The 57,671-nt window shown below is 63.1% G+C and carries 12 protein-coding genes (2 of these 12 running past the window's edge); 4 read left to right on the forward strand and 8 right to left on the reverse strand.

Features of this window, described 5'->3' with window-relative positions; all coding sequences use genetic code 11:
• The 5 genes from AO356_RS28235 to AO356_RS28255 form a co-directional block, all read right to left on the reverse strand.
• Window positions 1–1,718, reverse strand: partial view of a non-ribosomal peptide synthase/polyketide synthase gene (locus tag AO356_RS28235; protein WP_420480624.1) — the beginning only. Its footprint begins 29,164 nt before the window's first position; the window shows 1,718 of its 30,882 coding nt (coding positions 1–1,718); it begins with the start codon at window positions 1,716–1,718; its stop codon lies off the left edge, out of view.
• A 373-nt stretch (window positions 1,719–2,091) separates the two neighbouring features.
• Entirely contained in the window at window positions 2,092–15,267 is a 13,176-nt protein-coding gene (locus tag AO356_RS28240; protein ID WP_060742629.1) for a non-ribosomal peptide synthetase, read from the reverse strand.
• Window positions 15,264–44,294: a non-ribosomal peptide synthase/polyketide synthase gene (locus AO356_RS28245; RefSeq protein WP_109791126.1), complete on the reverse strand. Its 29,031-nt coding sequence runs from the start codon at window positions 44,292–44,294 to the stop codon at window positions 15,264–15,266. The genes AO356_RS28240 and AO356_RS28245 overlap by 4 nt, the downstream gene beginning before the upstream one ends.
• A gap of 385 nt (window positions 44,295–44,679) precedes the next feature.
• Window positions 44,680–46,380, reverse strand: coding sequence for a cyclic peptide export ABC transporter (locus AO356_RS28250; protein ID WP_060742630.1), 1,701 nt, complete (start codon window positions 46,378–46,380; stop codon window positions 44,680–44,682).
• Between the two features lie 34 nt (window positions 46,381–46,414).
• Window positions 46,415–47,476, reverse strand: a complete 1,062-nt coding sequence (locus AO356_RS28255; RefSeq protein ID WP_060742631.1) for a TauD/TfdA family dioxygenase — start codon at window positions 47,474–47,476, stop codon at window positions 46,415–46,417.
• A 339-nt stretch (window positions 47,477–47,815) separates the two neighbouring features.
• Here AO356_RS28255 and syrB1 point away from each other — a divergent pair, with 339 nt between their 5' ends.
• From syrB1 to AO356_RS28270, 3 genes are read left to right on the forward strand one after another with little or no spacing between them, the layout of a single operon-like run.
• Window positions 47,816–49,663 carry a syringomycin E biosynthesis L-threonine--[L-threonyl-carrier protein] ligase SyrB1 gene (gene syrB1, locus AO356_RS28260; protein WP_060742632.1) on the forward strand — a complete coding sequence of 616 codons (1,848 nt, stop codon included), beginning with the start codon at window positions 47,816–47,818 and terminating at the stop codon, window positions 49,661–49,663.
• 17 nt (window positions 49,664–49,680) lie between these two features.
• A complete protein-coding gene (gene syrB2, locus AO356_RS28265; RefSeq protein WP_060742633.1) occupies window positions 49,681–50,616 on the forward strand; it encodes a syringomycin E biosynthesis L-threonyl-[L-threonyl-carrier protein] 4-chlorinase SyrB2 in 936 nt (311 codons plus the stop codon).
• A 60-nt stretch (window positions 50,617–50,676) separates the two neighbouring features.
• On the forward strand, window positions 50,677–51,888 hold the full coding sequence (locus tag AO356_RS28270; protein ID WP_060742634.1) for an alpha/beta fold hydrolase: 1,212 nt from the start codon (window positions 50,677–50,679) through the stop codon (window positions 51,886–51,888).
• A 730-nt stretch (window positions 51,889–52,618) separates the two neighbouring features.
• On the opposite strand, the gene AO356_RS28275 is transcribed toward AO356_RS28270, so the two are convergent.
• The 3 genes from AO356_RS28275 to AO356_RS28285 form a co-directional block, all read right to left on the reverse strand.
• The gene (locus tag AO356_RS28275; protein WP_060742635.1) at window positions 52,619–53,230 is read right to left on the reverse strand and encodes an aspartyl/asparaginyl beta-hydroxylase domain-containing protein; all 612 of its coding nucleotides are present in this window, start codon (window positions 53,228–53,230) and stop codon (window positions 52,619–52,621) included.
• Between the two features lie 155 nt (window positions 53,231–53,385).
• Window positions 53,386–54,756 (reverse strand): MFS transporter, encoded by a 1,371-nt coding sequence (locus AO356_RS28280; RefSeq protein WP_060742636.1) that lies wholly within the window; start codon window positions 54,754–54,756, stop codon window positions 53,386–53,388.
• Window positions 54,753–55,757 (reverse strand): cupin-like domain-containing protein, encoded by a 1,005-nt coding sequence (locus tag AO356_RS28285; protein WP_060742637.1) that lies wholly within the window; start codon window positions 55,755–55,757, stop codon window positions 54,753–54,755. Before AO356_RS28285 ends, AO356_RS28280 begins: the two co-directional genes overlap by 4 nt.
• A gap of 361 nt (window positions 55,758–56,118) precedes the next feature.
• Here AO356_RS28285 and AO356_RS28290 point away from each other — a divergent pair, with 361 nt between their 5' ends.
• Window positions 56,119–57,671, forward strand: the start of a protein-coding gene (locus AO356_RS28290) for a non-ribosomal peptide synthetase (RefSeq protein WP_060742638.1). Its footprint extends 14,560 nt past the window's final position; 1,553 of the gene's 16,113 nt are visible here — the first part of the coding sequence; its start codon is at window positions 56,119–56,121; its stop codon lies off the right edge, out of view.

A 57,671-nucleotide genomic window follows, 5' to 3' on the forward strand; every position in this document is an offset into this window, starting at 1 on the left:
CGGTTGGCCCGCTCATTCAACTCGCGGTAGCTCAGGCGCTGCTCGCCACGGATCACCGCCACGGCATCCGGCGTACGCTGGACTTGCTCTTCGAACAACCCATGAACCGTCTGCTGCCGCGGATAGTCGGCCTCGGTGGCATTAAATGTCACCAACAGTTGCTCACGTTCCGAGGCCGGCAGGATCGACAATCGCTGCAAGGGCATGTCTGGCTGCTGCTCGAGCATCCAGACCAGATTCTCCAATGCCTGACGCATGTACCCAGCAATGCGCTGAGCGCCCATTCCGGCCAGGGCCAATACGCTGAGACTGAAGCCTTCGCCCAAATCATCCACCGACAAGGTCAACGGATAGTTCGTGCCCTCTGCGCCTCCCAGCGCATGCAAACCTTCCCATGCTTCAAGGGTCTGGGACGAAAGTGCTTGGGCTGTGCTGCTATGCCGATAGTTGAGCAAGGCACCGAACAGCGGAGCGGGTGCAGCCACGCCGCTGCAACGTTGGGCCAAGGCCAACGAGGCATGCTCGTGACCGAGCAACGCCGTCAGGCTTGCATGGGTATTTTTTACGCCTTCGCGCGCACCGTGCCCGGCCAGTTTCACGCGCAGCGGCAGCGTGTTGATGAACATGCCCAGGGCGCGGTCGGCGCCGTCGCCGCCCTGCATCCGCCCCATCAGTACTGTGCCGAACACCACGTCCTGTTTGCCCGAGAGACCGCCCACCACCCTCGCCCAGGCCAAGTGATGCAGACTGGCGGCGCTGACACCCAATTGGCGGGCCTGTGCCCGCAAGCGACGGCTCAACGAGGCATCGATCGGCAAATGGGCTTCCTCGATCACCGACTGGCCCTCAGGTACCTCGGCAAAACCCAGTGGCAAGGTCGGCTCATCGACATCGGCCAGCATTTCGCGGAAAAACCCTTCATGGGAATCACCGCCCACACCCAGGCGGACTTGTGCCACGTAGTTGCGATAAGGCACGGGGTCGGGCAATTGGTGGGCCTGCCCAAGCAGGAACGCTTGCATTTCACCCTGCACCAGTTCCAGTGCCGTATGGTCTATCGCCATGTGGTGGAACAGCAGGATCGCCACCCAACGGTCGTTGTCACGATCCTGCGCGCAAATCAGCCGCATCAGCGGCGCCTGCCCCACATCCAGACGATGATGGCGGGTGTCGAAACGCTGTTGCAGTTGCCACACGGCATCACCGGCGGCCGGGTCAAGCACGACTTCCTCCAACGCCAGCGTGGCCTCGTGCCAGACCACTTGCACCGGCTCGTCCAGTCCCTCCCAAACCACCGAGGTACGCAGAATGTCATGGCGATCGATGACGCCCTGCAACGCCTGGGCAAAGTCGTCCAGGCGTGTCCTGCGATCGGCACCGAACAAGGATTGCAGCACGTAGGGGTCGCCCTGCTCCGCCGCCAGGTGATGGTAAAGAATGCCTTCCTGCAACGGTGCCAGCGGGTAGATGTCCTGCACATTGCCCGCGCCGCCGGGCACCGTATCGACAATCCGGTCGATCTCTTCCTGCGTCAGGTCAGCCAGGGGCAGCATGTCCGGCGTGATCCGGAATGCCGGACTCAGCCAGTCGCCACCATTTCTCTCCACCAGGTCGAGCAGTTCCTGCTTATGGACGGTAAGGCTCTCCCATAGCGCGTGGTCCATTCTTTCGTCGTCGCCTAGGATCACGAGGTTGTCGCCATCTTGTTGCAGACGGATCGGATGCTGGGAAAGAGCTGCCATCAATTCGCTGAATTGCATCGAAGAACCTGCTTTTCTAATTCGGAGTGGTTGACGATAAAAATGTGTTTTTCAGGTACGGCGCAGCGCCTGGACGGCGGAGGGGCCGACCTCGGCGCATGAGCCAAAGCGATGGATAATCGTCACGTTCAACCGAAGGTGGCGGTTTGCGAACCGCTGCCTTACAGGCCAAAAAAAATTAGAGCATTCGGTAGGTGATGTCTGTCATGGGAAGCAGGGACAAGCCCCAACGGCGGCCAGACAGGACATACAGATGGGCAGGATTCAGGGCGAGCGCCCTGCCCGGAAAGCCCGGGACAGGGCATTCACCCTTCGGTTGGAGGTTGCCGACTCAGATGCTGCGTTTGCGCGTCAACGCGGGAATTTTCGTCATCGGCACATCGATATGCCGTACCTCGCCCACGGCGGCAGCCACCAGGGCCAGTGTCGGCTGGCCGAACAGCACACGGATATCGGCCTCCATGTCGTCCTTGCGCATGCGTTCGATCAGCGTCACAGCGAGCAACGAGTGACCACCCAGTTCGAAGAAGTGGTCATGCCGCCCCACCCGTTCGACCTTGAGCAACTCTGCCCACAGCGCTGCAAGCTTGATCTCCATGTCACCCACGGGAGCTTCATACAGACGCGTGGTGTACGCATTGCTGTCGGGGGCCGGTAGCGCCTTGCGGTCGAGCTTGCCGTTCGGCGTCAGTGGCAACGCATCCAGGCGCACGTAGGCAGCGGGCACCATGTAGGCCGGCAGCTGCGCTTGCAGGTGCATGCGCAGGGTTTCGATCTCTACTGCTTCGTCCGGCGAGTGTTGGGTGAAATAGGCCACCAGGCGCTTGTCCCCCGGCACGTCTTCACGGGCCAGGACTACGGTTTCCTTGATGTTTGGAGCCTGGGCGAGTTTGGCTTCGATCTCGCCCAGTTCGATGCGGAAACCACGGATCTTCACCTGGTCGTCATTGCGGCCCAGGTATTCGATGTTGCCGTCCGGCAGGTAGCGGCCCAGGTCGCCAGTGCGGTACATGCGGGCGTTTGGAGCCGTGCTGAACGGATCCTTGAGGAAACGTTCAGCCGTCAGGTCATCACGGTTGAGATAACCGCGAGCGACCCCGGCACCACCGATGTAGATTTCACCCGGCACGCCCAGCGGCACCGGTTGCCCGTGTTCATCCAGCAGATAGAACTGGGTGTTCGCCACCGGTTTGCCGATGTGCGCGGCAAACCCGTCTTCGCGGGCCATCGATACCCAGCTTGAGTAGGTCGTGGTTTCCGAAGGGCCGTAGAGGTTGCACAGGCGCTTGACCTGGGTCTGCTCGAACAACGTCTCCACCAGGCTGCGCTTGAGCGCTTCACCGGCGACGTTGACCGTGTCGACGCCCTCGCCCAATCCGCCGGATTCCAGCAAGGTCTTGAGCGCCGAGGGCACGGTGTTGATCAGCGTGATGTCGTGCTCGCCCTGCTGCAGTTCCAGCACATTAGTGACCACTTCGATGCTGCCGCCCGAGGTCAGCGGCGCGAAGCACTCGTAGACGGCCAGGTCGAAGTTCAGCGACGTCGAGAACAGGGTTTTCGACAACGTGGCGTCATCGAACGAACGATGGGCCCAGGTCAGGAAGTTCACCGTGTTGCGGTGTTCGATCATCACGCCCTTGGGCAGACCAGTCGAACCTGAGGTGTAGATGACATAGGCCAGGTGTGAGGACGTCAGCTCGGCCACCTCCGGATTCTGGACGGACTCGTCCTGCCACAAACCACTGTCGAGATCGATCACTGGCATCGAGGCTGCTGCCAGCAATTCAAGGGTCGCCGTCTGCGCCAACACCACCGCCGGCGCACTGTCTTCCAGCATGTAGGTAATCCGATCCAGCGGATACGCCGGATCCAGCGGCACATAACCGCCGCCAGCCTTGAGGATCGCCAGCAGCCCAACAACCATGTCGATACCGCGTTCGACGCAAATCGCCACCCGCGAATCGGGCTTCACCCCCTGCTTGCGCAGGTAGTGGGCCAGGCGGTTGGCCCGCTCGTTCAGTTCCCCATAGCTCAGGCGCTGCTCGCCACGGATCACTGCCACGGCATCCGGCGTACGCTGGACCTGGGCTTCGAACAGACCATGAATCGTCTGCTGTTGCGGATAGTCGGCCTCGGTGGCATTAAATGTCACCAGCAGTTGCTCACGTTCAGAGGCCGGCAGGATCGACAACTGCTGCAAGGGCATGTCTGGCTGCCGTTCGAGCATGCCCACCAGGTTTTCCAGCGTGTGCTGCACATAACCACACAGCCGCTGCGCACCAATGCGCGCCGGGGTCATGACGGTAAAGCTGAACGCTTCGCCCTGGTCGTCCACCGACAACATCAGCGGGTAGTTGGTCCGTTCTTCGCCACCCAGCACCTGAATACCGTTCCAGGCCGACAATGCCTCGCTCGACACCGCCGTGGCAGTATGACGGTAATTGAGCAAGGCACTGAACAACGGCGTCGGCGCCTGCACGCCACTGCAGCGTTGCGCCAACGCCAAGGAGGCATGTTCATGGCCCAGCAACGCGGTCAGGCGGGCATGGGTCGCCTTGACCCCTACGAGCACACCTTGCGCCCCCAGGCCTACCCTCAACGGCAAGGTATTGATGAACATCCCCAGCGCGCGGTCGGCCCCCTCGCCGCCCTGCATCCGGCCCACCAGCACCGTGCCGAACACCACATCGTCCTTGCCCGACACCTGGCCCAGGACTTGCGCCCAGACCAGGTGATACAGGCTCGCCGCACTCACCCCGAGCTGACGGGCCTGGGCCCGCAACCGGCGACTCAGGTCGGTCGAGACATCCTGGCGCACCTCCTCGAGGCCGCTGCCATCGCCTTGCACATCCTGCAAATCGAACGGCAACGTCGGCTCGTCGATATCGCCGAGCATGTCGCGGAAGAAGGTTTCGTGCTCCTCACGGCTCACGCCCAAGCGGGCCTGGGCCACGTAATTGCGGTACGGCACCGACGCCGACAGCCGCTGCGCCTGGCCGAGCATGTGCGCCTCGATTTCCGCGGACAGCACCGCCAGTGACGTGACGTCGTCCACCAGATGGTGAAACAACAGCATGCCCACCCAGCGTTGGTTCGCCGGGTCCTGCGCATAGACAATCCGCATCATCGGCGCCTGGCGAATGTCCAGGCGGTAGAACCTGGGGTCGAAACGCTGGTGCAACTGTGTGGCGATATCGCCCTGGGCCGGATCCAGCGCAACCGACTCGAAACTCAATGGCGCGTCACGCCAGACCACCTGCATGGGCTCGGACAGCCCCTCCCAGAGCACACCGGTGCGCAGGATATCGTGTCGGGTAATGACGGCTTGCAACGCGTGGGCGAAATCTTCCAGGCGGGTGAAATTGTCGAAACCGAATATCACTTGCTGCAGATAGGGGTCACCTTCGGCGGCGGTGAGGTGGTGATACAGAATCCCTTCCTGCAGCGGCGCCAGGGCATAGATGTCCTGGACATTGGTCACGCCGCCCGGCACCGTCGCGATAATTCGCTCGATCTCCTCTTGAGACAGTTCGGCCAGCGGTAGCATGTCCGGTGTGATGCGTGTGCAACCGGCCGGGATACCGTTGGCCGGCACCACGACTTCCCGATAGCCACCGACGGCGGCGGCCAATGCGGCCAACGTGGGCTGACCGAACAAGACCCGCACATCGACGCTCAGGTCGACCTGGCGCATGCGTTCGATCATTTTCACCGCCAATAGCGAGTGCCCGCCCAGCTCAAAGAAATTGTCGTGGCGACCGACTTGTTCGAGCTTGAGCAAGTCTTCCCAGATCCGGGCAATGCGGGCTTCCACTTCGCCTTGTGGGGCCTCGTATTCGCGGGTGATCACCGCGTCCAGGTCCGGTGCCGGCAGCGCCTTGCGGTCAAGCTTGCCGTTGGGGGTCAGCGGCAGCGTATCGAGCCGCACGTAGGCGCTCGGCACCATGTATTCCGGCAGTTGCCCTGACAGATGGGTACGCAGGGCCTCGATATCCGCCATTTCATCCACTGAGTGCGGGGTGAAATAGGCCACCAGACGTTTTTCGCCCGGTGCATCTTCACGGGCCAGCACCACGACTTCCTTCACCGTCTCGTGTTGCGCCAGCCGCGCTTCGATCTCGCCCAACTCAATGCGGAAACCACGGATCTTCACCTGGTCATCGTTGCGCCCCAGGTACTCGATGTTGCCATCCGGCAGGTAGCGACCCAGGTCGCCGGTGCGGTACATCCGCGCATTCGCCGCACGGCTGAACGGATCCCGCAGGAAACGCTCGACGGTCAGTTCCGGACGGTTCAGGTAACCCCGCGCCACCTGCACACCGCCGATGTAAATCTCCCCGGCCACACCCATGGGCACCGGTTGTTGATGACCATCGAGCAGGTAGATCCGGGTGTTGGCAATCGGCTTGCCGATCGGCGTGCTGTCCGGGGTGTCCGTCCCCGCGCAATCCCACGCGGTCACGTCCACCGCCGCTTCGGTCGGACCGTACAGGTTGTACAGGCCAGTGTGCGGCAATTGCGCCTTGAAGCGCCGCACCAGATGCCCCGGCAACGCTTCGCCGCTGCACATCACCCGCACCAGACCTTCGCATTGACCTGCCTCGCCATGGGCCAGGAACACATCGAGCATCGACGGTACGAAGTGCAGCGTGGTGATGCCGTGCCGCTGGATGGCTTCGCGCAGGTACGCCGGGTCGCGATGCCCACCCGGACGCGCCATCACCAGCCGCGCACCACTGAACAGCGGCCAGAAGAACTCCCACACCGACACGTCGAAGCTGAACGGGGTCTTTTGCAGCACCGCATCCGTGGCGGTCAGTCCGTACTCGTCCTGCATCCACAGCAGGCGGTTGACCACCCCACCATGCTCGTTCATCACGCCCTTGGGCAGGCCGGTGGAGCCCGAGGTGTAGATGACATAGGCCAGGTGATGGGCATGCAGGCCTTCGACCTGCGGATTGTCGGTGGGCTGCGTCGAGAACCCTTGCGCCTCATCCAGCAGCAGGGTTCGCGCCTGCGTCGCCGGCAGGCTCGCCTGCAACGCACGTTGGGTCAGCACCACCATGGGCGCGCTGTTCTCCAGCATGTAGGCCAGGCGCTCGTGAGGATAATCCGGGTCCAGCGGCACATACGCCGCACCGGCCTTGAGAATCCCCAGCAGGCCCGCGACCATGTCCAGGCTGCGATCGGCACAGATCGCCACGCGGTCATCCGGGCGAATGCCCAGTTCCAGCAGGCGATGGGCAATCTGGTTGGCCCGCTCATTGAGTTGCGCGTAACTCAGTTGCGCCTCGCCGGAGACCACGGCAACCGCGTCCGGACTGGCCGCGACCCGCGCCTCGAACAGGCCGTGCAGGGTCAGGCCCTGCGGGTAGTCGACCGCAGTGGCATTGAGCGTTTCCAACAGGTGCTGGCGTTCGGCCGCCGGCAGGCTCGCGAGGGCCTGCAATGGCGTATCCGGAGCCTGCTCAAGAGCGGTGACCAGGCTTTCGAGTGTGGTCTGCACGTATTCGCCGATACGCCGCGCACCGGTCCCGACCAGCGCCTGCACCACCAGGCTGAAGCCCTCGCCTTCATCATCCACGGCCAGCGTCACGGGGTAATTGGTACGTTCTTCACCGCCAATCGACTCGATGCCTTGCCACGCCGTCAGCGCCTGCGCGGTCACCTCGACCCCGCAATGACGATAGTTGAGCATCGAACTGAACAACGGCGTTGGCGCAACCACGCCACTGCAACGCTGGGCCAGTGCCAACGGAGCATGCTCATGGCCCAGCAGGCCGGTGAGTCGCTTGTGGGTCGCCTTCACCGCTGCGTATACACTTTGTCCAGCCAGGCTCACCCGCAATGGCAGGGTGTTGATGAACATGCCCAGCGCCCGATCAGCCCCATCGCCGGCCTGCATGCGCCCCAACAGCACGGTGCCGAAGACCACGTCGTCGCGACCGCTGACACGGCCCAGGACTTGCGCCCAGGCCAAGTGCATCAGGCTGGCCGCGCTGATGCCCAACTGGCGGGCCTGGGCGCGAAGACGACGGCACAGGCCCGTCTCCACGGCCAGCTTCACCTCTTCCACGCCATTGCCATCGCCTTGCACGTCCCGCAGGCCGAATGGCAGCGTTGGCTCGTCGATGTCGCCAAGCATGTCGCGGAAAAACGCTTCATGTGCCTGTTGATCGACACCCAGGCGCGCCTGGGCCACATAGTTGCGATAAGGCACCGATTCGCCCAGTTCATGCACCTTGCCCAGCAACTGGGCCTGCATTTCACGCTCCAGCACTTCCAGGCCGGTATGGTCCAGGACCATGTGGTGGAACAGCAGCATGGCGACCCAACGCTGGTTGGCGACATCCTCGGCAATGGCCAGGCGCAACATCGGGGCCTGACGCACGTCCAACCGGTAATGCCGGGCATCGAAACGCTCATACAGCCGGGCAACGGCATCGCCGGCACTTGGGTCCGCCTCCAACTCATCGACGCTGAGCCGAGCCTGTCGCCACACCACCTGCATCGGTTCGTCGAGGTTTTCCCAGACCATCGAGGTCCTGAGAATGTCGTGCCGGTCGACCACCCCCTGCAATGCCTGGGCAAAGTCATCCAGGCGGGCCCGGCTGTCAAACCCGAACAGCGTCTGCAGCACGTACGGATCACCCATTTTCGCCGTCAAATGGTGATAAAGGATGCCTTCCTGCAACGGTGCCAGCGGATAGATGTCCTGCACGTTACGCGCCCCACCCGGCACGCTCGCCACGATCCGATCGATGGCCTCCTGGCTCAATACAGCCAGCGGCAACATGGCCGGTGTGATGCGCTCACAGCCTTCGACGATGGCGCAGGCCGGCACCACCACTTCACGATGCCCGCCCACCGCAGCGGCCAGCGCCTGCAGCGTTGGCTGGCTGAACAGCACACGCACATCCACCGACAGTTCGACCTGGCGCATGCGCTCGATCAGCCTCATCGCCAGCAACGAATGCCCGCCCAATTCGAAGAAATTGTCGTGGCGCCCGACCCGTTCCACTTTCAGCAGCTCGGCCCACATACCGGCCAAGACCTGTTCGGTCTCGCCCTGGGGCGCCGTGTAGGCCTGGCTCGCGTAAGCCTCGGCGTCCGGCGCCGGCAGCGCCTTGCGGTCCACCTTGCCGTTGAGCGTCAACGGGAACGCCGACAACATCACGAACGCCGCAGGCACCATGTACTCAGACAGGGTCGCGGACAATTGCTCGCGCAACCCGGCCACGCTCAGCGTGACTTGCGGTTGGGCAATGACATAGGCCACCAGGCGTTTCTCGCCGGTTTCATCGGCTCGCACCAGCACCACCGCGTCCTTCACGCCGTCACAGGCCACCAGCTTGGCTTCGATCTCGCCCAGCTCGATGCGGAAACCGCGGATCTTCACTTGATCATCGTTGCGCCCCAAGCACTCCAGGCTGCCTTCCGGCAACCAGCGACCGAGGTCACCGGTGCGGTACAGCAGCGCGTCGGGGTCATGGCTGAACGGGTCGGCGATGAATTTTTCCGCGGTCAGGTCCGGTCGATTCAGATACCCCTTGGCCACGCCCTGGCCGCCGATGTACATCTCACCGACGACACCCAACGGCGCCAATTGCTGGCGTGCATCGAGCACGTACACCTGGGTATTGCCGATCGGTCCGCCAATGGGCACGCATTCGGCGTCCGCCGCCACGGCCTTCACCTCGAGGGTGGTGGCGTAGGTGGTGGTTTCGGTCGGGCCATAGCAGTGCACCAGGCGCAAACCGGGCGCCAGGTCCAGCAAGCGCCGGAACGACGCCACATCGGCCCGTTCACCGCCGCACAGCAGGATCCGCAGGCCGCCAAGGGCCTGGGGAATCAGTTGCACGTATTGGTTGAAGATTGCCGTGGTCACGAACAGCACCGTAACGCCCGAGTCCTGCAAGACCTGGGCGAACCTTGACGGCTCAAGCAGGGTTTCGTGGTCGATCACCACCACCTGCCCGCCATTGAGCAACGCACCCCAGACGTCCATGGTGCTGGCGTCGAACGCCGGGTTCGAGGCAAAGGCGATGCGGTCCTGCGCGTTGAAATCGGCGTAGCCGTTGTTGATCACCAGGCGGTTGATGGCCCGGTGTGGCACCAGCACGCCCTTGGGCTGCCCGGTGGAACCCGAGGTGTACATGATGTAGGCGATCGACTCGCTGGACTGCGCCAATGCCGGGTTGTGCGCCGGGCCCTGGCTGTCCAGCGTGTCCAGGTCGATGCGCCGCGCGCCCGCAGGCACCGCCTCGGTACTGAACGTCAGCAGGCACTTGGCCTGGCAGTCGTCGAGCATGAAGCCCTGGCGTTCCAGGGAGGCGTTGCGGTCCAGCGGCACGTAGGCCGCCGCGCACTTGAGGATCGCCAATTGGCTGGCCAGCAGCTCGATGGAACGTGGCAACAGGATCGCCACGCAGTCGTCCGGTTGCACGCCAAGGCCGATCAGGTGATGGGCCAGGCGGTTGGCCTGCTCGTTCAACGCCGCGTAGCTCACTTGCCGCTGCCCGTGCACCACCGCAATCGCCTGCGGCAGGTACGCGGCCTGGGCCTCGAACAGCGCCAGGACGGTTTGCTCATGTGGATAGGTGCGCTGGGTGGCGTTGAAATCCTCCAGTAGCTGGTTACGTTCGCTTTGCGGCAGGATCTCCAGTCGGTTGAGTGGCGTCTGGGGCGCGTGTTCGAGGGCCTGCACCAGACTTTCCAGGGCCGTGTGCATGTAGGCGCAGATGCGTGCCGCACCGATGCCCTGCACTACCAGGGCGCTCAGCATGAAGCCATCGCCCAGGTCATCCACCGATAGGGTCAGCGGGTAATTGGTCCGCTCTTCGTTGCTCAGGATTTCCATGCCCTGCCAGGCGCTCATGGCCTCGGCTGAAGCCGAACCGGTCGCGCTGTGCCGGTAGTTCAGCAGCGCACTGAACAACGGGGCCGGTGCGGCGACGCGGCTGCAACGTTGCGCCAGGGCCAACGAAGCGTGTTCGTGACCGAGCAATGCAGTCAGTCGCCCATGGGTGGTCTTGACTCCCGCGCGGGCACCCTGCTCATCCAGGTTGACCCGCAGCGGCAAGGTGTTGATGAACATGCCAAGGACCCGGTCAGCGCCCTCGCCGCCCTGCATCCGCCCCATCAGGACCGTGCCGAACACCACGTCCTCCCGTGCGGACAGGCGCCCCAGCACCTGCGCCCAAGCCAAATGATGCAGGCTCGCCGCACTCACCCCGAGCTGCCGCGCCTGCGCCCGCAAGCGGTGGCTCAAAACGGCGTCCACTTCCAGCTTGGCCTCCTCGATGCCGCGACCGTCACCCTGCACCTGTTGCAACCCCAGGGGCAGGGTCGGCTCGTCGACATCACCGAGCATCTCGCGGAAAAACGCCTCGTGTTCTGCCTCGCTGACACCCAGGCGCGCCTGGGCCACATAGTTGCGGTACGGCAGCGCAGCGGCCAATTGTCCGACCTGGCCGAGCAGGTGCGCCTGCATTTCCTGCTGCACCACCTCCAGCGCGGTATGGTCCAGGGCAATGTGGTGGAACAGCAACATCGCCACCCAGCGCTGGTTGACCGGGTCATGGGCATAACGCAGGCACATCAGCGGGGCCTGGCGAATGTCCAGGCGATGATGACGAGAGTCGTAACGTGCATGCAGCTGGGTCACGGCATCGGCGTCCGACGCGTCCAGCTGCAGTTGCTCGACGCTCAACAGCGCCTTGCGCCAGACCACCTGTATCGGCTGCTCCAGCCCCTCCCACATGATCGAGGTGCGCAGGATGTCGTGCCGGTCGATGACCCCTTGCAGGGCCTGGGCGAAGGCATCGAGGCGTGCCTTTTCCTGGAAGGCGAACAGCGCCTGCAACACGTAGGGATCGCCCTGCTGTGCCGAGACATGGTGATAGAGAATACCTTCCTGCAACGGTGCCAGCGGGTAGATGTCCTGCACGTTGGGCACACCACCCGGCACCGCGGCAACGATCCGGTCGATCGCCTCCTGGGTCAATGTCGCCAGCGGCAGCATCTGCGGGGTGATCCGTTCACAATCGGGGGTGATGCCGTTGGCCGGCACCTCGACCTCATTGCCGCCCCCCACCGCCGCGGCCAGTGCCGCAAGGGTCGGCTGGCCGAACAGCACACGGACATCGGCACTCAAGCCGACCTGGCGCATCTGCTCGATCAGATTGACGGCGAGCAAGGAATGGCCGCCCAGTTCGAAGAAATGATCGTGGCGTCCCACCCGCTCGACGTTAAGGACTTGCTGCCAGAGGCGAGCCAGGGTGATTTCGGTGTCGCCCAGTGGGGCTTCGTAGCCCCGGGTAACGATCGACGCCTGATCCGGCACCGGCAGGGCCTTGCGGTCGAGCTTGCCGTTGGGGGTCAGCGGCAGGGCATCGAGCCGCACGTAGGCGGCCGGCACCATATAGTCCGGCAAGCGGCTTTGCAGGTGCGCGCGCAGGGCTTCGATGTCCGCGCTGTCATCCGTTGAATGCAAGGTGAAATAAGCCACCAGGCGTTTTTCGCCGGGAACGTCTTCACGCACCAGCACCGTCGCCTCTTTCACCGCAGCGTGTTGCCCCAGGCGGGCTTCGATCTCCCCCGGTTCGATGCGGAAGCCGCGGATCTTCACCTGGCCGTCGTTGCGGCCCAGGTACTCGATATTGCCGTCCTCCCGGAAGCGTCCGAGATCGCCGGTGCGGTACATCAGGGCCTGGGCGTTCTGGCTGAACGGGTCGAGAAGGAATTTCTCGGCGGTCAGGTCCGGTCGGTTCAAGTAACCTTTGGCGACCCCCAGGCCGCCGATGTACAGCTCGCCGGCCACGCCTTGGGGCACGGGTCGCTGCTGCGCATCGAGGATGTAGACCCGGGTGTTGCCCAAGGGCCGGCCAATCGGGACGCTGCCGTCGCCAATGGCCTGGATTTCGTAGGTGGTCGAGAACGTCGTCGCTTCCGTCGGGCCGTAGCCGTTGAGCAGATGGGCCGGCGCGCCGTCCTGCAGGACGCGGGCGATCACCGCGGGGTCCAGCACATCGCCCCCGACAATCAAGTAGCGCAACTGGGCGAACACGTCCATCAGGCGGTCGGCATATTGGTGAAACAGCCCCGCCGTCATCCACAACACATTCACCGCTTGCTCGAGCAACAGCCTGTGCAAGCGTTCCTGGGACAACAGCACGTCCTGGTCGACCACAACGACGCAACCGCCGTTGAGCAACGGTGCCCAGACTTCCAGTGTGCTGGCGTCGAAGGCCGGATTGGAGGCGAAGGCCACCCGGTCCTGCTGGTTGAAGTCGGCATAACCGTTATTGATCACCAGCCGGCTGATGGCCCGATGTGGCACCAGCACGCCCTTGGGCGTCCCCGTGGAACCTGAGGTGTACATGATGTAGGCCGGCGCTTCGCTCGATGCGGGTTGCTGGCTGTAATGGGCCGCCGGCTCGGGAAGGTCGACATTGTCCAGGTCCACCCGACGCACATCCGCCGCCAAGGCTTCGCGGCTGTGGGTCAAGGCCAGTACGGCGTGACTGTCCTCGATCATGAACTGCTGGCGCTCGCCGGGCGCGTTGATGTCCAGTGGCAAGTACACCGCCGCGCACTTGAGGACGGCCAACTGGCTGACCAGTAGATCGAGCGAGCGCGGCAGCAGGATCGCCACGGTTTGACCCGCTTGCAGGCCAAGGTCGAGCAGATGCCTGGCCAGACGCCCGGCTTGGCTGTCCAGTTCGCGGTAAGTCAGGACTTGCCCACCCTGTACCGCTGCCGGCGCGTCCGGGCGCGCCTCGGCCTGGGCCTCGAACAAGGCATGAATCGGTTGTTCCCGCGGATAATCAAGGTCGGTGTCGTTGAACGACAGCAGCACCCGTTCACGCTCCGATTCTGGCAGGAACGACAGGCTGTTGAGCATCGCTCCGGGCGCAGACTCCAAGGCGGTGACCAGGTTTTCAACGGCTGCCTGCATGTAATCGCCGATGCGTTGCGCGCCGATCAGCGCAGTGGCTTGCACCGACAAGGCGAAGTCATCGGAGAAATCGTCCACCGAGAGGATCAGTGGGTAGTTGGTGCGTTCTTCCGCGCCCAGGGCCTCCATCCCGTCCCAGGCCAGGCTGACTTCAGCCGCGGCGGTATGCGCCGCGCTGGCACTGTGACGGTAGTTCAGCAGCGCGCTGAACAGCGGCGCCGGCGCCGCCACGCCGCTGCAACGTTGCGCCAGGGCCAGGGAGGCGTATTCGTGACTGAGCAGGCTGCTCAACCCGGCGTGGGTGCTTTTCACCCCATCGCGCACGCTCTGTGCACCTACACCCACGCGCAGCGGCAAGGTATTGATAAACATGCCCAGGGCCCGGGTCATGCTTTCACCGGCCTGCATGCGACCGAGCATCACCGTGCCGAACACCACGTCGTCACGGCCCGATACACCGCCGAGCACCTGCGCCCAGGCCAGGTGAAAAATGCTCGCCGCGCTCACGCCAAGCTGACGTGCCTGCGTGCGCAGGCGGCGACTGAGGTCTGGGGCCAGTGCCAGGTGGCTTTCTTCAATGGCACTGCCGTCGCCCAGCACATCCTGCTGGCCAAAGGGTAAGGTCGGCTCCTCGACGTCCCCCAGCATCTGGCGGAAGAACCTCTCGTCAGCCTGGCGCTGGCCAGCCTGTCGGGTCCGAACGACATAGTCGCGGTAAGGAGCGGCCGGCTGCAATTGCCCGGCCTGCCCCATCAGGTAGGCTTGCATTTCACTCTGCACAACCGTCAGGGCTGCGTGGTCGAGGGCCATGTGATGGAACAGCAGCATGGCGGCCCAGCGCTGCTTGGCTGGGTCCTCGGCGACCACCAGCAGCAACAGCGGCGCCTGGCTGACGTCCAGGCGATAATGTCGAGGATCGAAGCGCGCCTGCAATTGCGCCATGACGTCACCCTCGGCGAGGTCGGCACTGATGTCCTTGACGCCCAACCGGGCCTCGCGCCAGACCACCTGCACCGCTTCTTGCAACCCCTCGCGGACGATGGCAGTGCGCAGGATATCGTGGCGGTCGATCACGCTTTGCAAGGCGTCGACAAAATCCGTCAGGCGCTCCTGCCGGGAGATGCTGAAGTGCGCCTGCAATAAGTAGGGATCGCCCTGGGTGGCGGTCAGGTGGTGATAAAGAATCCCCTCCTGCAACGGCGCCAGCGGGTAGATGTCCTGCACGTTGGCCGCACCGCCCGGCACAGTGGCCACGATGCGGTCGATGGCCGGCTGGTCGAGGGTCACCAGTGGCAGCATCTGCGGCGTGATATGCCTGCAACCGGGCGCGATGGCATTGGCTGGGATGTCGATTTCGCCAGCCTTGCTGTCATCGTATTCCCCGGCCTGGATCAACTCGATCAACGCGGCTTTGTGCTCGCGCAGCAAGGCCAGCACCGCCGGCTCGCTAAGAGACTGTTTGCGGCCCCGTACCACGAGCTGATCGCCCTTGACTGAAAGCTGTACGTCTTTTTCTTTTAGTGTCGCCAACAGTTCGATCACACTCACAGGACAATCTCCATTTTTTCTGTCGTTGCCGCGTATTCCGAGAGCGTGGGCTGCTCGAACAACGTCCGCACATCCGCTTCCAGACCCTCTTGGCGCATCCGCTCCATCAGGCTGACGGCAAGCAAGGAATGCCCGCCCAGTTCAAAGAAGTGATCGTGACGCCCTACGCGCTCTACGTTGAGCACTTCAGCCCACAACTGGGCCAGTGTGATTTCGGTTTCGCCGATGGGGGCTTCGTAGCCCCGGGTGATGAAAGCCTCCAGGTCCGGCGCCGGCAGTACCTTGCGGTTTAGCTTGCCGTTGGGGGTCAGCGGCATGGCGTCGAGGCCTACATAGGCCACCGGCACCATGAAGGTCGGTAGTTGGGCCAACAGCCAGGTACGCAGCGCGTCGATGTCCGCCGCTTCGCCCGGCGCGTATTGGGTGAAATAGGCCACCAGGCGTTGTTCCCCCGGTACGTCCTCACGGACCAGCACCGCAGCCTCCTTCACCGCGTCGTGCTGGGCGAGCTTGGCTTCGATCTCGCCCAGTTCGATACGGAACCCACGGATCTTCACCTGATCGTCATTGCGCCCCAGGTACTGCAGGGTGCCGTCAGGCAACCAGCGACCGAGGTCGCCGGTCTTGTACAGGCGTGCGTCGGCCTTGCCGTAGAACGGGTCGGCGATGAAGCGTTCGGCGCTGAGTTGCGGCAGGTTGAGGTAACCGCGAGCCACACCGACACCGCCGATATGGATCTCGCCGGGTACACCCACTGGCAGCAGTTGCCCGTGGGCGTCCAGCACATGCAATTGCATGTTTCGGACTGGCCGGCCAATGGGGATCGACTGGTGCCGGTAGGTCTCAAGGTCGCTGTCGGCCGTGTACCAGGCGACCACATCGCTGCACTCGGTCGGTCCGTAGCTGTTGATCACCGTCGGCCGTGGTTGGGCGAGTTTTTCCAGCATGGCGACCTGGATCGGCTCGCCCCCCAGGACCACCCGTTTCAGGCAGGCCAGGGCATGCCCGTGGTCAGCGTCCACCAGCGCGTGGAAGGCGCTGGGCGACATATTGAGGTGGGTAATCCCGGCCTCGGCGACCTGGGCGACGATGGCGCCGGGGTTGAAGGGTTCGGCGGCCAGGTGCAACGAGGCCCCGACCATCAGCGGTACGAGGATGTTCTTCTGGGTCAGGTCGAAGTTGTAGGAGGACGCCAGCAGCACCGCATCGCCGGCGTGGAAAGCCAGGTCCTCGAGGTACCAGTCCAGCAGGTTGCGCAAGCCGCGATGTTCGACCATCACCCCTTTGGGCAAGCCAGTGGAGCCGGAGGTGTAGATCACGTAGGCCAGGTGGGCCGGCGTCAAGCCGGTGACCTGCGGGGTATGCTCCGGCTCGTCTTGCCATGGACCGTCGTCCAGGTCGATCAGTGGCACCTGAACCTGCGACAAGAGCCCTCGGGTCGCTACCTGGGCCAGTACCGCAGCCGGCTCGCTGTCGGCCAGCATGTAGGCAATCCGCTCGGCGGGATAAGCCGGATCCAACGGCACATAACCACCGCCCGCCTTGAGAATCGCGAGCAAGCCGATCACCATCTCGGCGCTGCGCTGGACACAGATCGCCACGCGCGAATCCGGTTGCACGCCCTGCTTGCGCAGGTAATGCGCCAACTGGTTGGCTCGCGCGTCCAACTGGCGATAGCTCAACGCGTGCTCGCCATGCAGGACGGCCACGCTGTCTGGCGTGCGTTGGGCCTGGGCTTCGAACAGCCCGAGAACGGTCTGCTCCTGCGGGTCTTCGGCACCACCGGTATTGAACTCGGCCAACAGTTTCAAACGCTCGCTCGGCGGCAGGATCGACAGTTGGTGCAACGGCGCCTCTGGCGTCTGCTCAAGCATCTGGATCAGGCCTTCCAGCGCCACTTGCACATAACCACAAAGCCGCTGCGCACCAATGCGCGCCGGGGTCATGACGCTGAAGCTGAACGCCTCGCCCTGGTCATCCACCGACAACGTCAGCGGGTAGTTGGTCCGCTCCTCACCACTGAGCACCCGGATACCGTCCCAGGCCGACAGCGCTTCGGCTGAAGCCGCCGCGCCGGTATGGCGATAGTTGAGCAAGGCACTGAACAACGGCGTCGGCGCCTCCACGCCGCTGCAACGTTGCGCCAGCACCAGCGAGGCGTGCTCATGGCCGAGCAACGCGCTCAGGCGCGCATGGGTCGCTTTCACACCGGCACGGACACCGGTCTGCCCCAGGCTCACTCGCAACGGCAAGGTATTGATGAACATCCCCAGTGCACGGTCGGCGCCCTCGCCGCCCTGCATCCGCCCTACCAACACGGTGCCGAAAACCACGTCGTCGCGACCCGACACCGTGCCCAGTACCTGGGCCCAGACCAAGTGATACAGGCTCGCCGCGCTCACTCCGAGCTGACGTGCCTGGAGCCGCAGCCGACGGCTGAGGTCGGCCTCGACCTCCTGGCGCACCTCTTCGATGCCGCTGCCGTCGCCTTGCACATCCTGCAAATCGAACGGCAACGTCGGCTCGTCGACATCGGCGAGCATGTCGCGGAAGAACCGTTCATGGGCTTCGCGACTCACGCCCAACCGAGCCTGGGCCACGTAGTTGCGATACGGCACCGATGCCGGCAGGCGTTGTGCCTGGCCGAGCATGTGCGCCTCGATCTCCGCCGACAGCACGGCCAGCGAGGTGGCGTCGTCCACCAAGTGATGGAACAACAGCATGCCCACCCAGCGCTGGTTGGCCGGGTCTTGCGCATAAGCGACTCGCATCAGCGGCGCCTGGCGGATGTCCAGGCGATAGTGCCGAGGGTCGAAACGCTGATGCAACTGCGTGGCAACCTCCCCGGCCGCCGGATCCAGGTCAACCGACTCGACCACCAGCCGCGCCTCACGCCAGACCACCTGCACGGGCTCGGCCAGGCCTTCCCAGAGCACCCCGGTGCGCAGGATATCGTGACGGCAGACGACGGCTTGCAGCGCCTGGGTGAAGTGTTCCACATGGGCGAAGCTGTCGAACGCGAACATCACGTACTGCAAGTAGGGATCGCCTTGGGCGGCGGCGATGTGGTGATACAGGATCCCTTCCTGCAACGGCGCCAGGGCGTAGATATCCTGCACATTTGCCACGCCACCCGGGACCATGGCCACGATCCGGTCGATGGCGTCCTGGTCCAGGTCGGCCAGGGGCAACATCTGCGGGGTGATCCGCGTGCAACCGTCCGGGATAGCGTTGCCCGGCACCACGACTTCCGTGTGCCCGCCCACCGCGGCAGCCAGGGCCGCCAGCGTCGGTTGGCCGAACAGCACTCGCACGTCGGCGCTCAAGCCGACATGGCGCATGCGTTCGAGCAGCTTCACCGCCAGCAGCGAATGGCCGCCCAGTTCGAAGAAGTTGTCGTGACGGCCGATCCGCTCGAGGTCCAGCAGGTCTTGCCAGATCGCGGCAATGACCGTCTCAGTCTCGCCTTGCGGCGCTTCGTATTCGCGGGTCGCCACTGCCGACTGATCCGGCGCCGGCAAGGCCTTGCGGTCGAGCTTGCCGTTGGTGGTCAGCGGGAACGCCTCGAGGACCACAAACGCGCTGGGCACCATGTAGTCCGCCAGCGAAGCCAGCAATTGCGCACGCAGCTCAGCGGCTAACAATTGCGCGCCGTCTGCGGCAATGACATAGCCCACCAGGCGCTTGTCCCCCGGCGCGTCTTCACGGGCTATCACCAGCGCGTCGCTGACCCCCTCGCAGGCGGCCAAGGTCGCTTCGATCTCGCCCAGTTCGATGCGGAAACCGCGGATCTTCACCTGGTCGTCGTTGCGGCCCAGGTATTCGATGCTGCCGTCGGCCAGCCAGCGGCCGAGGTCGCCGGTCCTGTACAGGCGTGCCCCTTCCCCCCCGCTGAAGGTGTCGGCAATAAAGCGTTCCTGGGTCAACTCGGGCCGGTTCAGGTAACCCCGCGCCACGCCCGCGCCACCCACGTACATCTCACCCACCACGCCTACCGGCACCGGCTCGCGCCGGGCGTCGAGCACATACAGTTGCAGGTCGGGAATGCGCTTGCCGATGGGGCTGACGCCCGTCAACTGCGCGTCGGCCGCTTCGAGGGGACGGTAGGTCACGTGCACCGTCGTCTCAGTAATGCCGTACATGTTCACCAACTGTGTCCCAGCATTGGCTACACGGGCGTACCAGGGCTTGAGCATCGCGGTTTCCAGCGCTTCACCGCCAAAGATCACCTGGCGCAGGCTGTGACGCAGATCGCTTTCGCCCTGGGCCACGATCAGTTGCCGGAAGGCGCTTGGCGTCTGGTTGAGCACGGTCACACCGGCCTGGCACAGCAGCGCGTAGCACTCTTGCGGGGAGCGGCTGACCAGCTGTGGCACCACCAGCAGGCGTCCGCCATGGATCAACGCACCCCAGATTTCCCAGACCGAGAAATCGAAAGCGAAGGAATGGAACAGTGCCCAGACGTCTTGCTGGCCGAACTCGAACCAGGGCTGGGTCGCCGAAAACAATCGTGCGACGTTGCGGTGCTCGACCATCACGCCCTTGGGCAACCCGGTGGAGCCGGAGGTGTAGATCACGTAGGCCAACTGCGACGAGGTCTGGCCCGGTACTTGCGGGTTGGCAGTGGACTGGCTGCGCAACGCCGGGCTATCGAGTTCGATCAGCCGTACCGACTCTTCGGCCAGCAGCGCCTGGGTGGCGGCATGCACCACGATCGCCACGGGGGCACTGTCCTCGAGCATGTAGGCGATGCGTTCCGCCGGGGAAGCCGGATCCAGCGGTACGTAGCCGGCACCCGACTTCAAGATCCCCAACAGGCCGACGAGCATGTCCAAGCCGCGTTCGACACAGATCGCGACCCGGTCATCCGGGCGAATGCCCAGGGACAACAAGCGATGGGCGAGCTGGTTGGCCTGGGCGTTGAGTTCGCCGTAGGTCAGAACCTGATCCTCGAACACCACCGCCACCGCGTCGGATTGCGTCGCGACCTGGGCCTCGAACTGGCGATGGATCAGCGCGTCGTGGGCATACGTCGCCTCTGGCGCATTCCAGGTTTCCAACAGGTGCTTGCGTTCGGCCGATGGCAATACCGCGAGGTTGTGCACCGCCGTTTGCGGCGCGTGCTCCAAGGAATCAACCAGGCTCTGCAGGGCCACCTGCACATAGTCACAGATACGTTGCGCCCCGATCCGGGACTCGACCTGCACCGTCAGGCTGAAGCCTTCGCCCAGGTCATCGACGTTCAGCGTCAGCGGATAGTTGGTACGTTCCTCGCTGGACAACATTTGCATGCCGTTCCAGGCCGACAACCCCTCATCCGTCACCTGCAGCGAACTGTGGCGGAAGTTCAGCAGCGCACTGAACAGCGGCGCTGGCGAGGCCACCTCACTGCAGCGCTGGGCCAAGGCCAGGGAAGCATGCTCATGGCCCAGCAACCCGGTCAGCCGCGCGTGGGTGGTCTTCACCGCGTCCCGCACGTTTTGCTCATTCACGGGCACGCAGATCGGCAAGGTGTTGATGAACATGCCCAGGGCCCGATCGGCGCCGTCGCCGCCTTGCATCCGGCCCAGCAGGACCGTGCCGAACACCACGTTCTCCTGGCCCGACGCCACGGCCAGGACCTGGGCCCAAGCCAAATGGACCAGGCTGGCGGCACTGACACCCAGCTGGCGGGCTTGCGTGCGCAGGCGCTGGCTCAAGGTGTCATCGACAAACGCCTTCACCTCCTCGATGCCGTGCCCGTCGCCCTGTACCTGGGCCAGTCCGAATGGCAGCGTCGGCTCGTCGATATCGCCAAGCATCTCGCGGAAAAACGTTTCGTGCTCCTGTTCGCTCGTCCCTAGGCGGGCCTGGGCCACGTAGTTGCGGTACGGCACCGATGCAACCAGGTGTTCGTCCTGGCCCAGCAGGTGCATTTGCATTTCATGCTGCATCACGTCCAGGGCGGTGTGGTCCAGGGCCATGTGATGGAACAACAGGATCGCGATCCAGCGATCCTGGGCCTCGTCCCGGGCGTAAGCCAGGTGCAACAACGGTGCCCGGCCCAAATCCAGGCGACTGTGACGCGCATCGAAACGGCTGGCCAATTGCGTGGCGATGTCGCCGGCCGTGGCATCGAGAACGATGCACTGCGGCGCCAGCACCACCTGGCGCCAGACCACTTGCACCGGCTCATCCAAGCCTTCCCAGACCACACTGGTGCGCAAGATGTCGTGGCGATCGATCACCACTTGCAGTGCGCCGATGAAGGCATCGAGGCGCTCACGGTTGTCGAAGGCGAATTGCGATTGCAACACATAGGGGTCGCCCTGCTCGGCGGCCAGGTGGTGATAAAGGATGCCTTCCTGCAATGGCGCCAACGGGTAGATGTCCTGCACGTTGCGCGCACCACCGGGAACGGTGGCGACGAGGCGGTCGATGGCCTCCTGGGACAGGTTGATCAAGGGCAACAAGTCCGGGGTGATGTGTTCACAGTCCAAAGGAATCAGGTTCGCCGGCACGCGGACTTCCCTGCCGCTGCCAATCGCCGCGGCCAGTGCGGCCAAGGTTGGCTGGCTGAACAGCACCCTCACGTCGGCGCTCAAGCCGGCCTGGCGCATGCGTTCGATCAGCGTCACCGCCAGCAGCGAGTGGCCACCCAGCTCGAAGAAGTGATCGTGGCGACCGATCCGTTCCACTTTCAGCAGCTCGGCCCACATACCGGCCAAGACCTGTTCGATCTCGCCCTGGGGCGCCGCGTAGGCCTGGCTCGCGTAAGCCTCGGCGTCCGGCGCCGGCAGCGCCTTGCGGTCCACCTTGCCGTTAAGCGTCAACGGGAACGCCGGCAACATCACGAACGCCGCAGGCACCATGTACTCGGACAAGGTCGAGGACAATTGCTCGCGCAACCCGGCCACGCTCAGCGTGACTTGCGGTTGGGCAATGACATAGGCCACCAGGCGTTTCTCGCCGGTTTCATCGGCTCGCACCAGCACCACCGCGTCCCTCACGCCGTCACAGGCCACCAGCTTGGCTTCGATCTCGCCCAGCTCGATGCGGAAACCGCGGATCTTCACTTGATCATCGTTGCGCCCCAGGCATTCCAGGCTGCCTTCCGGCAACCAGCGACCGAGGTCACCAGTGCGGTACAGCAGCGCGTCGGGTTCATGGCTGAACGGGTCGGCGATGAATTTTTCCGCGGTCAGGTCTGGTCGATTCAGATACCCCTTGGCCACGCCCTGGCCGCCGATGTACATCTCGCCGACGACACCCAACGGCGCCAATTGCTGGCGTGCATCGAGCACGTACACCTGGGTATTGCCGATCGGTCCGCCAATGGGCACGCATTCGGCATCCAGCGCCACGGCCTTCACCTCGAGGGTGGTGGCGTAGGTGGTGGTTTCGGTCGGGCCATAGCAGTGCACCAGGCGCAAACCGGGCGCCAGGTCCAGCAAGCGCCGGAACGACGCCACATCGGCCCGTTCGCCGCCGCACAACAGGATCCGCAGGCCGCCGAGGGCCTGGGGAATCAGTTGCACGTATTGGTTGAAGATTGCCGTGGTCACGAACAGCACCGTAACGCCCGAGTCCTGCAGGACCTGGGCAAACCTTGACGGCTCAAGCAGGGTTTCATGGTCGATCACCACCACCTGCCCGCCATTGAGCAAGGCGCCCCAGACGTCCATGGTGCTGGCGTCGAACGCCGGATTCGAGGCGAAGGCGATGCGGTCCTGCGCGTTGAAGTCGGCGTAGCCGTTGTTGATCACCAGGCGGTTGATGGCCCGATGTGGCACCAGCACGCCCTTGGGCTGCCCGGTGGAGCCCGAGGTGTACATGATGTAGGCGATCGACTCGCTGGACTGCGCCAATGCCGGGTTGTGCACCGGGCCCTGGCTGTCCAGCGTGTCCAGGTCGATGCGCGATGCACCCTCGGGCACGGTCTCGGTACTGAACGTCAGCAGGCACTTGGCCTGGCAGTCGTCGAGCATGAAGCCCTGGCGTTCCAGGGAAGCGTTGCGGTCCAGCGGCACGTAGGCCGCCGCGCACTTGAGGATCGCCAATTGGCTGGCCAGCAGCTCGATGGAACGTGGCAACAGGATCGCCACGCAGTCGTCCGGTTGCACGCCAAGGCCGATCAGGTGATGGGCCAGGCGGTTGGCCTGCTCGTTCAACTGCGCGTAGCTCACTTGCCGCTGTCCATGCACCGCTGCAATCGCCTGCGGCAGGTACGTGGCCTGAGCCTCGAACAGCGCCAGAACGGTCTGCTCATGTGGATAGGTGCGCTGGGTGGCGTTGAAGTCCTCCAGCAACTGATTGCGCTCGCTTTGCGGCAGGATCTCCAGTCGGTTGAGTGGCGTCTGGGGCGCGTGTTCGAGGGCCTGCACCAGACTTTCCAGGGCCGTGTGCATGTAGGCGCAGATGCGCGCCGCACCGATGCCCTGCACTACCAGGGCGCTCAACAGGAAGCCATCGCCCAGGTCATCCACCGATAGGGTCAGCGGGTAATTGGTCCGCTCTTCGTTGCTCAGGAACTCGATGCCCTGCCATGCGGCTTGGGTTTCATTCGAGACCTCGGCCGCTGCACTGGCGCTGTGCCGATAATTGAGCAGCGCGCTGAACAGCGGCAGCGGCGCAACCACGCCGCTGCAACGCTGGGCCAAGGCCAGCGAGGCGTGTTCATGGCCCAACAACCCGGTCAGCCGTGCGTGAGTGGCTTTCACCCCCTCGCGCACGCCTTGGCTGCTCACGTCGATCCGCAGCGGCAAGGTATTGATGAACATGCCCAGCGCCCGGTCAGCACCATCGCCGCTCTGCATCCGGCCCAACAGGACCGTACCGAACACCACATCGTCCTTGCCTGACACACGCCCCAGTACCTGCGCCCAGGCCAAGTGGACCAAGCTGGCGGCACTCACGCCCAACTGCCGGGCTTGCGCCCGCAGACGCAGGCTCAAGGTCGCCTCGACAACCTGCCGGGCCTGCTCGATGGCCTGTCCGTCGCCGCTCACGTCCTGCAAGCCGAACGGCAAGGTCGGCTCGTCGACATCGGCGAGCATCTCGCGGAAGAACCCTTCGTGCTCTTGTTGACTCACCCCAAGGCGCGCTTGCGCCACATAGGCGCGGTACGGCATCGCCACGGGCAGTTGGTCGGTTTGGCCCAGCAGGTGCGCCTGCATCTCTTGCTGCACCACTTCCAACGCCGTGTGGTCGAGGGCCATATGGTGGAACAACAACACCGCGACCCAACGCTGGTTGAGCGCGTCTTCGGCAAAGACCAGACGCATCAGCGGGGCCTGGGTGATGTCCAGCCGGTAGCGTTGCGGGTCGAAACGCTCCTGCAACTGCGCCGTGATCTCGCCCTTGGCAATGTCCAGGGCGATCTCTTCCAGATGCAGCTTCGCTTCGCGCCACACCACTTGGATCGGTGCGTCGAAGCCTTGCCACACCACACTGGTGCGCAGGATGTCGTGGCGATCGATGACGTATTGCAGCGCGTCCACAAACGCCGCCAAGCGGTCGCGGCTTTGCAGTTCGAACACGGTTTTCAGCACATAGGGGTCGCCCTGCTCGGCGGCCAGGTGATGGTAGAGAATGCCGTCCTGCAGCGGCGCCAGCGGGTAGATGTCCTGCACGTTGCGCGCACCACCCGGCACCGTGGCGACGAGTCGGTCGATGGCGGCCTGGGACAGGTTGACCAGCGGTAACAGATCAGGGGTGATGTGTTCGCAATGCAAAGGAATCACGTTCGCCGGAACGCTGACTTCCCTGCCGCTGCCAATCGCCGCGGCCAGTGCGGCCAGGGTCGGCTGACCGAACAACACTCGCACGTCGGCGCTCAAGCCGACCTGGCGCATGCGTTCGATCAGCGTGACGGCCAACAGCGAATGGCCGCCCAGTTCGAAGAAATTGTCATGGCGACCCACTTGCTCAACCCTGAGCAGCTCGGCCCAGAGTTGTGCCAAGAGCTGCTCGACCTCGCCTTGCGGCGCTTCATACTCACGGCTGACGTAGGCTTCGCTGTCCGGCGCCGGCAGTGCGCGGCGGTCGAGCTTGCCGTTGGCGGTCAACGGCAGTGTGTCGAGGCGAATGTAGGCCACCGGAATCATGTAGTCCGGCAATTGCCCCTGCAAATGAGTACGCAGGGTCTCGATGTGTGGCGCAACGTCCAGGTCCCGCGGCGTGAAGTACGCCACCAGGCGCTTCTCACCCGGGACGTCTTCGCGCACCAGCACCACGACATCCTTGACCTCGTCATGCTGGCCTAACCGGGCTTCGATCTCGCCCAGTTCGATACGGAAACCACGGATCTTCACCTGGTCGTCGTTACGCCCCAGGTAATCCACCGTGCCGTCCGCCCGCCAGCGCGCCAGGTCGCCGGTGCGGTAGAGCAAGGCACCGGGATCGGCATTGAACGGGTCGGCGACGAACTTCTCGGCGCTCAGCTCGGGACGATTCAAGTACCCTTTCGCCACGCCATCGCCACCGATGTACAACTCGCCGGCCACGCCGATGGGCACCGGCTGTTGGTTGGCATCCAGCACGTAGACACGGGTGTTGCCAATCGGGCGACCGATGGGAATACCGCCCTCGCCCACGCTCTTGATCTCATGGGTGGTGGTAAAGGTGGTGGCTTCGGTCGGGCCGTAGCCGTTGAGCAGGTGCAGCGGCGCGCCTTCCTTCAGGACTCGGCCGATCACCGCTGGGTCGAGTACATCACCACCGACGATCAGGTAGCGCAGCTGGGCGAACACCGACATCAGCCCCGCGGCGTATTGATGGAACAGGCCGGCGGTCATCCACAGCACGCTGACCGATTGCTCTTGCAGCAGCGCCGCAAAACGTTCCTGTGTCAGCAGCACGTCCTGGTCGACCACCACCACGCAACCGCCGTTGAGCAACGGTGCCCAGACGTCGAGGGTGCTGGCATCGAAGGCCGGGTTGGAGGCAAAGGCCACCCGGTCCTGGGCGTTGAACTCGGCGTAGCCGTTGTTGATCACCAGTCGGTTGATCGCCCGATGTGGCACCAGCACGCCTTTCGGGGTGCCGGTGGAGCCGGAGGTGTACATGATGTAGGCCACCGATTCGCCGCTTTGCGTCAGGTGGAGGTTATCGGCGGCTTCATTGAAGACCAGCGTATCCAGATCGACCCGTTGCGAGGCTTCAGGCGCTACCGCCGTGCCCGACGTCAGCACGACCTGTGCCCCGCTGTCCTGCACCATGAACTGCTGACGCTCCAGAGGCGCGCTGACATCCAGTGGGACATAGACGGCGGCGCACTTGAGGATCGCCAGTTGGCTGACCAGCAGCTCGAGCGAACGCTCCAGCGCAATCGCCACCCGATCCCCCGGTCGCACGCCGAGACCAACCAGATGACGGGCCAGGCGATTGGCCCGGTGGTTCAACTCGGCGTAGGTCAGGCTGTGCTCGTTGTGCACGGCGGCAACGGCTTGCGGACGCTCGTTGGCTTGCGCCTCGAACAGGCCATGGACGGTCCTGTCCTGAGGATAGCGTCGGGCAGTGGTATTGAAGCCGGTCAGTACCTGATGACGCTCGGCTTGCGGCAGTACCGCCAGCGTTTGCAAGCGTGATGTCGGGTCGGATTCCAACGCCGTTGCCAAGCTTTGCAGCGCGGTCGCCATGTAGGCACAGACTCGCTGCGCACCGACACCGCTCGTGGCCAGGACGGTCAGGGCGAAATCTTCACCCAAGTCGTCGATACACAGCGTCAATGGATAGTTGGTACGTGCTTCGCCACCCAGTGTCTCAATGCCGTGCCAGGCCAACTGCGCCGCTTCTGTATCGGCCTGTTCGCTGGAGTTGCGGTAGTTCAACAAGGCGCTGAACAGCGGCAGTGGTGCCGCCACGCCGCTGCAACGCTGGGCCACTGCCAGCGAGGCGTGCTCGTGGCCCAACAGTGCGGTCAATTGCCCATGGACCGCCTTGACGCCGGCCTTGACGGCCTGATCGCCCACGCTCACACGAAGGGGCAAGGTGTTGATGAACATGCCCAACGCACGGTCAGCACCCTGGCCGCCCTGCATCCGCCCCATCAATACGGTGCCAAACACCACGTCCTGCTTGCCGGACGCTTGCCCCAGCACCTGGGCCCAGGCCAAGTGATGCAAACTGGCAACGCCCACGCCCGACTGGCGTGCCAGGCGCCGCAACCGACGACTCAAGTCGCCGTCGAGCACCAGGCTCGCATCCTCGATGTCATGGCTGTCACCCTGCACCTGCTGCAAACCGAACGGCAGCGTGGGTTCGTCGACATCACCCAGCATCTCACGGAAGAACCCTTCCTGCGCTTCACGATCCACACCCAAGCACGCCTGGGCCACGTAGTTGCGATACGGTACCGGAACGTCCAATTGACCGGCCTGCCCCAGCAGGTAGGCCTGCATCTCGCTCTGTACGACTTTCAGCGCCGCGTGATCGAGGGCGATGTGATGGAACAACAGCATCGCTACCCAGCGCTGGTTCGGCTTGTCTTGGGCAAAGGCCAGGCGCATCAGCGGTGCCTGGGTCATGTCCAGGGCATAGTGCCGGACGTCGAAACGGTGCTGCAGCTGTTGGGCGATCGCTCCGGCCTGCGGGTCCAGCACCAATTCTTCAAGCCCCAGCCGCGCTTCGCGCCAGACCACTTGTCGAGGCCCGTCGAGACCTTCCCAGAGAATCGCGGTGCGCAAGATGTCGTGGCGGTCAATGACACTTTGCAGGGCCTGGGTGAACCCGTCGAGGCGTTCGCGGCTGTCAAAGGCAAATTGCGCGTGCAAGACATAGGGATCGCCCTGCTCGGCCGACAGGTGATGGTAAAGAATGCCTTCCTGCAACGGTGCCACTGGATAAATCTCTTGCACGTTGCGCGCCCCACCTGGAACGGTCGACACGATGCGGTCGATGGCGTCCTGGTCGAGGCTGGTGAGCGTCAGCATGTCAGGTGTGATCCGCTCGCAGCCGAACGGGATGCCGTTGACCGGCACGTCGATTTCGCTGCCGCCCCCCACTGCCGCCGCCAGCGCGGCCAGGGTGGGCTGGCCGAACAGTACGCGCACGTCGGCGCTCAAGCCGGCCTGGCGCATGCGCTCGATCAGCGTGACCGCCAACAGCGAATGGCCGCCCAGTTCGAAGAAATGGTCGTGACGGCCGACGCGTTCGACCTTGAGCACGTCTTGCCAGATCTGCGCCAGGCTGATCTCGACCTCGCCTTGCGGGGCTTCGTAGCCACGGGTGATCAGCGCATCGAGGTCCGGTGCCGGCAGGGCCTTGCGGTCGAGCTTGCCGTTCGGCGTCAGTGGCAACGCATCCAGGCGCACGTAAGCCACCGGCACCATGTAGCTCGGCAACAATGCCTGCAGGTAGATGCGCAAGGCTTCGATGTCTACCGACTCGTCTGGCGAATGCTGGGTGAAATAAGCCACCAAGCGTTTGTCGCCCGGTACGTCCTCACGGGCCAGGACTACGGTTTCGTTCAAGGCAGCGTGTTGCGCGAGCTTGGCTTCGATCTCGCCCAACTCGATGCGGAAACCGCGGATCTTCACCTGGTCGTCGTTACGGCCCAGGTATTCGATGTTGCCGTCCGGCAGGTAGCGGCCCAAGTCGCCGGTTTTGTACATGCGGGCGTTCGGAGCCGTCCTGAACGGGTCCTTGAGGAAGCGTTCAGCCGTCAGGTCGTCGCGGTTCAAATAACCACGAGCGACCCCGGCACCACCGATGTAGATTTCACCCGGCACGCCCAGCGGCACGGGTTGTTTGTGCTCGTCCAGCAGATAGAACTGGGTGTTCGCCACCGGTTTGCCGATGTGTGCGGCAAACCCGTCTTCGCGAGCCATCGACACCCAGCTTGAATAGGTCGTGGTTTCCGACGGGCCATAGAGGTTGCACAGGCGCTTGACCTGGGTCTGTTCGAACAAGGTTTCAACCAGGCTGCGCTTCAAGGCTTCACCGGCGACGTTGACCGTGTCGACACCCTCGCCCAGCCCACCGGACTCCAGCAAGGCCTTGAGCGCCGACGGCACGGTGTTGATCAGGGTGATGTCGTGCTCGCCCTGCTGCAGTTCCAGCACATTAGTGACCACTTCGATGCTGCCACCCGAGGTCAGCGGCGCGAAGCATTCATAGACGGCCAAGTCGAAGTTCAGCGACGTCGAGAACAGGGTTTTCGACAACGTGGCATCATCGAACGAACGATGAGCCCAGGTCAGGAAGTTCACCGTGTTGCGGTGCTCGATCATCACGCCCTTGGGCAGACCGGTCGAACCGGAGGTGTAGATGACATAAGCCAGGTGCGAGGACGTCAGCTCGGCCACCTCGGGATTCTGGACGGATTCGTCCTGCCAATCGCCGCTGTCGAGATTGATCACTGGCATCGATGCTTCCGCCAACAACTCAAGGGTCGCTGTCTGCGCCAACACCGCAGCCGGCGCGCTGTCGTCCAGCATGTAGGCAATCCGGTCCAGCGGGTACGCCGGGTCCAGCGGCACATAACCGCCGCCAGCCTTGAGGATCGCCAGCAGCCCCACGACCATGTCGATGCCGCGTTCAACGCAGATCGCCACCCGCGAATCCGGCTCCACGCCCTGTTTGCGCAGGTAATGGGCCAGGCGGTTGGCCCGCTCGTTCAACTCGTGATAAGTCAGGCGCTGCTCGCCACGGATCACCGCCACCGCCTCCGGCGTACGCTGGGCCTGGTCCTCGAACAACCCATGAACCGTCTGCTGCTGCGGATAATCCGCCTCGGTGGCGTTGAATGTCACCAGCAGTTGTTCACGTTCCAAGGCCGGCAGGATCGACAGGTGCTGCAACGGCTGGTCCGGCGTCTGCTCGAGCATGCCGACCAGGTTTTCCAATGTGTGCTGCACATAACCACAAAGCCGCTGCGCACCAATGCGTGCCGGGGTCATGACGGTAAAGCTGAACGCTTCGCCCTGATCGTCCACCGACAACGTCAACGGGTAGTTGGTCCGTTCCTCGCTACTGAGTATCTGGATACCGTCCCAGGCCGGCAACAGCTCGATCGCGGTTGTCGCTCCGGTATGACGGTAGTTGAGCAAGGCACTGAACAATGGTGTTGGCGCTTGCACGCCACTGCTACGTTGCGCCAACGCCAAGGAAGCGTGTTCATGGGCCAGCAACGCGGTCAGGCGGGCATGGGTCTCCTTGACGCCGGCACGGACGCCGGCTTGCGCCACGCTCACCCGCAAGGGCAGCGTATTGATGAACATGCCCAACGCCCGATCGGCGCCCTCGCCGCCCTGCATCCGGCCCATCAGCACCGTGCCGAACACCACATCGTCCTTGCCCGACACCTGGCCCAGGACTTGCGCCCAGACCAGGTGATACAGGCTCGCCGCGCTCACCCCGAGCTGACGCGCCTGGCCCCGTAACCGGCGACTCAGGTCGGCCGCGACGTCCTGGCGGACCTCCTCGATGTCGCTGCCATCGCCTTGCACATCCTGCAAGCCGAACGGTAGCGTCGGCTCGTCGACGTCGCCGAGCATGTCGCGGAAAAAACGTTCGTGGGCTTCGCCACTCACACCCAGACGGGCCTGGGCCACATAGTTGCGATACGGCATCGCGGCGCCCAACTGCGCCGCCTCTCCCGAGAGACAGGCCTGTATTTCGTGTTGCATCACGTCCAGCGCGGTGTGGTCCAGCGTCATGTGGTGGAACAGCAGCATCGCCAGCCAACGGTCATTATCCGTGTCGTGGGCATGCACAAGACGCAGCATCGGTGCCTGGGTAATATCCAGACGGTGATGCCTGGAATCGAAGCGTTCATACAGTTGCGCCGCGGCATCGCCGTCGACCGGGTCCAAGGCGACCTCTTGCCGTCTCAGCAGCGCTTTGCGCCAGACGATCTGCAAGGGTTGCTCGAATCCCTCCCAACGTATCGACGTCCTGAGAATGTCGTGACGATCGATAACCTGTTGCAACGCGCGCGCGAAGTCCTCCAGACGGTCCTGGGTCTCGAAAGCGAACAGCGTCTGGAGCAGGTAGGGATCGCCCTGCTCGGCCGAGAGGTGATGGTAGAGAATACCTTCCTGTAGCGGGGCCAGCGGATAGATGTCCTGCACATTGCGCGCCCCCCCCGGTACTGTCGATACGATGCGCTCGATGGCGTGCGGGTCCAGAGCGACCAGCGGCAGCATCGCCGGGGTAATGTGTTCACAGTCCAAGGGAATCAAGTTCGCCGGGACACTGACCTCACTGCCACTACCAACGGCGGCGGCCAGCGCGGCCAGGGTCGGTTGACTGAACAGCACGCGCACGTCGGCGCTCAAGCCGACCTGGCGCATCCGCTCGATCAGGCTGACGGCCATGAGCGAATGCCCGCCCAGCTCAAAGAAATTGTCGTAACGACCCACCTGCTCGACCTTGAGCAGCTCGGACCAGATCCGCGCCAATGCCGTTTCGACTTCGCCTTGCGGGGCTGCGTAGCCGCGTCCCGAATAGGCCTCGCTGTCCGGGACAGGCAAGGCCCGATGGTCGAGTTTACCGTTCGGGGTCAAAGGCAAGGCGTCCAGGCACATGTAGGCCGCCGGCACCATGTGGCTGGGCAGGTGCACCTGCAATTGTTCGCGCAGGCTATCGGCTGTCAGCGCTTGATCCAGGGTGTCGTGCGCCGTGTAATACGCCACCAGGCGCTGGTCATCCGGGGCCTCTCCCACCGCGACGACAACGGCCTCCCGGACTCCGGCGCAAGCGCCGAGCCTGGCTTCTATTTCACCCAGCTCGATACGCAAGCCACGGATCTTCAGTTGGCTGTCGTTGCGCCCCAGGTAGTCGATGTTGCCGTCCGGCAAGTAGCGCCCCAGGTCACCGGTGCGGTACATCCGCGCGTCCTGCACAAGGCTGAACGGGTCCTTCACAAAGCGCTCGGCGGTCAATTGCCCACGGTTCAAATAACCCCGGGCAACCCCGGCGCCACCAATGTACAGCTCACCTGCCACGCCTACGGGAACCGGTTGCAGGTGGGCATCGAGCAGGTAGACCTGGGTGTTGGCCACCGGCTTACCGATATGCAACACCGCCTGCGAGGCATCGATCCGCCCCGAGGTAGCCACCACCGTCGTTTCCGTGGGGCCGTAGTTGTTGATCAGTTCGAAGGGCAGATCGGCCGGTAGCTTGCGCAGGCGGTCGCCACCAATCAGCAAGGTGCGCAGTTGATCGTGTCCCAGGTTGCGGCCAAACGCGTATTCGGCAATGGGCGTGGGCAGGAAACACACATCCAGCGCCTGGGCCTGCCACCAGTCGAGTAGCGCGCCGACGTCCTCGCTGCCCGCATGGGCCGGTGGCAACAGCAACGTCGCCCCCGCACACAACGAAGGCCAGATCTCCCAGGCCGCCGCATCGAAACCGAAACCGGCGACACTGGAGGTGCGGCTACCGCGTTTCACATTAAAGGCCTGGCAATGCCAGCCCACCAGGTTGCTGAGGTTGCGATGCTCGACCATCACGCCCTTGGGCAGACCGGTCGAGCCGGACGTGTAGATCACGTATGCCAGGTGACGGGCTTCGAGCCCTGGCACCGCGGGGTTGGAGACGGACTCGTCCTGCCAACCGGCGTTATCGAGATTGATGACCGGCACCGCGCCAGCGGCCAGCAAACCCTGGGTGACGGCCTGCACCAACACCGCAACCGGTGCGCTGTCCTGCAACAGGTAGGCAATACGTTCCGCCGGGTAGGCCGGGTCCACAGGGACATAGCCGGCCCCGGCCTTCAGCACGCCCAACAGGCCGACAACCATTTCCAGGCTGCGTTCGACACAGATCGCCACTCGATCATCGGGGCAGACGCCCAAGGCCAACAGGCGATGCGCGACCTGGTTCGCCCGGGCGTTGAGCTCACAGTAAGTCAGTGTCTGGCCTGCATGCACCACTGCCACCGCTTGCGGGTGTGCCGCGGCCTGGGCCTCGAACTGCCGATGGATCAGCGGGTCATGGGCATAGATCGCCGCTGTCGCGTTCCAGGTTTCAAGGAGTTGCTTACGTTCGGCCAGCGGCAATATTGCCAGGCTGCACATCGGCGTCTGTGGCGCATGCTCCAACGCCTCGACCAGACTTTCCAGCGCCACCTGCATATAGCCGCAGATACGTTGGGCACCCACCCGAGACTCGACCAGCACCGTCAGGCTGAAGTCTTTACCCAGGTCATCGACACTCATCGTCAACGGATAATTGGTGCGTTCTTCGCTCCCCAGTATCTCGATACCCTGCCAGGCTGACGAGGTTTGCAGCGCAATAGGCTCGGCGACCGAATGACGGTAGTTGAGCAATGCACTGAACAGTGGCGTCGGTGCAATCACGCCACTGCAACGTTGGGCCAACGCCAGGGAGGCATGTTCATGGCCCAACAAGCCGCTCAACCGCGTATGGGTCGCCAGTACAGCGTCGCGGACGCTTTGCGCACCGACCTGCACGCCAATCGGCAAGGTGTTGATGAACATTCCCAAGGCACGGTCGGCGCCTTCGCCGCCCTGCATCCGCCCCATCAGCACGGTGCCGAACACCACGTCTTCGCGCCCCGAAACCCGGCCCAGCACCTGGGCCCAGGCCAGGTGATGCAAGGCTGCCGCACTCACCCCCAGGCGACGGGCCTGGGTCCGCAGGCGTCGACTCAAGTCGGTCGCGATAGCCTGTCGGGCTTCTTCGATACCGCTGCCATCGCCACGAACATCCTGCAGGCCGAACGGCAGCGTCGGTTCGTCGATGTCGCCGAGCATCGCGCGGAAAAACGCTTCGTGCTCTTCACGACTCACACCCAGGCATACCTGGGCCACATAGTTACGGTAAGGCACCGCATCGCCCAACTGACCGGCTTGGCCCGAGAGGTGCGCCTGCATCTCGTGACGCACCACTTCCAGCGCCGTGTGGTCGAGCGCCATGTGATGGAACAGCAAGGTCGCCAGCCAACGCTGGTTGACGGCGTCCTCTGCGAATCGGACGCACATCAACGGCGCCTGGCGGATATCCAGACGGTGGTGACTGACGTCGAAGCTCGCCTTCAACTGGGCGAGAATGTCACCCTCCTCATCGTGCGGGATGACGTGCTCAACACCCAGCACCGCCTTGCGCCAGACCACTTGCACCGGCTCGTCCAGCCCTTCCCAGGCCATGGATGACCTCAAGATGTCGTGGCGGTCAACGACGCTTTGCAGGGCCTGGATGAAAGCGTCGAGGCGTTCGCGGTTGTCGAAGGCGAACTGCGTTTGCAGCACGTAAGGGTCGCCTTGTTCGGATGCGAGGTGATGGTAAAGGATGCCTTCCTGCAAGGGGGCCAACGGATAGATGTCCTGCACGTTGCGCGCACCACCCGGTACGGTGGACACGATGCGGTCGATGGCGTCCTGGTCGAGGCTGGTCAGCGTCAGCATGTCAGGCGTGATCCGCTCGCAGTCGAGCGCGATCCGGTTGACTGGCACCACTATTTCGTTGCTGCCTCCCACTGCCGCCGCCAACGCCGCGAGGGTTGGCTGGCCGAACAATATGCGCACGTCGGCACTCAAGCCGGCCTGACGCATGCGCTCGATCAGCGTGACCGCCAGCAGGGAATGCCCCCCCAGTTCGAAGAAGTGATCATGGCGACCGACCTGTTGCAGGCCCAGCAAGTCTTGCCAGATCTGCGCCAGGGTGGTTTCGGTTTCGCCTTGCGGGGCTTCGTAGCCGCGGCTGATGACGGCATCCAGATCCGGCGCCGGCAGCGCCTTGCGGTCGAGCTTGCCGTTCGGTGTCAGTGGTAACGCATCCAGGCGCACGTAAGCCACCGGCACCATGTAGCTCGGCAACAATGCCTGCAGATAGGCGCGCAAGGCTTCGATGTCTACCGACTCGTCTGGCGAATGCTGGGTGAAATAAGCCACCAGGCGTTTGTCGCCCGGTACGTCCTCACGGGCCAGGACTACGGTTTCGTTCAAGGCAGCGTGTTGCGCGAGCTTGGCTTCGATCTCGCCCAACTCGATGCGGAAACCGCGGATCTTCACCTGGTCGTCGTTACGGCCCAGGTATTCGATGTTGCCGTCCGGCAGGTAGCGGCCCAAGTCGCCGGTTTTGTACATACGGGCGTTTGGAACGGCGCTGAACGGATCTTTCAGGAAGCGTTCGGCCGTGAGGTCGTCGCGGTTCAAATAACCGCGAGCGACCCCGGCACCACCGATGTAGATTTCGCCCGGCACGCCCAGCGGCACGGGTTGTTTGTGCTCGTCCAGCAGATAGAACTGGGTGTTCGCCACCGGTTTGCCGATGTGGGCGGCAAACCCGTCTTCGCGGGCCATCGATACCCAGCTTGAGTAGGTCGTGGTTTCCGAAGGGCCGTAGAGGTTGCACAGGCGTTTGACCTGGGTCTGCTCGAACAACGTCTCCACCAGGCTGCGCTTGAGCGCTTCACCGGCGACGTTGACCGTGTCGACGCCCTCGCCCAATCCGCCGGATTCCAGCAAGGCCTTGAGCGCCGAGGGCACGGTGTTGATCAGCGTGATGTCGTGCTCGCCCTGTTGCAGTTCCAGCACATTAGTGACCACTTCGATGCTGCCGCCCGAGGTCAGCGGCGCAAAGCACTCGTAGACCGCCAGGTCGAAGTTCAACGACGTCGAGAACAGGGTCTTCGCCAAGGTCTGCGAATCGAAAGAACGATGGGCCCAGGTCAGGAAGTTCACCGTGTTGCGGTGTTCGATCATCACGCCCTTGGGCAGACCAGTCGAACCTGAGGTGTAGATGACATAGGCCAGGTGTGAGGACGTCAGCTCGGCCACCTCCGGATTCTGGACGGACTCGTCCTGCCACAAACCACTGTCGAGATCGATCACTGGCATCGAGGCTGCTGCCAGCAATTCAAGGGTCGCCGTCTGCGCCAACACCACCGCCGGCGCACTGTCGTCCAGCATGTAGGCAATCCGGTCCAGCGGATACGCCGGGTCCAGCGGCACATAACCGCCGCCGGCCTTGAGAATCGCCAACAACCCCACGACCATGTCGATACCACGCTCGACGCAAATCGCCACCCGCGAATCGGGCTCTACGCCCTGTTTGCGCAGGTAATGGGCCAGGCGGTTGGCCCGCTCGTTCAACTCGTGATACGTCAGGCGTTGCTCGCCACGGATCACCGCCACGGCATCCGGCGTACGCTGGACCTGTTCTTCGAACAGGCCATGAATCGTCTGCTGCTGCGGATAGTCGATCTCGGTGGCGTTGAATGTCACCAGCAACCGATCACGCTCCTGCGCTGGCAAGATCGTCAAATCAGACAATGACGTTCCAGCCGCACACTCCAACGCCACGACCAGGCTCGTCAATGCCGCTTCCATGTAGGCGCCGATCCGCCGTGCGCCGATTTCGGCCACTGCCTGAACGGTCAGGCTGAAGCCTTCGCCGAGATCATCCACGGACAGCACCAGTGGATAGTTGGTGCGTTCTTCGCCGCCCACTTCCTCGATCCCTTCCCAGGTCGACGACGCTTGTAACGCATTAGGCTCGGCGACCGAATGACGGTAGTTGAGCAATGCACTGAACAATGGCGTCGGTGCAACCACGCCACTGCAACGTTGGGCCAACGCCAGGGAAGCATGCTCATGGCCCAACAGCCCGCTCAGCCGCGCATGGGTCGTCAGCACGCCGTCGCGCACGCTTTGTGCACCGACTTGCACACTGATCGGCAAGGTATTGATGAACATTCCCAAGGCCCGGTCGGCCCCTTCGCCGCCCTGCATCCGCCCCATCAACACGGTGCCTAACACCACGTCCTCGCGACCCGAAACCCGGCCCAGCACCTGGGCCCAGGCCAGGTGATACAGGCTCGCGGCACTCACGCCCAATTGGCGCGCCTGCAGGCGCAGACGGCGGCTCAGCTCCGTCGAGATGGCCTGCTGGGCTTCTTCGATACTGCTGCCATCGCCACGGACATCCTGCAAGCCGAACGGCAGCGTCGGCTCGTCGATGTCGCCGAGCATCGCGCGGAAAAACGTTTCGTGCTCTTCACGACTCACACCCAGGCACACCTGGGCCACATAGTTGCGATAAGGCACCGCGTCGCCCAACTGACCAGCGTGGCCCTGCAAGTGCATCTGTATCTCGTGGCGCATCACTTCCAGCGCCGTGTGGTCGAGCGCCATGTGATGGACCAGCAAGGTCGCCAACCAACGCTGGTTGACGGCGTCCTGAGCGAACCGAACGCGCATCAACGGCGCCTGGCGGATATCCAGGCGGTGGTGACTGACGTCGAAGCTCGCCTTCAACTGAGCGAGAATGTCACCCTCCTCATCGTGCGGGATGACGTGTTCAACACCCAGTACCGCCTTGCGCCAGACCACTTGCACCGGCTCGTCCAGCCCTTCCCAGGCCATGGATGACCTCAAGATGTCGTGGCGGTCGATCACACCCTGCAAGGCCTGGGTGAAATCGTCCAGGCGTTCGCGGCTATCGAAGGTGAACTGCGCTTGCAGCACATAAGGATCGCCTTGTTCGGCGGCCAGGTGATGGTAAAGAATGCCTTCCTGCAGCGGCGCCAGCGGATAGATGTCCTGCACGTTGCGCGCACCGCCTGGCACCGTCGATACGATACGGTCGATGGCCTCCTGACTCAACTTCGCCAGCGGCAGCATGGCTGGGGTGATGTGTTCGCAACCCAAAGGAATCAGGTTTGCCGGGACAGTCACCTCGTTGCCAGTGCCCACTGCGGCAGCCAGCGCGGCCAAGGTCGGTTGATTGAATAGTATGCGCACATCGGCGCTCAAGCCGGCCTGGCGCATCCGCTCGATCAGGCTGACGGCCAGCAGGGAATGCCCGCCCAGTTCGAAGAAATGGTCGTGCCGGCCGACGCGTTCGACCTTGAGCACGTCTTGCCAGATCTGCGCCAGGGTGGTTTCGGTTTCGCCTTGCGGAGCTTCGTAGCCACGGGTGATGACGGCATCCAGATCCGGTGCCGGCAGGGCCTTGCGGTCGAGCTTGCCGTTCGGCGTCAGTGGCAACGCATCCAGGCGCACGTAGGCCACCGGCACCATGTAGGCCGGCAATTGCGCTTGCAGGTGCGTGCGCAGGGCTTCGATCTCTACTGTTTCGTCCGGCGAGTGTTGGGTGAAATAGGCGACCAGGCGTTTGTCGCCCGGCACGTCTTCCCGGGCCAGGACCACGGTTTCCTTGATGTTGGGAGCCTGGGCGAGCTTGGCTTCGATCTCGCCCAGTTCGATGCGGAAACCACGGATCTTCACCTGGTCGTCATTGCGGCCCAGGTACTCGATGTTCCCGTCCGGCAGGTAGCGGCCCAGGTCACCGGTTTTGTACATACGGGCGTTTGGAGTCGTGCTGAATGGATCTTTCAGGAAACGCTCGGCCGTCAGGTCATCACGGTTGAGATAACCGCGAGCGACCCCGGCACCACCGATGTAGATTTCGCCCGGCACGCCCAGCGGCACGGGTTGTTTGTGCTCGTCCAGCAGATAGAACTGGGTGTTCGCCACCGGTTTGCCGATGTGCGCGGCAAACCCGTCTTCGCGAGCCATCGACACCCAACTTGAATAGGTCGTGGTTTCCGAAGGGCCGTAGAGGTTGCACAGGCGCTTGACCTGGGTCTGTTCGAACAAGGTTTCAACCAGGCTGCGCTTGAGCGCTTCACCGGCGACGTTGACCGTGTCGACGCCCTCGCCCAGCCCACCCGATTCCAGCAAGGCCTTGAGCGCCGACGGCACGGTGTTGATCAGCGTGATGTCGTGCTCGCCCTGCTGCAGTTCCAGCACATTAGTGACCACTTCGATGCTGCCGCCCGAGGTCAGCGGCGCGAAGCACTCGTAGACCGCCAGGTCGAAGTTCAGCGACGTCGAGAACAGGGTTTTTGACAGGGTTTGAGCGTCAAATGAGCGATGGGCCCAGGTCAGGAAGTTCACCGTGTTGCGGTGTTCGATCATCACGCCTTTAGGCAGACCGGTCGAACCCGAGGTGTAGATGACATAGGCCAGGTGCGAGGACGTCAGCTCAGTGACCTCGGGATTCTGGACGGATTCGTCCTGCCAATCGCCGCTGTCGAGATTGATCACTGGCATCGATGCTTCCGCCAGCAACTCAAGGGTCGCTGTCTGCGCCAACACCGCAGCCGGCGCGCTGTCGTCCAGCATGTAGGCAATCCGGTCCAGCGGGTACGCCGGGTCCAGCGGTACATAACCGCCGCCTGCCTTGAGGATCGCCAGCAGCCCCACGACCATGTCGATGCCGCGTTCAACGCAGATCGCCACTCGCGAATCGGGCTCCACACCCTGCTTGCGCAGGTAATGGGCCAGGCGGTTGGCCCGCTCGTTCAACTCGTGATAAGTCAGGCGCTGCTCACCCCGGATCACCGCCACCGCATCCGGCGTACGCTGGGCCTGTTCTTCGAACAAACCATGAACCATCTGCTGCTGCGGATAATCCGCCTCGGTGGCGTTGAATGCCACCAGCAGTTGCTCGCGTTCCAATGCCGGCAAAATCGTCAAATCCGCCAGGGGCGATTCAACCGCACGCTCCAACGCCGCCGCCAGACTCGTCAATGCCGCTTCCATATAGGCGCCGATACGCCGCGCGCCGATTTCGACCACCGCTTGAACGGTCAGGCTGAAGCCGTCACCGAGATCGTCCACGGACAGCGTCAGCGGATAGTTGGTGCGTTCTTCGCCACTCAGAATTTGCGCCCCGGCCCAGCGACGCCCTTCACCGACCGCCTTGGGTGCCTGCGCCGCCACGGCAGTCTGCCGGTAATTCATCAGCGCGCTGAACAAGGGGGTCGGCGCCGCGACACCGCTGCAACGCTGCGCCAGGGACAATGGCGCGTGTTCATGCCTCAGCAGGGTCGCCAACCGTGCGTGGGTCGCTTTCAGCGCGGCCAATACCCCCTGCCCCCCCGCTTCGACGCGCAAGGGCAGCGTGTTGACGAACATGCCCAGGGCATGGCCGGCTTCCTGCCCACTGTGCAGGCGGCCCATCAGCACCGTGCCGAACACCACATCCTGGCGACCGGACAAACGCCCCACCACCTGACCCCAAGCCAGGTGATGCAGGCTGGCCGTACTCACTCCCAGGCGCCGCGCCTGGGTACGCAACCGCTGGGCCAGATCGGCGGCCAGCGGCAACACCGTCTCTTCGACACCGACGCCGTCGCCCTGCACATCCCGCAGACCGAACGGTAATGTCGGCTCGTCTATGTCCCCCAGCATCTCGCTGAAGAACGCCTCATGGTGTTCCTGATTGCCGGCCAACCGCACCTGCGCCACATAGTTGCGGTAAGGCACCGATACCGGAAGTTCGGCCGAACGGCCCTCCAGATGCGCCTCGATCTCCTTGCCCAGCATCCCCAGGGAGGTGGCGTCGTCAATCAGGTGATGGAACAACAACACCGCGACCCAGTTGCCGTGGGCGACATCTTCGGTGAAATGAAGGCGCATCATCGGCGCCTGGCGCAGATCGAAGCGGGTGTGACGTGGATCGAAACGGCGCTGCATCTGGCCAGCGATATCACCTTCAGCCACGTCCAGCCCGAGCTCTTCGACCATCAGTTGTGCCTGGCGCCAGACCACTTGGACCGGCTCGCCCAAGCCCTCCCACGCCACCGAGGTACGCAGAATGTCATGGCGCTCGATCGCCACTTGCAAAGCCTGCACAATAGCATCGAGCTGTTCGCGACTGTCGATGCGCAACAGAATCTGCAACAGGTACGGATCGCCTTCCTCGGTCGCCAGGTGGTGATACAGGATGCCTTCCTGCAACGGCACGAGCCCGTAGATATCCTGGACATTGTCCACGCCGCCCGGCACTGCCGCGACCACTCGATCGATCTCGTCCTGGGTCAGCGTTGCCAGTGGCAGCATGTCCGATGTGATGCATTCGACCCCGTGGGCAATCATGTTGTCCGGCACCACGATGCCCTTGCTGACACCCGTGGCGGCGGCCAGCGATGCCAACGTCGGCTGGCCAAACAGAACCCCCACATCGGCGTGCAGCTTGACCTGGCGCATGCGTTCGATCAGTTTGACCGCCAGCAAGGAGTGGCCGCCCAGTTCGAAGAACCGATCGTGTCGACCCACCTGTTCCACACCAAGCAGTTCGGCCCAAAGCCTGGCCAGGACAGTTTCCACTTCGCCTTCCGGGGCTTCGTAGCTGCGCCGGGCATAGGCCTGTGAATCGGGCGCCGGCAGGGCTTTGCGGTCCAGCTTGCCGTTGGTCGTCAATGGGAGCGCATCCAGCAACACGAATGCACTCGGCACCATGTAGTCCGCCAACAAGCCCAGCAATTGGTCTCGCAGGTCAGCCACCGAGAGTTGCCGACCTGCGTCGGCCACCACATAAGCCACCAGGCGCTTGTCCCCCGGGTTGTCTTCCCGGGCGATCACCACCGCTTCGCGCACCTGCGCGCATACCGCCAGCTTCGCTTCGATCTCGCCCAGTTCAATGCGGAAACCACGGATCTTTACCTGTTCATCGTTGCGCCCCAGGTATTCCAGTTCACCATTTTTCAGCCAGCGGCCAAGGTCTCCGGTACGGTACATTCGCGCATGAGCCCCACCGTCGAACGGGTCGGCCAGGAATCGCGTTTCGTCAAGCTGGGGCCGGTTCAAGTAACCCCGCGCCACGCCAGCGCCCCCCACATACAACTCGCCCTCCACGCCTACTGGCACCGGTTGGCCGTACTTGTCGAGCAGGTACAGGCGCAGATCGGGAATCCGCTTACCGATCGGGCTGACGCCGGTCAACTGCGCATCCGCGGCACACAACGCACGATAAGTCACATGCACTGTCGTTTCGGTGATGCCGTACATGTTCACCAGTTGTGTCCCGGCATTGGTCGCACGGGCATACCACGGCTTGAGCATGCTGGTTTCCAGCGCTTCACCGCCAAAGATCACCTGGCGCAGGCTGTGGCACAGGTCGCTGTCACCCTGGGCCGCGATCAACTGCCGGAAAGCACTTGGCGTCTGGTTCAGCACCGTGACCCCGGCCTCGCACAACAGCGCATAGCAGTCTTGCGGAGAACGGCTGACCAGTTGCGGCACCACCAGCAAGCGGCCGCCGTGGGTCAACGCGCCCCAGATTTCCCAGACCGAGAAATCGAAGGCGAAGGAATGGAACAGCGCCCACACATCTTGCGGGCCAAATTCGAACCAAGGCTGGGTCGCCGAAAACAGCCGTGCGACGTTGCGGTGCTCGACCATCACCCCCTTGGGCAATCCGGTCGAACCCGAGGTATAGATCACGTAGGCCAAGTGGTGTGAGGCCAGGGTGCGCACATCAGGGTTGTAGCGTGACTGGGCGGTGATACCCGCCGCTTCGGCCTGGTCAAGCAACAACACCGGGACTTGCAACGCCGGCAGTTGAACCTGCAGCGTCGATTGAGTGAGCAAAGCAACCGGCGCACTGTCGTCGAGCATGAATGCCAGGCGTTCCTGGGGATAGGCCGGATCCAGCGGCACATAGCCGGCACCGGACTTCAGAATGCCCAGCAGGCCGATGATCATGTCCAGACCGCGCTCAACACAGATCGCCACGCGGTCGTCCGGGTGGACTCCGAGAATCAACAACCGGTGCGCCACCTGATTCGCCCGGGCGTTGAGTTCGCCATAAGTCAGGCAACGGTCTTCATGCAGCACCGCTACCGCGTCAGGTCGCGCCCGCACCTGCGCTTCGAACAGCCCATGGATCGTGTGGTCATGCTCATACGTGCGCGCATCGCTCGCGTTCCAGGCCTGGAGCATGTCCGCTTCGGCCGCAGTCGGCAGAACGAAGCCTTCGATCGGCAATGTATCGTCACGCAAGCCCTGCTCCAGCACATGCATGAATCGGTCGGCCATCGACTCGATTTCATCGGCCTGGAAATAGCTTTCGTTGTAGATCCAGTGCAGCCAGGCATTGTCGTCGTGCGGGTTGCTTCGGATATGGATGGACAGCGGCATCTGTTCCTGGCCGTTCGAGCCCATCACAAAATGAGCCGGCGCCTGTCCGAACATGAACCGACGATCTTCCTGCTCATAGGAAAACGAAACGTCGAACAGTTGCGCGCGGTTATCGCGCCGCAACTCTAGCGAACGGTTCATCTCGCTCAGGGGGAACCGCTGGTTGCGATAGTCCTGTTTGAGTGTGCGGGTCACGCCACGTATCAACTCACCAAATGACAAGTCGCTGGCGAACTTGAAGCGCACGGCACTGACCTGCGTGAACAACCCCGCCGTTTTCTTGAAGGTTGCATTGGGGCGGTTGAGGATCGGCAGGCCGATCACCAACTCATCACGCTGGGTGGTCCGTATGAAAAAGACATACAGTGCAGCCAGCAGCACCGAAAAACGTGACGCCTGATGCGCTTGCGCCAGGACATCGATTCGATCGCTCAAGGTGTGGGCGAAGCGATACAAGGCTTGAGCACTGGGAGCCAGGACCCCGGGTGGTTGGTCGTGGTGACGCGCGATGAACAGTGGATCCGGAACGTCCTGGTATTTGTCCAGCCAGTACGCCTCATCGAGCTTGAAACGAGGGGAATCACGATAGCGGGCATCCTCGTCGATGAATCCGACATAGGACGGTGCCGACAAGTCAGGCGGCTGGTCGTTCTCCAGGGCGTCATAGAGTTCGCCCAGCGAAGTCAGCACCAAACCGACGCCCCACCCGTCCAGGATGATGTGGTGAAGGTGCATCACAAAATAAAACGATGCGTCACCGAGTTTAGCCAGATAGAACCGGAACAACGGGCTTTCATCCAACCTGATGGCGACCGCCATCCGTTGTTGCATCCAGGCATGGACCGCTGCCTCTGGGTCGGGCCGATCGGAAAAATCCAGCACGGGAACCCGCGCCTCCAATGTCTCGGCCATTGTCTGCATGGGCACGCCGTCGGCGCCGTAGTGCAATACCGTACGCAGGGCATCGTATTTTTCAATCAACAGGTCGACCGCCCGCTGAAAACGCTCAGGGTCGACGGCGCCCTGGATATGGAGATAGCCACCAATGTTGTACAGGGGGGAATCGCCCTTGGTCATCTGGTCCAGCCAGATGTCCCGCTGTGCTGTCGTCAGAGGGTAGCTTGTCGAGAGCTGGAGAAACTGATTCATACCTGCCCCTCCGACACACGCACGCACACCCACAACGCACTGCCCGAAGCCCTGGGGGCCCGGCGTTTTTCATGACACCGGTCAGCCGACAGGCCTGTTGCAACAACGCCATCCACAGCACGCGCAAAGATAAATTCCATACGTTCCTTCTCAGAGATTTGTCAGTGCTGCCCGGGTTGAATGCAACAGGCACGCCTGGAGTTGATGCAAATCCGCGCGGCTAGCCAGCGCGGCATGGGGTCGGTCGAACGATCGGAGCGTTCTTGCATGGCATCGCCACCCGGCGGCGGATACACGTCTGCCGGGGGGATGCCAAGCATTTATCACGGGTGTTCAGCAGTCCTGTCGCGACATCGCAAGCCGGACGATGGAGCCTGAATGGGCATCAGGCTCGCTTGTCGCGCAGGGCGCAGTTGATGTCGGAAACGATCTGGCCATCCGACAACTTGATGATGCGATCGGCCAGTTGGAAATACTGGTCGTCATGGGTAATGATCAGCACCGTCTTGCCACGACGCTTGAGGTCGGGCAGCAGTTCCTCGTAGAAGAACTTCTTGAATGGCGGATCCTGGTCCGCGGCCCATTCGTCCAGCACGTAGACCGACCGATCTTCCATGTAGGCGCACACCAGTGCCAGGCGTTTTTGCTGGCCATAGGACAAGGCCTTCAGGGTTGAATACCCCTGCCCTTCGATCTTGATCTTGTCGGCCAGCCCCAGGGTTTCCAAGTACTTGCTCGCCAGTGTCGGGCTGCCGTCCTCTTCGTCGGGGCCAATGAGGCGATTGAACAGATGGAAATCGGAAAATACCGCGGAGAACAGATCGCGATAGTCGTTGCGATTTTCATCCGTGACAGGCTTGCCATCGAGCTGGACCTCACCCTCCTGGGGGATGTAGAGCCCGCAGAGGAGCTTGGCCAAGGTACTTTTACCGCAACCGTTGCCACCGACGATGTAGATCAACTCGCCGGCCTGCACCGTCAGGTCGATGGGCCCCAGGGAGAAGCCGGTCTCGGCGTGCAGCTCCTGGTAATGCATGCGCACGGCTTTCAATTCGATGCGATTCCAGGACTTCTTGTGCTCCAGCAGATGAACCTTGGGCACGTCGGTCTCGATAGGCTCCGGGTGCGGATCGTTGATCGAGAAACCGAATTCCGAAAGACGCGTACACGCCACCCGTCCCGCCGCCAGCAAGGGCATCGCCCCGACCAGCAACGACAGCGGGCCCATGATGTACAACACCGCCAGGACGCTGGCGGTCATGATTTTCGGCTCGATGGCACCGACCAGGGGCGCGGCGAACAGCAGGCAACCGATCAGCAGCGACAGCGTGAATTGCCCAACGTTGTCGGCAGCGGTGTACCACAGGCGCTCGACGAAGTTGTAGCGCGCCACACGGGTCGAAGACGCCTCGATGGCCGAGCGACCGAACCAACGACGCCGCACGCCATTGAGCTTGAGTTCCTTGAGGCCGAACACCAGGGCGTGGGTGTATTCATTGAACGCGGTGTATTCGTCCCGCACACGAGAGGTGTTCCGCACGCCACAGGAAAAGAAGAACAGATACAGCCCCACCCCCAGGATCATCAGTGACACCGTCAAGGCCAGCACGACCCACGACAGGTAGGCCAGGTAGCCGATGCCGAACAGAAAGACCGTCGTCTCCACCAGGATGGTAGGCATGATGATCAATGTCGTATTCAATTGCGGGATGTCGTTGGTCAACATCGTCAGCACATTGGGCGGGCCGCGCCGGTCCACTTCTTCCAGTGGCGTGGCGAGAATCTTGCGACAAAGCGCAATGCGCAAGCGCGTCATGATCCGCATGCTGGCGTAGGCCGGGAACAACGCCGCACCGTTGCGCAGGATCAGCGCCGTGGCACTGAGCCCGATGAACCAGTACAGCGCCTGCAGGCGCGAGCCGTCATTGTAGAGAGCGTCGTTGATCACGCTCACCACCGCGATGGACGCCACCCCGCTGATGACACCGCAGATCAACGTAAAGAGCGTCAGCCAGGGATGGTTACGCCACAACAGGCGCATGACCGAGCCCGCTTTGGGCTTCTTCGCTTTCTTCTCTTTTTTCATGGGTTGCTATCCTTCAATGGAGTCGCGAAAGGGCTCACGCCGGTCGCCATACATCGCCCCGGGCGGTCATTTCGCCCATCGCCACAACGATAAGGCGTGGTTCCTCGTAAGGATCGCGAGCGTGGGCGGCCAACATGTTGTCGAGCATCACCACATCGCCCTTGCGCCAGGCGAACCTGACCGCACAGGCCTCATAGGCCTCGCCGAGCAACGCCATGACGTCGTCTTCAATCGGCGTTCCATCGCCGTAACTGACCATGCGCGGCAGACGATCGGCGCCGAACATATCGAGCAGGTCTTCGCGCATTTCCTCGCCGAGACAGAACGGATGGTGCAGCTGCACCTGGTTGAAAAAAGCCCGCTCCCCGGTCACCGGATGTTGGATAACCGCTGGACAGAGGGTGCGCACCTGCAGGGTGTCGTCGTCGAGCCATTCGAAATCGGTGCCCTGTTCCCGGCATCGCTGTTCGACGGCCTCGCGGTCGCTGGTGCCGAAGAACGATGCCCAACTCGGCTCGACGCCAGCAGTAAAGGTGCGGCTGTACATCAGGCCTTTTTGTTCGAACCGAGCCACCACCTGCGGCGGCAGGCTTTGCAGCACTTGGCGGATGTCGGCCAGCGGCGTCGCACCGCCAACCCGTGACGGCTGCTCGCAATAGAACCATTGCTTGCGCGGCCAGCTTTCCAGGTGCGAGCTCTCGTTGTGATACAGGATCATCTCGCGCTCGGGATACGGCGTGGAGCGGTAGACGTTGCGTCCGCCCTCCTTCTTCGGCAAGTCGCCGTAGCTGCCGTGCAACCCGGGCGACAAGGCTTCGGCGAACGCCTCGAAGGCCGGCACCGAGCCGAGGTCAAAACCACGAAACAGCACCGCGCCGTGACGACACAGCAACGCCTCGATAGCCTCGCGATGGGTGTTGGCCCACAGCGAAGGATCCAGCCCCGGTTCGATCGGTTCGATCACCACCGGCAAACTCAAACCGTCGGCGAGCAATGACAGCCTGACCGATTCACCGGCCCCGTGACCTGGCCAGACAAGCGAATCCGCCATCCCGTCAGCGGGCATGACGGGCGATGCGTCAGTTTGAAGACTCATGAATAACTCCTGAACCACGGATCATCGGATCCACGTCGCAGGGCCGGACCAATGCGCCCCACCATCGGGCAAGGATAAAAACACTGATCCGCGGTGATGTCTGGCACCGCAAACCGGGACAGAGGGGGTCATGGTGTCTACTTGAGCCGTTTGCGGAGCGGCAAATTCTTGTCCCCATTTCCCGCGACAGACGCCGACACGAAGTCGGTGCTGAAATGCGTCAGCTGCGAATTGCACAGGTACCGCAAACGATGCCGTGGGTCGCAGTGACGTCTCGAGCACATCGGTTTGCGCAACATGCAAACACGCTGTGCCTGGCATTTAACAGGAGCGTTAGTCATGCCGATTAAGAACACTGGCGGATCGGTCAATCCCGCGCCAGCCCCTCTCACGCCCGGTGCATTCCTGCATGAAACATTCGTCGCCCGGGCCCGTGAATTCCCTGAGCGAACCGCGGTTTCCGACGCCTCTCGCTCATTGAGCTACGCACAACTCGACACGGCTTCGTCGCAGTTGGCGGCCAGGCTTCGCCAGGAAGGCGTCCAGGACGGTATGTTGGTGGGGATGTGCCTGCCACGTGGCGTCGACCTGGTCATCAGCCTGCTGGGTATCCTCAAGGCCGGCGGCGCCTACGTCCCGGTCGACCCGCAATACCCCGGTAAACGTGTCGAACACATCGTGCGCGACAGCGGCCTGGGCCTGATGATCGGTGAACTCGCCGACCTGCCGCCGAGCGCGTCCGTACGCGTCCTGTCCCTGGCCGAACTGCTGGCCGGCCCGACCCTGCAACCGCTGCCCGCCAACGACCAACGCAACCCCGACGAGGCCGCGGCCTATGTCATCTATACCTCCGGTTCCACCGGTGAGCCCAAGGGCGTATTGGTGGCGCACGGTAACGTCAGTCGCCTGTTGGAAAGTACCCAGCGCTCGTTCGCCTTCACCGAAAACGACGTCTGGTCGATGTTCCACTCCATCGGTTTCGACTTTTCGGTGTGGGAAATCTGGGGCGCCCTCGCCCACGGTGGCCACGTCGCCGTGGTGCCCTACGATGTTTCGCGCTCGCCAAGTGGCACGCGTCAATGGCTGGCCGACCAGGGCGTGACTGTCCTGAGCCAGACGCCATCGGCGTTCCGCGGCCTGGATGAGGCGGACCGCTCTGCCAGTGCGCCACTGGCCCTGCGCTACGTGGTGTTCGGCGGCGAGGCACTGCCCGCCACCGTACTGCGGCCGTGGGTTGAGCGCCATGGCGATCAGAAGCCGGCCTTGATCAACATGTACGGCATCACCGAAGCCACCGTCCACACCACCTTCAAACGCGTGCGTGGCCAGGATCTGGAAAGCGCCGCCATGGTGTCCATCGGCGCGCCGCTGGACGGCTGGCGCCTGCACCTGCTCGACGCCGATCAACAACCAGTGTCCCAAGGCAACGCCGGTGAGCTGTACATCGAAGGCGCCGGGGTCGCCCTGGGCTACCTGAATCGTCCTGCCCTGAACGCCGAACGCTTCGTCCAGTTGCCGGGCACCTCGAGCCGTGCCTATCGCACCGGCGACCTGCTGGTACTGGGAGACGATGGCGAGTACCGCTACGCCGGTCGTTGCGATGAACAGCTGAAGATCCGTGGGTTCCGCATCGAGCCGGGCGAAGTCGAAGCGTGCCTGCAAGCCAGCCCCGCCGTAGCCGCCGCCCACGTGGCCGGTCACGATTACGGCGATGGCGACTGGCGCCTGGTCACCTACGTGGTGCCGACCCATGGCGTGGCGGCCTGGACCGAACAGCTGCGCAGCGAAGTGGCCGCACAGGTGGCCGCGAACCTGCCGGACTACATGCGCCCCTCGGCCTACATCCCCCTGGCCGCGTTGCCGGTCACCGACCACGGCAAGATCGACAAGAGCCGCCTGCCCTCACCCGATTCCGCCACCTCGACCGTGGACCACGCCAGCGAAACGGGCCTCACCGAACAGGAGCAGTTCGTGCTCAAGGTCTGGTCGGACGACCTCGGCCTGAAGAACATCGGCCTGAACGATGATTTCTTCGACTTCGGCGGCACCTCCCTGGCCCTGATCCGCTCGTTGAGCACGTTCAAGGCCCATTACCGGGTCAACCTCGACCCAGGTGTGCTGGCAGATGGCGCGACCGCCAAAGTGTTGGCCGGCTGTATCCAGCGCTCCCTTGTTCAAGCCCATTGATCGAAAAGGAAAAGCTCATGAGCAAAAAATTCGCCCTGACCCCGGAAGAACGTGCGTCCTTTGAAAAGAACGGCTTCATCGGACCGTTCGACGCCTATTCGCCAGAAGAAATGAAAGAGACCTGGAAGCGCACCCGCCTGCGCCTGCTCGACCGCAGTGCCGCGGCCTACCAGGACCTGGATGCGATCTCCGGCGGCACCAACATTGCCAACTACGATCGCCACCTGGACGACGAATTCCTCGCCAGCCACATCTGCCGTCCGCAGATCTGCGACCGCGTCGAGAGCATCCTCGGCCCGGACGTGTTGTGCTGGCGCACCGAGTTTTTCCCTAAATACCCGGGCGACGAAGGCACCGACTGGCACCAGGCCGACACCTTCGCCAACGCCTCGGGCAAGCCGCAGATTCTCTGGCCGGAAAACGAAGACTTCGGCGGCACCATCACCGTCTGGACCGCCTTCACCGACGCCAACATCGCCAACGGTTGCCTGCAGTTCATTCCCGGCACCCAGAACAGCATGAACTACGACGAAACCAAGCGCATGGCCTACGATCCCGATGCCAACAACAGCTCGGTGGTCAAGGATGGTGTGCGGCGCGGTTTCTTCGGCTACGACTATCGCCAGCTGCAGATCGACGAAAACTGGAAGCCCGACGAAGCCTCCGCCGTGCCCATGCAGATGAAAGCCGGCCAGTTCATCATTTTCTGGTCGACCCTGATGCACGCCTCTTACCCCCACAGCGGCGAGTCCCAGGACATGCGCATGGGCTTCGCCTCGCGTTATGTACCGTCGTTCGTGAAGATCTACCCGGACTCCGACCACATCGAGGAATACGGTGGACGTATCAGCCTTGAAAAGTACGGCGCGGTGCAGGTCATCGGCGAGACGACCCCTGAATACAATCGCCTTGTCACCCACACGACCCGAGGCAAGAAGTTCGAAGCCGTCTGATCTTTTCAATGCCATATGACAGTTGGCATGCGCAACGTGCCTGACAGGAGTCCCCAATCCATGACTATTTCCACCGACGCAGCGACGCGCCTGTGTGAGACCGTGAGGATGCTTAGGCACCTTGCCATCCATTTGCCCGATCCTATCTGCCTGAGCTTTTTGTCCCAGGGCAGTGATGTGGCGCCCGACCAGGCTTCCTCCAGCGTGAGAGCCACGGAACGCGCGGTCAGCACCGCGTTCGCCAGGATCGGCGTCAAAGCCGTGCAGTACGTGCATGACGGCGAGGCGCAGCTGTCGTCTTTCGAGATGTTCATCAGCAAGAAAATCTGCCAGGCGCTCGAGTTTGCCTATGACCACTTCGACGATGTCGACAGTGCCAAGGACTTCGGGCGCCTGGTCAGACACTTCGATTTCAGCGGTGCCGTGCCCGAGGTCGAGACACTGCACCTGATTACCCGCGACAATGTGGCGCTGTCGGTGCATGCCAGCACCGATCGAAACCGCCCGGCCATCGTCCTCGCCCTGCCCTGCGGCATGCCGTTCGACTTGTGTCGCGACTGGTTCAATGCGCTGAGCGAAAGGTTCTTCGTGGTCACCTGGGAAACCCGCGGGCTGTTCGGTTCCTGCACCTCCTTCGATCAGTTGTCCGTGGACACCGATGCCCAGGTGGGCGACCTGATCAATGTGATGAACCACTATGGCCTGCAAAGCGCGCACTTGATGGGTATCTGCGGTGGCGCGGTGATCGCCCTCAGCGCGGCGGCCATCCACACCGACCGGGTCAACTCCCTGAGCCTGTGGCACGGTGATTACAACCTGGGCGACGACAGCCTGCGCACCACCCACCAGCAGAACTTCGAGTGGCTGATGGAATCGGCCGCCGTGGACCGCAACGAAGCCAGCGACCTGCAGGCGTTGTTCCTGGACCAGGCGACCCTGGCGACCATTCCGGACTCCATCGCCCATGCGGCGCTCTACCCTTATGTCAACGAAGAGCTGTTCTATCGCTATGCGCGACTCAACGATGCGCTGAACAAGACTGAGTTGAAGTCGCGGCTGGAGCAGATCACGGCGCCCACCCTGGTCGTCGCCGGCGACGCCGATGAAACCACCCACCTTGGTGGTTCCAAGCACATTGCCGAGTCCATCAGTGACGCCTTGCTGCATGTGGAGCGCAATGGCAGCCATCTGGCGTTCTTCGAGTCGACCCATCGCTCAAAGCACACCGCCTTCCGCTTCCTGGAATCGACCCTCGAATCGACGGTGGTCTGACTTACCAGCCGTGGCGCGGTGCAAAACCTGTGGGAGCTGAGTTTGCTCGCGATAGCGGCGGTTCAGCTTGAATCGGTATTGAATGTGCCGACGTCATCGCGAGCAAGCTCGGCTCCCACATGGGGTCTTGGGGACCCACAGATTCAGCATCCACCCACAATCCACTGTGGGAGCGAGCTTGCTCGCGATAGCAGTGGGTCAGCTTGCATCGGTATTGAATGTGCTGACGTCATCGCGAGCAAGCTCGGCTCCCACATGGGTTCTTCGGTACCCACAGATTCAGCATCCACCCACAATCCACTGTGGGAGCTGAGCTCGCTCGCGATAGCGGTGGGTCAGCTTGCATCGGGATTGAATGTGCCGACGTCATCGCGAGCAAGCTCGCTCCCACACATGGGGTCTTGGGGACCCACAGATTCAGCATCCACCCACAATTCCTTGTGGGAGCTGAGCTTGCTCGCGATAGCGGTGGGTCAGCTTGCATCGGGATGAATGTGCTGACGTCATCGCGAGCGAGCTCGGCTCCCACATGGGGTCTTGGGGACCCACAGATTCAGCATCCACCCACAATTCCTTGTGGGAGCTGAGCTTGCTCGCGATAGCGGTGGGTCAGCTTGCATCGGGATTGAATGTACCGCCCTCATCGCGAGCAAGCTCGGCTCCCACATGGGGTCTTGGGGACCCACAGATTCAGCGTCGTCCACAATCTTTCCGGTGACAGGGTTCCACATCAAGCCACCATGTGCTTCTCACGATGAAACTCAAGGTACAGCACAGTACGGTGAGCCCTGGACGCATTGACTGCAAAGTGGTCCAGGGAGCCATCGAAAATCACCAGGTTACCGTTGGTGCTCTGGTTGAAGCTGCCGTTGACATTAAGGTAGGCATAGTTCTGTGTGGTAGGCGCGTCGATGGTCAATTGCATGTGCAGCAGACCTTCTTCCCAAGTGCCGGTATGAGAATGCGTACCAAGGAACACGTTGGGTTCCATGCGCAATAGGGCGCAAAGCTTGATGCCGGGAATCTTGCTCAGCAGCTCGATGGTCCCGGGCATGGCGTCGCGGGCGTAGGGGATCGGGGTGTCGTAGGCCACCAGGCCGTATTGGGTCCACTCCGGCATGATATCCATGTCGTCACCCCATCCCCAGAGCCAGCCATACTCTCCCCCAGCCGCCATGTGAGCGTCGATCTCCTCGACGATCTCGGCAATCTGCTTGCCCACGCGGTTGATCGTCAGGGTTGGCGCATCGAGGGCCAGAAACTCCTCGCGGATCACTTCCCAATTGTCGGCCAGGTTCTTCAGTTGCGGAAAACGGCTGGGATCATAAAACGACGGGCGCATAGGTACTCCTTTTATTGAGGTTGTCGATTCCGCTGGCGATGCCAGATAGTCCTGTCCGCCGGGTGAAAGGGGCGCGGCAGGAGAGCCTGCCAAGGTTGACCCACCGGGCTTGGCCTGTCTGTCACGGGAATCAGGTACACCGGGGCCGACCGGCATTACAGGGGCTCGACCTGGGGTGTTTCGATCATCCGCGCCCCCGCCACCGGCGCCGGGGTCTCGTCCAGTCGACGCATCGGTCCATACAGCAAGACGCTCAATGGCAGGAACGCGAACAACCCGCCGGCCACCACGAACAGCAACCCCACACCACGCCCCGGCCCCACGCCCAGCCAGCGTCCGATCGAGTCGGCATAAAGACCGCCGGGCATCAGCGCTGGCTGGAACCAGTGATCCACCAGGAAACCGCCGACGATCACCGCCAGGCTGGTGGTGGCGATGGTCAACATGCTGATCAACGCAAACACACTGGCACGGCTGCCGGCGGGGATCCTGCGCATCCACAGCGAGTTCACGCTGGCATCGGCGATGCTCGCCATGGTGATCGCGACAAAGGCCAGTGCGCAGTAGGCGAAGGTCTGCGAGACCAGCCCCAAGGCAACGACGCAGGCCGCCAACAACAGATCGGCCACTGCCACCAGCGCCATCAACCGGCGTGGATTGCCCATCGAGATCAACAGCCCCGCGCCCGCCAGCCCACCCAGGGCCGCCCAGGTGTAGGCCATGCCCAAGGCCTGGCTGCCCAGGGTCGACAGCAGCAACGGCGTCATCATCAAGGTGGCCAGTGACAACAGCGCCGTGCGCATCATGGTGTAGACCAGCAACCCGGCCATCAGCCGCTCGGCGACAAAGAACTTCAGCGCCGCGGCGACATTCCCCAGCGCCCCGCCAAACACCGTGCCTTTGGGCCCGCCGTCCTGGCGACCCGGTGCCCCTCGCACATGGGAGAACGCCTTGATCACCAGCAAGGTGCCGGAGCAGAAGGTCATCAGGTCCACCGCCAGGATCGTCACCAGCCCGGCACTGGCCATGATCGCCCCCGCCAACAACGGTGCCACCAGGGCCGACGCGTTCTTGCTGATACTGATCAACCCCGAGGCCCGGGTGAACTTGTCAGGGGCGACAATCGTACTGACAGCAGCCTGATAGGCCGGTTTGCGAAAGGCGCCGACAATCGACGCCAGGCAATTGAAAATGTACAGGTGCAACGGCTCCAGGCGTTCGAACCAGAGCAGCGCCATGACCCCAAGGAGCAGCACCGCCAGGGTCACATCGCAACAGACAATGATTACCCGGTGGCTGATCCGGTCGGCCAGCCCACCCGCCAAGGGCAAGAACAACACCGCCGGCAATGTCGCCGCCAGTACCACGTTGGCGAAGGCCACCGCCGAACCAGTATGGTTGTACACCCAGACCCCCAGGGCGAACTCCATCAGCGCCGTGCCCACCACCGCCAGCGACTCGCCGCACCAGAGGAAATAGAAACCGCGCCCCAGGTCAAAACCCCGGCGGCCGCTCCCCACGCTCATGGGCGCACATCGCGAGGCGTGACCACACCGATCAACTTGTCCAGCAGCCGATAGGCCAGGGAATAAAGCACCGCGCCCAGTATCAACGGCGCAAAACGGGAAAACATATAGGTCCGCAATACCCGCCTGGCGATGGGCGAGCTGATGTTGCCGCTGACGTGCAAGGGCGTTGGGAATGTCGCCGCGACGGTCGCACCGAATTCATCGTCCATCGATTGCACGGCGTGCCACCAGTAGACCGGGATGTACAGCGCATCCCCCGGCTCCACCACCGTACGCAGCGCTCGCAACGCTCGAGTGCCAGGGAAACGCCCGGTGTCGATGTCGTACAGGTAGCCCGCCTCCTCGATCACCGGGCGCAAGGCCCGCCAACTGGCTTCGTCCGGCGGTAACAGCAACACTTCCTTGGCACCGACGACCTGGGCCATGAACGTTTCGTCGACGACATGGAAGTGCCAATCGGTATAGGAGTTGCGGTACAGGAAACTGCGATGGGGCGGGTAGTGCCGGGACTTGCCCAACTGCGGCATGAAAGGCAACCCACCGACATCCTCCTTCATCGGCTCGATGGCCGAGCCTTCGGAGAACCGGCAGCTGTCGGCCACCAACGGCGAATCACCCACGTTCAGGTCGTCGAGAAACTGGTGGAACGGCATTTCCCGATACACCGTGTTGGCATACTCGGTCAGCTCGGCCTTGACCTTCGGGTTGGACCAACCGATGACCTCGGAAACGATCTGCGAGCGCACCACCACCGCACTGTTGCGCGAGTGCGCCTTGAGGTAGTCCAGGCGTTGCCATTTCTGGAAAGCCGGCCAATGCCGTACTGCATTCTTGACCAGGCAGGGACGGTTGCGGTTGACGTAGCGGCGGGTGAATTCCTCTTTGGAAATCGCCAGAGCATCGATCACGTCGACCGCGCCTGCCTGTGGGTGATTGGGAAAGCGGGACAAGCTCCAGAACTTCGTCGCTGGGCGGTCCGATTCGGCGGTTAATGGCATGTTCGACCCTCGCAAGCACACTCAGGGCCGTTGGTATAACAGACTCGCGCGACCACGCCCAAGCGCCGCAAAGCCACGTTCCGCGCCGTTGTCCCTGCTTCCCATGACAGACATCCCAAGGCGGATGCTCTAATTTTTTCTCACTTTGTGAAGGGATATCAGGCGCAGCCGAACGGCAGGACGGGACCCTCGACGGCTCGCAACGCAGCCCTCGCCGCCCCGTCGCCCCCAGCGCCTTGCGCCGCCCCCGATGTCCTTCTCCACGGCTATTGATTCCGCCGACTGGCAGTCGTCCAGGCCTTCACCACTGCCATTCGAACGGAGAAAAACCTCAATCGATTCTGCAAGCAGGTGCTCCGAAATGGATTCGTCGACCGATATGTTGCCTACCCAAGACTCCGCGTCCCACGAGTTGGCGTCCGTCCAGCAGGGCATCTGGCTGGATCAGCTCGCACACCCGGACCTGCCCTACTACAACATCGGCATGTCCCTGGAGATCAAGGGCCAGATCGACATTGCATTGTTCGAGAAAGCCATCGAGCTGGTCGCCAACCGGCACGACACCCTGCGCCTGAGCTTCAGTCATGAAGGCGGCACCGGCCGCCAGCGCGTGCTGCCCGAGGTCAAGGTGAACATGGAGGTAGTGGAGTTCTCCGAGGCCGACGCCGAGGCCGGCCTGGCCATGGACTATCTGCGCAATGCCTTTCGCCAGCCCTTTGAATCATTGACGGGCCGGCTCTGGGAGGCACGCATGGTCCGCTGCGGCCCGAACCGCCATTACTGGCTCGCCCGCTACCACCACCTGGTCACCGACGGCATTGGCGTGGCCCTGATCGGCCATGCCGTGGGGACGGCCTACAATGCGCTGCTGGCCGGCAACGACGAAGTCGCCCAAGGGCATTCCTACCTGTCGTTCCTGGAAGATGACCGGGCTTACCTGGCCTCGTCCCGCTATGAGCGCGACCGCCAGTTCTGGCAGGAAACCTACGCACAGATGCCGCCGTCGCTGCTGCAGCGCCGGGCCGATTTCAAGACAGGCCAGGCCAATGAGCTGGTCCCCAGCGCCCAGGTCCAGGCGATGCTGCCCCGGGCGCTGTACAACGCGTTGACGCAATTTTCCAGCGAACACAGCCTGTCGGTCGCCCATGTGCTGATCAGCGTGGTCGCCACCTATTTCTGCCGCACCGTGGGCGTCGATGAAATCGTCGTCGGCATGCCGGTGCATAACCGCACCACTGCCCGGGCGAAAGAAACCGCGGGCATGTTTTCCTCGGTCAGTCCGATCCGCCTGCCCGTCGACTTCGACGCCTCGCTGCTGGACCTGATGCACACTGCCGGCGGGCAACTGCGCCGCTGCTACCGCCATCAGCGCTTCCCCATCGCCGAGCTCAACCGCACCCTGCGCCTGGCACAGACCGGGCGTCGCCAGCTGTTCGACGTGTCACTGTCGTTCGAAAGCCTGGACGGCGACGATCAGTTCGGCGGCACCTCGTCCACGGTCATCACCATGGACAACGGCTACGAGCAGACACCCATGGCGATTTTCGTGCGCGACTATCATCCGTTCGAAGACGTCCACCTGGATTTCAACTTCAACACCGCCTACTTCAGCCTGGAAGAGGCCCGGCACCTGCAACAACGCATCGTCTCGATGCTCGAGGCCGTGCTGGAGCAGCATGCAACGCCCGTGGGGCAGTACCCGCTCATGAGCCACGCCGAGCGGCAACGCGTGCAAGTCGAATTCAACGCCACGGCCCACGACTATCCGCAGGATGTGTTGGTCCACCAATTGTTCGAACAGCAAGCCCGGCAGCGTCCGCACGCCTGTGCCGTGCGCGGCGATACCGGGCCGTTGCTCAGTTATGAACAACTCAACCGCCAGGCCAATCGGTTGGCCCATCGCCTGATCGAGCT

The sequence above is a fragment of the Pseudomonas fluorescens genome, from assembly GCF_001307275.1.
GTDB lineage: Bacteria > Pseudomonadota > Gammaproteobacteria > Pseudomonadales > Pseudomonadaceae > Aquipseudomonas > Aquipseudomonas fluorescens_AA.

Excerpts from the sequence above, each read along its gene's own strand:
- AO356_RS28280 (WP_060742636.1), bottom strand. The coding sequence starts at position 54,756 with ATGAGCGTGGGGAGCGGCCGCCGGGGTTTTGACCTGGGGCGCGGTTTC.
- AO356_RS28285 (WP_060742637.1), bottom strand. The coding sequence starts at position 55,757 with ATGCCATTAACCGCCGAATCGGACCGCCCAGCGACGAAGTTCTGGAGC.
- AO356_RS28245 (WP_109791126.1), bottom strand. The coding sequence starts at position 44,294 with ATGAATCAGTTTCTCCAGCTCTCGACAAGCTACCCTCTGACGACAGCA.
- syrB1 (WP_060742632.1), top strand. The coding sequence starts at position 47,816 with ATGCCGATTAAGAACACTGGCGGATCGGTCAATCCCGCGCCAGCCCCT.
- AO356_RS28255 (WP_060742631.1), bottom strand. The coding sequence starts at position 47,476 with ATGAGTCTTCAAACTGACGCATCGCCCGTCATGCCCGCTGACGGGATG.
- AO356_RS28275 (WP_060742635.1), bottom strand. The coding sequence starts at position 53,230 with ATGCGCCCGTCGTTTTATGATCCCAGCCGTTTTCCGCAACTGAAGAAC.
- AO356_RS28270 (WP_060742634.1), top strand. The coding sequence starts at position 50,677 with ATGACTATTTCCACCGACGCAGCGACGCGCCTGTGTGAGACCGTGAGG.
- AO356_RS28250 (WP_060742630.1), bottom strand. The coding sequence starts at position 46,380 with ATGAAAAAAGAGAAGAAAGCGAAGAAGCCCAAAGCGGGCTCGGTCATG.
- syrB2 (WP_060742633.1), top strand. The coding sequence starts at position 49,681 with ATGAGCAAAAAATTCGCCCTGACCCCGGAAGAACGTGCGTCCTTTGAA.